The organism is Kitasatospora sp. NPDC051853 (genome assembly GCF_044452665.1).
Lineage (GTDB): Bacteria > Actinomycetota > Actinomycetes > Streptomycetales > Streptomycetaceae > Kitasatospora.
The window spans coordinates 973802-1029595 of record NZ_JBITBY010000001.1 but is presented as its reverse complement, the minus strand read 5'-3'; the positions used below and the strand labels follow the sequence as shown (position 1 = coordinate 1029595).

52 protein-coding genes (2 of these 52 only partly in view) are annotated in these 55794 nt (G+C 73.8%); 31 read left to right on the top strand and 21 right to left on the bottom strand.

Annotated elements, in window-relative coordinates; genetic code table 11:
* Positions 1–3094: the 5' portion of a hypothetical protein gene (locus ACIA8O_RS04560; protein ID WP_396292034.1), read on the bottom strand. Its footprint begins 281 nt before the window's first position; the window shows 3094 of its 3375 coding nt (coding positions 1–3094); the start codon lies at positions 3092–3094; its stop codon lies off the left edge, out of view.
* 178 nt (positions 3095–3272) lie between these two features.
* Between ACIA8O_RS04560 and ACIA8O_RS04555 the strand changes: the two genes are divergently transcribed.
* Positions 3273–3845 (top strand): hypothetical protein, encoded by a 573-nt coding sequence (locus ACIA8O_RS04555; protein ID WP_396292033.1) that lies wholly within the window; start codon positions 3273–3275, stop codon positions 3843–3845.
* A gap of 25 nt (positions 3846–3870) precedes the next feature.
* Here the strand turns inward: ACIA8O_RS04555 and ACIA8O_RS04550 are convergent, their stop codons facing one another.
* On the bottom strand, positions 3871–4458 hold the full coding sequence (locus ACIA8O_RS04550) for a histidine phosphatase family protein (protein ID WP_396292032.1): 588 nt from the start codon (positions 4456–4458) through the stop codon (positions 3871–3873).
* Between the two features lie 26 nt (positions 4459–4484).
* Complete coding sequence (locus ACIA8O_RS04545; RefSeq protein ID WP_396292031.1) at positions 4485–5051, bottom strand: TetR/AcrR family transcriptional regulator; 567 nt, start codon at positions 5049–5051, stop codon at positions 4485–4487.
* Positions 5052–5166: 115 nt separating this feature from the next.
* On the opposite strand from ACIA8O_RS04545, the gene ACIA8O_RS04540 reads away from it, so the two are divergent.
* Entirely contained in the window at positions 5167–5913 is a 747-nt protein-coding gene (locus ACIA8O_RS04540) for an SDR family oxidoreductase (protein ID WP_396292030.1), read from the top strand.
* 33 nt (positions 5914–5946) lie between these two features.
* Here ACIA8O_RS04540 and ACIA8O_RS04535 read toward each other — a convergent pair whose 3' ends face one another.
* Positions 5947–6717, bottom strand: a complete 771-nt coding sequence (locus ACIA8O_RS04535) for a hypothetical protein (protein WP_396292029.1) — start codon at positions 6715–6717, stop codon at positions 5947–5949.
* Between the two features lie 321 nt (positions 6718–7038).
* On the opposite strand from ACIA8O_RS04535, the gene ACIA8O_RS04530 reads away from it, so the two are divergent.
* The 4 genes from ACIA8O_RS04530 to ACIA8O_RS04515 all read left to right on the top strand — a co-directional run bounded on the left by ACIA8O_RS04530 (position 7039) and on the right by ACIA8O_RS04515 (position 11647).
* Positions 7039–9837, top strand: a complete 2799-nt coding sequence (locus ACIA8O_RS04530; RefSeq protein ID WP_396292028.1) for an SCO7613 C-terminal domain-containing membrane protein — start codon at positions 7039–7041, stop codon at positions 9835–9837.
* 89 nt (positions 9838–9926) lie between these two features.
* On the top strand, positions 9927–10268 hold the full coding sequence (locus ACIA8O_RS04525; RefSeq protein ID WP_396292027.1) for a VOC family protein: 342 nt from the start codon (positions 9927–9929) through the stop codon (positions 10266–10268).
* Between the two features lie 61 nt (positions 10269–10329).
* On the top strand, positions 10330–10638 hold the full coding sequence (locus ACIA8O_RS04520) for a GNAT family N-acetyltransferase (protein WP_396292026.1): 309 nt from the start codon (positions 10330–10332) through the stop codon (positions 10636–10638).
* A gap of 136 nt (positions 10639–10774) precedes the next feature.
* Entirely contained in the window at positions 10775–11647 is an 873-nt protein-coding gene (locus ACIA8O_RS04515) for a hypothetical protein (RefSeq protein ID WP_396292025.1), read from the top strand.
* Positions 11648–11790: 143 nt separating this feature from the next.
* Here ACIA8O_RS04515 and ACIA8O_RS04510 read toward each other — a convergent pair whose 3' ends face one another.
* Positions 11791–14661 (bottom strand): NACHT domain-containing protein, encoded by a 2871-nt coding sequence (locus ACIA8O_RS04510; RefSeq protein ID WP_396292120.1) that lies wholly within the window; start codon positions 14659–14661, stop codon positions 11791–11793.
* A gap of 160 nt (positions 14662–14821) precedes the next feature.
* Between ACIA8O_RS04510 and ACIA8O_RS04505 the strand changes: the two genes are divergently transcribed.
* The 3 genes from ACIA8O_RS04505 (at position 14822) to ACIA8O_RS04495 (ending at position 17253) form a co-directional block, all read left to right on the top strand.
* The gene (locus ACIA8O_RS04505) at positions 14822–15040 is read left to right on the top strand and encodes a hypothetical protein (RefSeq protein WP_396292024.1); all 219 of its coding nucleotides are present in this window, start codon (positions 14822–14824) and stop codon (positions 15038–15040) included.
* A gap of 123 nt (positions 15041–15163) precedes the next feature.
* Positions 15164–16654, top strand: coding sequence for a hypothetical protein (locus ACIA8O_RS04500; protein WP_396292023.1), 1491 nt, complete (start codon positions 15164–15166; stop codon positions 16652–16654).
* A 5-nt stretch (positions 16655–16659) separates the two neighbouring features.
* The gene (locus ACIA8O_RS04495; protein WP_396292022.1) at positions 16660–17253 is read left to right on the top strand and encodes an NUDIX hydrolase; all 594 of its coding nucleotides are present in this window, start codon (positions 16660–16662) and stop codon (positions 17251–17253) included.
* An 18-nt stretch (positions 17254–17271) separates the two neighbouring features.
* Here the strand turns inward: ACIA8O_RS04495 and ACIA8O_RS04490 are convergent, their stop codons facing one another.
* Positions 17272–17724 carry a hypothetical protein gene (locus ACIA8O_RS04490; RefSeq protein ID WP_396292021.1) on the bottom strand — a complete coding sequence of 151 codons (453 nt, stop codon included), beginning with the start codon at positions 17722–17724 and terminating at the stop codon, positions 17272–17274.
* 368 nt (positions 17725–18092) lie between these two features.
* Between ACIA8O_RS04490 and ACIA8O_RS04485 the strand changes: the two genes are divergently transcribed.
* Complete coding sequence (locus tag ACIA8O_RS04485; RefSeq protein ID WP_396292020.1) at positions 18093–19499, top strand: FAD-binding oxidoreductase; 1407 nt, start codon at positions 18093–18095, stop codon at positions 19497–19499.
* Positions 19500–19609: 110 nt separating this feature from the next.
* Here the strand turns inward: ACIA8O_RS04485 and ACIA8O_RS04480 are convergent, their stop codons facing one another.
* Entirely contained in the window at positions 19610–20260 is a 651-nt protein-coding gene (locus ACIA8O_RS04480) for a DUF2306 domain-containing protein (RefSeq protein ID WP_396292019.1), read from the bottom strand.
* Positions 20261–20511: 251 nt separating this feature from the next.
* On the opposite strand from ACIA8O_RS04480, the gene ACIA8O_RS04475 reads away from it, so the two are divergent.
* Both ACIA8O_RS04475 and ACIA8O_RS04470 read left to right on the top strand, forming a co-directional pair.
* Positions 20512–21636, top strand: coding sequence for a sensor histidine kinase (locus ACIA8O_RS04475; RefSeq protein ID WP_396292018.1), 1125 nt, complete (start codon positions 20512–20514; stop codon positions 21634–21636).
* 26 nt (positions 21637–21662) lie between these two features.
* On the top strand, positions 21663–22361 hold the full coding sequence (locus tag ACIA8O_RS04470) for a response regulator (protein ID WP_396292017.1): 699 nt from the start codon (positions 21663–21665) through the stop codon (positions 22359–22361).
* Here ACIA8O_RS04470 and ACIA8O_RS04465 read toward each other — a convergent pair.
* Entirely contained in the window at positions 22334–22732 is a 399-nt protein-coding gene (locus ACIA8O_RS04465; protein ID WP_396292016.1) for a hypothetical protein, read from the bottom strand. The two genes, ACIA8O_RS04470 and ACIA8O_RS04465, sit on opposite strands and share 28 nt — an antisense overlap.
* A 211-nt stretch (positions 22733–22943) precedes the next feature.
* Here ACIA8O_RS04465 and ACIA8O_RS04460 point away from each other — a divergent pair, with 211 nt between their 5' ends.
* Together ACIA8O_RS04460 and ACIA8O_RS04455 are read left to right on the top strand one after the other, a co-directional pair.
* Complete coding sequence (locus tag ACIA8O_RS04460; protein WP_396292015.1) at positions 22944–24344, top strand: amidase; 1401 nt, start codon at positions 22944–22946, stop codon at positions 24342–24344.
* A gap of 198 nt (positions 24345–24542) precedes the next feature.
* A complete protein-coding gene (locus ACIA8O_RS04455) occupies positions 24543–26951 on the top strand; it encodes an ATP-binding cassette domain-containing protein (protein WP_396292014.1) in 2409 nt (802 codons plus the stop codon).
* 117 nt (positions 26952–27068) lie between these two features.
* Here the strand turns inward: ACIA8O_RS04455 and ACIA8O_RS04450 are convergent, their stop codons facing one another.
* From ACIA8O_RS04450 to ACIA8O_RS04425, 6 genes are all read right to left on the bottom strand, one after another.
* Positions 27069–27821 carry a ferritin-like domain-containing protein gene (locus ACIA8O_RS04450; protein WP_396292013.1) on the bottom strand — a complete coding sequence of 251 codons (753 nt, stop codon included), beginning with the start codon at positions 27819–27821 and terminating at the stop codon, positions 27069–27071.
* A gap of 114 nt (positions 27822–27935) precedes the next feature.
* Positions 27936–28151 carry a hypothetical protein gene (locus ACIA8O_RS04445; RefSeq protein WP_396292012.1) on the bottom strand — a complete coding sequence of 72 codons (216 nt, stop codon included), beginning with the start codon at positions 28149–28151 and terminating at the stop codon, positions 27936–27938.
* A gap of 167 nt (positions 28152–28318) precedes the next feature.
* Positions 28319–29197: an SGNH/GDSL hydrolase family protein gene (locus ACIA8O_RS04440; protein WP_396292011.1), complete on the bottom strand. Its 879-nt coding sequence runs from the start codon at positions 29195–29197 to the stop codon at positions 28319–28321.
* A 186-nt stretch (positions 29198–29383) separates the two neighbouring features.
* Entirely contained in the window at positions 29384–30340 is a 957-nt protein-coding gene (pip, locus tag ACIA8O_RS04435; protein ID WP_396292010.1) for a prolyl aminopeptidase, read from the bottom strand.
* A gap of 95 nt (positions 30341–30435) precedes the next feature.
* Entirely contained in the window at positions 30436–30972 is a 537-nt protein-coding gene (locus ACIA8O_RS04430) for a hypothetical protein (protein ID WP_396292009.1), read from the bottom strand.
* Between the two features lie 71 nt (positions 30973–31043).
* The gene (locus ACIA8O_RS04425; RefSeq protein WP_396292008.1) at positions 31044–31784 is read right to left on the bottom strand and encodes a class I SAM-dependent methyltransferase; all 741 of its coding nucleotides are present in this window, start codon (positions 31782–31784) and stop codon (positions 31044–31046) included.
* Positions 31785–32274: 490 nt separating this feature from the next.
* On the opposite strand from ACIA8O_RS04425, the gene ACIA8O_RS04420 reads away from it, so the two are divergent.
* From ACIA8O_RS04420 to ACIA8O_RS04410, 3 genes are all read left to right on the top strand, one after another.
* Complete coding sequence (locus ACIA8O_RS04420) at positions 32275–33672, top strand: family 2B encapsulin nanocompartment shell protein (protein ID WP_396292007.1); 1398 nt, start codon at positions 32275–32277, stop codon at positions 33670–33672.
* Entirely contained in the window at positions 33669–34967 is a 1299-nt protein-coding gene (locus ACIA8O_RS04415; protein WP_396292006.1) for a family 2 encapsulin nanocompartment cargo protein terpene cyclase, read from the top strand. The genes ACIA8O_RS04420 and ACIA8O_RS04415 overlap by 4 nt, the downstream gene beginning before the upstream one ends.
* Before the next feature lie 67 nt (positions 34968–35034).
* Entirely contained in the window at positions 35035–35907 is an 873-nt protein-coding gene (locus ACIA8O_RS04410; RefSeq protein WP_396292005.1) for a geranyl diphosphate 2-C-methyltransferase, read from the top strand.
* 151 nt (positions 35908–36058) lie between these two features.
* Here the strand turns inward: ACIA8O_RS04410 and ACIA8O_RS04405 are convergent, their stop codons facing one another.
* Positions 36059–37255: an MFS transporter gene (locus ACIA8O_RS04405; protein ID WP_396292004.1), complete on the bottom strand. Its 1197-nt coding sequence runs from the start codon at positions 37253–37255 to the stop codon at positions 36059–36061.
* A 250-nt stretch (positions 37256–37505) separates the two neighbouring features.
* On the opposite strand from ACIA8O_RS04405, the gene ACIA8O_RS04400 reads away from it, so the two are divergent.
* The 7 genes from ACIA8O_RS04400 (at position 37506) to ACIA8O_RS04370 (ending at position 43252) form a co-directional block, all read left to right on the top strand.
* Positions 37506–38870, top strand: coding sequence for a hemolysin family protein (locus tag ACIA8O_RS04400; protein ID WP_396292003.1), 1365 nt, complete (start codon positions 37506–37508; stop codon positions 38868–38870).
* A complete protein-coding gene (locus ACIA8O_RS04395; protein ID WP_396292002.1) occupies positions 38867–39886 on the top strand; it encodes a hemolysin family protein in 1020 nt (339 codons plus the stop codon). The genes ACIA8O_RS04400 and ACIA8O_RS04395 overlap by 4 nt, the downstream gene beginning before the upstream one ends.
* Before the next feature lie 157 nt (positions 39887–40043).
* Positions 40044–40460 (top strand): STAS domain-containing protein, encoded by a 417-nt coding sequence (locus ACIA8O_RS04390; RefSeq protein ID WP_396292001.1) that lies wholly within the window; start codon positions 40044–40046, stop codon positions 40458–40460.
* Between the two features lie 85 nt (positions 40461–40545).
* Positions 40546–40971, top strand: coding sequence for an ATP-binding protein (locus ACIA8O_RS04385; RefSeq protein ID WP_396292000.1), 426 nt, complete (start codon positions 40546–40548; stop codon positions 40969–40971).
* A 94-nt stretch (positions 40972–41065) separates the two neighbouring features.
* Complete coding sequence (locus tag ACIA8O_RS04380; RefSeq protein ID WP_396291999.1) at positions 41066–41353, top strand: hypothetical protein; 288 nt, start codon at positions 41066–41068, stop codon at positions 41351–41353.
* A 94-nt stretch (positions 41354–41447) separates the two neighbouring features.
* Positions 41448–41642, top strand: coding sequence for a hypothetical protein (locus ACIA8O_RS04375; protein ID WP_396291998.1), 195 nt, complete (start codon positions 41448–41450; stop codon positions 41640–41642).
* 194 nt (positions 41643–41836) lie between these two features.
* The gene (locus ACIA8O_RS04370) at positions 41837–43252 is read left to right on the top strand and encodes a NarK family nitrate/nitrite MFS transporter (protein WP_396291997.1); all 1416 of its coding nucleotides are present in this window, start codon (positions 41837–41839) and stop codon (positions 43250–43252) included.
* Between the two features lie 49 nt (positions 43253–43301).
* Here ACIA8O_RS04370 and ACIA8O_RS04365 read toward each other — a convergent pair whose 3' ends face one another.
* Positions 43302–43925: a TetR/AcrR family transcriptional regulator gene (locus ACIA8O_RS04365; protein ID WP_396291996.1), complete on the bottom strand. Its 624-nt coding sequence runs from the start codon at positions 43923–43925 to the stop codon at positions 43302–43304.
* 117 nt (positions 43926–44042) lie between these two features.
* On the opposite strand from ACIA8O_RS04365, the gene ACIA8O_RS04360 reads away from it, so the two are divergent.
* On the top strand, positions 44043–45638 hold the full coding sequence (locus ACIA8O_RS04360; protein ID WP_396291995.1) for an amidohydrolase: 1596 nt from the start codon (positions 44043–44045) through the stop codon (positions 45636–45638).
* Between the two features lie 12 nt (positions 45639–45650).
* Here the strand turns inward: ACIA8O_RS04360 and ACIA8O_RS04355 are convergent, their stop codons facing one another.
* Positions 45651–48776, bottom strand: a complete 3126-nt coding sequence (locus ACIA8O_RS04355; RefSeq protein ID WP_396291994.1) for a BTAD domain-containing putative transcriptional regulator — start codon at positions 48774–48776, stop codon at positions 45651–45653.
* A 110-nt stretch (positions 48777–48886) separates the two neighbouring features.
* Here ACIA8O_RS04355 and ACIA8O_RS04350 point away from each other — a divergent pair, with 110 nt between their 5' ends.
* The 3 genes from ACIA8O_RS04350 (at position 48887) to ACIA8O_RS04340 (ending at position 51090) form a co-directional block, all read left to right on the top strand.
* On the top strand, positions 48887–50050 hold the full coding sequence (locus ACIA8O_RS04350; protein WP_396291993.1) for a GDSL-type esterase/lipase family protein: 1164 nt from the start codon (positions 48887–48889) through the stop codon (positions 50048–50050).
* A 79-nt stretch (positions 50051–50129) separates the two neighbouring features.
* A complete protein-coding gene (locus tag ACIA8O_RS04345; RefSeq protein WP_396291992.1) occupies positions 50130–50417 on the top strand; it encodes a DUF1905 domain-containing protein in 288 nt (95 codons plus the stop codon).
* Positions 50418–50550: 133 nt separating this feature from the next.
* Positions 50551–51090: an RICIN domain-containing protein gene (locus ACIA8O_RS04340; protein ID WP_396291991.1), complete on the top strand. Its 540-nt coding sequence runs from the start codon at positions 50551–50553 to the stop codon at positions 51088–51090.
* Between the two features lie 67 nt (positions 51091–51157).
* Here the strand turns inward: ACIA8O_RS04340 and ACIA8O_RS04335 are convergent, their stop codons facing one another.
* Entirely contained in the window at positions 51158–51877 is a 720-nt protein-coding gene (locus tag ACIA8O_RS04335) for a MerR family transcriptional regulator (protein ID WP_396291990.1), read from the bottom strand.
* Between the two features lie 57 nt (positions 51878–51934).
* Here ACIA8O_RS04335 and ACIA8O_RS04330 point away from each other — a divergent pair, with 57 nt between their 5' ends.
* Positions 51935–53125: an erythromycin esterase family protein gene (locus ACIA8O_RS04330; RefSeq protein ID WP_396291989.1), complete on the top strand. Its 1191-nt coding sequence runs from the start codon at positions 51935–51937 to the stop codon at positions 53123–53125.
* A gap of 14 nt (positions 53126–53139) precedes the next feature.
* Here ACIA8O_RS04330 and ACIA8O_RS04325 read toward each other — a convergent pair whose 3' ends face one another.
* The 3 genes from ACIA8O_RS04325 to ACIA8O_RS04315 are packed head-to-tail and all read right to left on the bottom strand — an operon-like array spanning position 53140 to position 54339.
* On the bottom strand, positions 53140–53691 hold the full coding sequence (locus ACIA8O_RS04325; protein WP_396291988.1) for a hypothetical protein: 552 nt from the start codon (positions 53689–53691) through the stop codon (positions 53140–53142).
* A 52-nt stretch (positions 53692–53743) separates the two neighbouring features.
* Positions 53744–54163: a hypothetical protein gene (locus ACIA8O_RS04320; protein WP_396291987.1), complete on the bottom strand. Its 420-nt coding sequence runs from the start codon at positions 54161–54163 to the stop codon at positions 53744–53746.
* Positions 54164–54204: 41 nt separating this feature from the next.
* Entirely contained in the window at positions 54205–54339 is a 135-nt protein-coding gene (locus ACIA8O_RS04315; protein ID WP_396291986.1) for a hypothetical protein, read from the bottom strand.
* Between the two features lie 187 nt (positions 54340–54526).
* On the opposite strand from ACIA8O_RS04315, the gene ACIA8O_RS04310 reads away from it, so the two are divergent.
* A complete protein-coding gene (locus tag ACIA8O_RS04310; protein ID WP_396291985.1) occupies positions 54527–55045 on the top strand; it encodes a hypothetical protein in 519 nt (172 codons plus the stop codon).
* A 102-nt stretch (positions 55046–55147) separates the two neighbouring features.
* A protein-coding gene (gene zapE / locus ACIA8O_RS04305) for a cell division protein ZapE (RefSeq protein WP_396291984.1) crosses the window boundary here: on the top strand, positions 55148–55794 show its 5' portion. Its footprint extends 430 nt past the window's final position; only the first 647 of its 1077 coding nucleotides appear in the window; its start codon is at positions 55148–55150; its stop codon lies beyond the right edge, outside the window.

Genomic DNA, 55794 nt, shown 5'->3' with positions numbered 1-55794 from the left:
TCCAGAGCTCCGGGGCCGGATCGCCCCCGACCAGGGCATGCGCCGCCACCGCCTGGGCGGTCCGCGCCGCCGCACCGCCGAGCCCGGCCGACTCCAGCCGGTCCACCAGGACCTCCAGCAGGGCGGGCGCGGTGACCTCGGGCCCGAACCGGCCGCCGACCAGCGCCGCCAGCCGCCTCCGCGCCTGGACGGCGACCTCCGCGCCGTCGGCCCCGCCGAGGTCGCCGACGCCGCCGGGGCCACCATCGTCGGGACCACCACCGTCGGCGGGACCACCGCCGTTCGCCAGGAGCGCCAGGCGGTCCACCGCCTCGGTCCAGGGCCCGACGAAGGCCCGGCCGTCCTCCTCCCCGGCGATCAGCCGGACCGCCGCCCGCCAGATCCGCCCCGGCCGGCCGAAGGTCACCAACTCCCGTGCGGCGGCCGCACCTCCGGGGCCACCGGCCGTCAGGCAGCCGTGCAACGCGGCGTACGCCCCCTCGGCCACGTCCGGGTCCGGGTACGCCGTCGCCTCGCTGAGGAACCGCTCCCGGGCGGGCCGCAGCACGACGTCGCGTTGCCGGCCGACCGCCTCGGACACCGCCGCCCAGACCGCGGGTTCGCCCAGGGCGTCGAGCAGCCGTGCCGCCACCTCCGGACGGTCCAGGAAGCCCGTGAGCACGGCCCCGATCCTGGCCCGGACGTCCCGGTGGAGGCCGGGCGCGTCCCAGGCCGCCCGCGCGGTCCGCAGGACCACCGGGTCCGACAGGTCCCCGAGGGCGCCGACCAGCTCCTTGCCCGCGCCGACGCCGACCGGCGCCGCGGGGTCCGCCAGCCACCGGGTCAGCAACGCCTCGGCCTCCGCCTCCGTGCTCCGGGCCAGCAGGTGACGGACCGCCAGGGCGGCTGCCCGCCCGCGCATCCCGCCCCCGCCGAGATGGGGCACCACCGACGGGAGCGCCTCCCCGGGCGGCAGCACCCGCGCCAACTGCCGGAGCGCGGCGGCGGCCACCGGCTGCGGGCCGCGTTCGACCGCCTCCCGCAGCAGGCCCGGATCGGTCAGCACCCGTGCGGCGGCCGCCCTCGCGGCCGGCTCGGCCTCCTCGCCGGACACGGCCGGGCCGACCAGTGCGGTGTGCTCCGCGGCGGCCTGCGGACCGGCTCCCGGCGGCAGCGGCGGGGCCCAGGCGAACCCCTGCCGCCGGGCCTGCGCGAAGAGACCCGCCAGCAGGTCGGTCCGGTTCCGGGCCAGCACCTGCCAGACCGCCTCCAGCCGGACGAACTCGAGCTCGGCGGAGACCAGTTGACCGCACCGTTCCTCCCGTCCGCCACCGGAGGAGCGCAGCCACAGTCCGGCCGCCAGCTCCCGCAGCCCTCCCCGCTCCGCGCCCCCTTCGCCGTCGCCGTCGCCGCCGAGCAGGTACTCCTCCAGGCGGGCGTCCACCCGGGGCAGCGGTGGCAGCAGTGCGGCCAGCCGCAGCCAGCGGCCGGGGCGGCGCATCGCCGCCGTGGCGTGCAGGCCCTCCCAGACCGCCTCCGCCACCGGTACGGGGAGCCCCAACTCGCCCTCCCCCCGCACCGGAAAGCGCGCGTGCCCGGCCAACTGCGCCAGCAGTCCCGTGAGTTCGGCCACCCGTGGGTGCTCCCCGTCGGCGACGGCACGCCGGAGGGTCAGCCGCAGCCAGCCGGCCATCGGCTCCAGGCAGCGCGCCGTGGCGTCCCGGGCCTGGGCCACCGTCAGGGTGGCGTCCCGCAGCACCTCGGTCGGCACCGCCGCGAGGAGCCGGGCCGGTACCTCGGTCATCCCCTGGAGCACCGTCTGCCGCACCTCGGGGTGGTCGTGCCAGGCCCGTTCGGTCAGGCGGACGATCCGGGCGAACTCGGCCGGATCGCCCTCCACGGTCGCGCAGGCCAGCAACGCGCCCCACCCGTCGGCCCGTTCGTGCCGGCGCGGCGAACCCGCCGCCCGGGCCAGGCGCTCCTCCGCCTCCGCGAGCGGCAGCAGCCGGACCACGCGGAGCACCCTCGACGCACGCCCGCCGGGGCGCTCCGCCAAGTGGGTGCGGACCAGTTCGGCCCGCTTCTCCGGCCCGAGCGCCATCACCGGACCGGCCCCGGGGAAGCTCCGGCCCGTCGACCCGGCGATCATCTCCGCCGCCACCTCGGCCCGGAGCTCCGGCTCCAGCAGCGCGAGCAGCGGCTCGACGGGCAGACCCTGGTACGGGCCGCCCCGGTAGCGCCCACGGCAGGTGCGGGCGAGCAGCACGCGCTGTTCCTCCGGCAGGCGGCCGATCGCCCTGGCGACGTGCGTCGGCAACTCCCGGTCCGGAATCGCGAGTTTCTCGATCCCCCGACTCCTGATGAGCTCCGCCACCCGGGCGGGCTGGGCCAGCAGCTCGACCACCGCCTCCGCGGTGAGCAGCCGCCAGGCCGTGGCCAGCAGGTGGAATCCGGCCTCCGGGTCCCGCCGGGTGGCGGAGGTGACCAGGCGACGGTTGGAGCCGTTCCAGGGAATCGGGGTCGTCCCGTCGCCGCCGTACAGCCGTTGGCGCTCCTGCTCCTGCTCGGCCAGCAGCCGGGCCACCGCCACCGGCGCGGTCCTGGCCAGTCCGGCCAGCACCCCGTGGTCGATCGCCAACCGGGCGAACCAGGGGTGGACGGTCTCCGGGGAACAGGCCACCAGCAGGCGTGCCGCCTCCCGCCGCCCGTAGCGGTCGTACACCTCCGGCAGCAGCCGGTCGGCCAGTTCCCGCTTCCCGGTGCGGCGCAACTGCCGGTAGAGGGCGAGGCGGTGGGCCTGCGGCGCGGTCCGCGCCACCTCGGCCAGGGCCTCGTCGGGCACCGGGAGCCGTCCGGCCGCGGCCAGCGCGCGGGAGCGGAGGGCGGGGTCGTGGAGCGCCGCCACCACGCGGTCGAGGTCGCGGCGGACGGTCGCCAGGAAGAGTGCCGTGTGCCGGTCCTCGGCGGTGCCGCCGTCCAGGGCCGCGTGCAGGCCGCGGTACTCGTCGGGAGTGAGCCGCCTCGCCAGGCGGGCGATCGCGCTCCGGCGGGCGGACCTCGGGAGGTCCTGCTGGCCCGGCAGGGACGGGCCGTCGTTCTTCTGCTGTTCCGCCACCGCGCTCACCTGCTGGTGAGGCGCGCGGCCTTTCGCTTCGTCGTCATGGCCGGGGATGCTGTCACCCCACCGTCCCCGCGCGCAAACCCTTTCCCGCTTCCGCCGCTGCGCGCAACCATCGGCGCCGCGCCCACGTCCTTACTCGTGACTGGCCAGGAACGAGCCGAGGAGGCACCCGATGAAACGCCTGGTCGTGATCCCCCTGGTGGCCGTCCTGCTGGGCGGAGGAGTGGCCTCGGCCACACCCGTCACCACCGCCGCAGCGGCCTCCGTGACCTGCCCGACGGGCTGGGGCAGCCTGCCGGAGTCCGCCACCTCCACCAACTCCCGACCGCTCACCAACGTCCGGACCGGCGCGCACCCCTGCTTCGACCGCCTCGTCCTCGACGTCCCCGGCACCTCCGCCGCCCACCCGGTCGGCTACCACGTGCAGTACGTCGGCACCCTCTACCAGGACGGCTCCGGTAACCCGATGCCCGTCCGCGGCGGAGCGATCCTGGAGATCTACGCCGACGCCCCCTCCTACGACCCCGCCACCGGTACCCCCACCTACCCCGGCCGCGCCGGCCAGCCCCTCCCCGGCGTCGACCTCACCGGCTACCGCACCTTCGTCGAGGCCAAGTTCGCCTCCAGCTTCGAAGGGCGCACCCAGCTCGGCCTCGGCGTCCGGGCCCGACTCCCCTTCCGCGTCTTCCAGTTGGACAACCGCCTCGTCATCGACGTCGCCCACAGCTGGACGGCCACCCGCTGACCCGCCGGTCCGCGGCCGCCCGTGACTACGGGACGTTCCACGCGGCGATGACCGGTCGCCCGTGTTCGGCACCCAGGAGGCCGAGGGTGCCCGGATGCGGGTGGCCGAGCAGGCCGGCGGCGGACGGGTCGAGACCGAGCCAGCGGACCGCCAGGACGCGGGCCAGGTGGCCGTGGGCGACCACGGCCACGTCGCCCTCGGCCAGCAGCGGGCGGATGCGGTCCAGCACGGCGTCCGTCCGGGCCGCCACCTGGCCGAGCCCCTCACCGGGATGGGCGGCGTCACCGGGGACGACCCCGTCGCGCCACAGGTCCCACCCCGGCCGGCCCGCCTCGATCTGTTCCGCCGTCAGGCCCTCGTAGCCGCCGTAGTCCCACTCCAGCAGGTCGGGATCGGGCCGCACCCCGGTGAGGCCCGCCAGTTCGGCGGTCCGCACGGCACGGCTCAGCGGGCTGCTGAACACGACGGCCGGCCGGCGCTGCGCCAGCCTCGGGGCGAGGGCCCGCGCCGCCGCCTCGCCGGCGGCCGTCAGCGGCACGTCCGTCCGGCCCGCGTACCGGCCCGACAGGCTCCACTCCGTCTGGCCGTGCCTGATCACCATCAGCTCTCCCATGGCCGTGCAGGATAGCTGACGACGTGTCAGCGGGCGGCGCGCAGACCGTCGAGGGTGATACCGAGGAGCCGCCGCGCCCGCCCGTCCGGGTCGTCGCTCCAGTCGACCCGCCACAGGAAGCCGACCAGCAGCAGGACGTCCGCCGCGTCCACGTCCGCCCGCACCACGCCCGCCTCCCGACAGGCGGCCAGCAGCCGTTCGATCGCGTCGGTCACCGGCCGGTAGTGCTCGGCCGACAGTTCGTTCCGGGTGGCCGCGTCCAAGGCGCCGGCCATCCCGTGCTTCACCCGCCCGAACTCCGCCAGCCGGTCGAACCACGACCTCAGCGCCCGCCAGGGATCCTCGCCGTCCGACAACTCGTCGACCGCCGCGACGAGTTCGGCGACGTCCTGCCGGTAGACCTCCAGCACGAGCGCCTCCCGGGTGGCAAAGTGCCGGTAGAGCGTGCCCTGCCCGACACCCGCCTCCCCCGCGATCGACTTCAGGGTGACGTCACCGGCCGCGCGCGCCAGCGCGTCCCGCGCGACCGCCAGGATGCGCGCACGGTTCTGCTCGGCGTCGGCACGCCGCCCCGCCCGTGACTCCTCAGCCATTCCGAACCCTCCGAACCCTCGACCCTCCGACCACCCCCATCCTAAACGGACATGTGTCCGCTAAGCTCACAGGAGTTCCGGACACGTGTCCGGTTCGATCCCAGGGGGTACATCCATGTCCGGAACCGACAACGTCCGGGGCAAGGTCGTCGCCGTCACCGGCGCGAGCAGCGGCATCGGCGAGGCCACCGCGCTCCTGCTGGCGGAGCGCGGCGCCCGCCTCGTCCTCGGCGCCCGCCGCACCGAGCGCCTGCGCGGCCTCGCCGCCCGCATCGCGGAACGCGGCGGCGAGGCCGTCTGGACCGCCACCGACGTCACCAGGCGCGCGGACCTGGCCGCGCTCGTGGAGCTCGCCCGGCAGCGCTTCGGACGCCTCGACGTCCTGGTCGCCAACGCCGGGATCGGCCCGGTCTCCCCGCTCGACGACCTACGGGTGGAGGACTGGGAGGCGATGGTCGACGTCAACTTCAAGGGCGTCCTGTACGGGATCGCCGCCGCCCTGCCGGTCTTCCGCGCCCAGGGCGGCGGCCAGTTCGTCCACGTCGTCTCCACGGCCGGCCTGAAGGTGGTGCCCGACCAGGCCGTCTACGCCGCGACCAAGAACGCGGTCCGGACCCTCTCCGAGGGCCTGCGCCAGGAGGCCGGCGACACCGTCCGGGTGACCGTGGTCTCGCCCGGCTTAGTCCGGACCGACTTCATCGACGCGGTCCCGGACGACCGTGTGCGCGCCGAACTCGCCTCCGCCAGGCAGCGGTTCGCCATCCCACCGGAGGCGGTCGGCGAGGCCATCGCCTTCGCCGTCGCCCAGCCCGCCGCCGTGGACGTGAACGACATCGTCGTACGTCCCACCGCACAGCGGTGAATGCGCGGCGGTGAGTGCGCGGTGGTGGGTGCGTCAGCCCGGGTAGGTGATCGAGCCCAGCGGCGGGCAGGGGAGGACGGCGTGCGAGACGCCGGGCCGCTCGACGAAGGCCCGGAGTTCGCCCGCCCGCAGACGGTGGGACTCCAACCCGTCGGCGTACCAGGCGTCGCGCCTGGCCCGGCCGTAGTCCCAGCTGTCGTCGATCAGGCTGAGGCTGACGTTGTCGGAGGCGCGCCGGAGGTCGGCCCTGACGGCGGCCGCCTGGAGCGCGGTCTGGGTCGCGGCCAGGTCGATGCGGGTCATCAGGACGCCGACGGTGTCCGGCTCGCGGGTCGGCAGGGGGGCCTGCGGGAGCAGCGAGACCCCGGTGTCCAGGCGGTCGATGTTGTCCATGCTCGCGCCCTGGGACTGCTTCATCATGATCTGCGCCTCCCGGTGCAGCCACACGAGCTCGTCGAGGTCGGCCTGGGATATCCGCATCCGCGCGTACAGGGCGCGGAACCGCGGATCACCGTGCAGCGGGACCATGGGCGGCATGTGGAGCACCAGGCAGTCGTTGAAGCCCCCGTCCACCGCGGCCTCCAGGTGGAAGAGGGCCACCTCCAACTGCCCCTGGGCGGCCGCCAGTCCGCCCAGGCTCGCCCGCCCCGCGGCGGCCAGCCAGGCGCCCTCCGGCCCGAGCGCCGTCGCGCGCTCCACCACCTCGTGCAGGCCCCTGGTGCCCGCGGCGGGGGCACCCCTGGTCAGCATGTCCACCAGCACCTCGTGCAGGCGGTTCATCACGGTGTGGACGGTGTCGGCCACGGATCACCTCGGACCTCGGCGGGAAAGGGTCGCGGAAGTGCCGATCCTGCGGCGCTCCCGTGAAGATGACGGTCCGTCAGGGTGATCAGTTCCACCGGCCGCCCCGACGCACCGCTCCCCCGCCGCGCTTCTCCCCTCCGTGCCGCCCCCTCCGCACCGCTCCCCTCCATGCTGCTCCCCTCCGTACCGCCCCCTCCGTACCGCTCCACGGCCGGGCGGCCCGCGACGGCGGAGTACCCGGTGCCCGCCGTTCGGCTGAGCACGCATTCTGAGTAGCCGTACTCATGGCCGGGCCGCCGCTCCGGCCTCACAATCTCCGTCATGACGACCGGTTCACTGCCCTGCCCGGGATGCGGCACGCCACTGGCCACCGCCCCCGGGACCGCCCGCTGCCCCGCCTGCCGGCTGCCGCTGCTCGGGCCGGACGCCGCCGCGCTCTGGCAGGTGACCGTCGCCCTGAACGCGCTCGACGCCCAGCGACACGGGCTGATCGTGCGACGGGACCAGCTCCTCGCCGCCCTCCGCGCTCGGCAGGACCTCCCCGTCCCCCCGCCTGTCCAGGCGCCCGCCGGCCCCAACTGGGCCGCACCGGGCACGCCCTGGGGGCTGCCGCCCGCGCCCGCCAAGGAGGTCTCCGGGCCGTCCGCGCAGACCGTCCTGCTGGTGCTCGGCGGGCTGATGGTGGCGATCGCGGCGCTGGTCTTCACCGTCGTCAGCTGGGGCAGCCTCGGCATCGGCGGCCGGGCCGCGGTACTCGCCGCCGTCACGCTCTGCGCACTGCTCGTCCCGCTGCCGCTGCGCCGCCGCGGGCTCACCGCCACCGCCGAGACCTTCGCCGTGCTCGGCCTGGCCCTGGTACTGCTGGACTGGCTCGCCGCCCGAGCCGTCGGCCTCGCCGGTCTCGACCGCGTCCCGGCTGCCTCCTACTGGGCGGCGGCCACCGCCCTGACCGCCCTGGGCGCGGCCGTCTACGGCACCGCACTCTCCCTCCGCGGTCCCCGCGCCGTCGCGCTCGCCCTCGCCCAACTGCCGCTCTCGCTGGCTGCCCTGGCCATCGACACCGACATCGGCGGCTACGCGACCGCCTTCCTCCTCACCGCCCTGCTCGACCTCCTCGCGGCCACCCGCCTCGCACCCCGGAGCGCCGCCCCCACCCCCACCCCCGCCACCACTCCCACTTCCACTTCCACGTCCGCAACGGGCTCGGCGCACGCGCTCATCGCCTGCGGCACCGGCTTCACCCTGCTCGGCGCCCTCACCTCCGCCACCCAGCTGTTCACCGCGACCACCCTGACGGAGGCCCAGCTCGCCTGGCCCGCCCTCGTCCTACTGGCAGCCCTCGGGCTCGCCGTCTCCACCGGACGGCCGGCGTCCCTGCTCCCCCTCCCCGTCGGACACGAACTGCGCTGCGCCGCGGCCGTCCTGGCCGGTGCGGCCCCCCTCGCCGGAATCGGTACCGGCCTGCGCTTCGCCCTGCCCGCCGCATGGGTCCCGGCCGGCTACGCCGTCCCGGGGGCACTGCTGCTGCTCGGCACCCTCCACGTCCTGACCTCCTCCACCCCGGCACCCGCCGAGGCCACGGCCCCGGCAACACCCGCAGCGCCCACGGCACCCCCGGCACTCCCGACGCCCGCAACGGCCTGGGCCCCGCCCACCGGCACCGCTCCCACCACACCCTCCGCACCGCCCACCCCCCTCGGCCTGTTCATCGCCGGAGCCGGCGCCGTCCTCCTCGCCCAACTCGCCGCCCTGCCCGCCCTCGCCCTGGCCTTCTTCGGCCCGATGGAGCGCTGGGCCCTCGCCTGGGACTGGGCCGGTACGACGACCACCACCGCCGAGCTCCACACCACCAACTGGTCGCTCCCGCTCGCCCCGGCCGTCCTGTTCGGGCTGTTCACGGCGCTGCTGGCCATCGCCGCCGCCCGCTGCACCCGCACCTGCCGCCCCGTACCCGGACGGGCCCTGCTCCGCGCCGCCCTCGTCACCGGCTCGGTCCTCGCCTGCCTGCTGCCCGCCCTCCTCGGACTCCCGCTCACCGTCGGCGCGTTCTGGGCCCTGCTGCTCGCCGGGGCCACCGCCGCCGTCCTGGCGCAGCAGCGCCCCGCCGACCCCGCCCCGTACCTGCTCGCACTCCTCCCGGCCGCCACCGCCGCCGTGGTCTGGGGCGGGACCGACCGGACCGCGACCCTCGTCGTCTGGTCCGTCCTGACGGTCGCCGCCGCGCTCCTCGCCGTCCGCCTCCCGCGCCGCTGGGCCCCGCCGTTCGGCGTCTTCGCGGTGGCCGCCCTCGCCGTGACCGCGCTCGCCGCCGGGCGGACCGGTGGCCTGGCCCCGTACGAACTCGCCTTCCTACTGCTGGCGGTGACCGCCCTCACCATCCCCGCGGCCGCCCACCTCGCTCGCCAGGCCCGCGAAGCCCACGCTCCCGCAGCCCCTGCCCTCGCCCCCGCAGGCGGTGCGCGCACCGCCCTGGCGACGGCCGTGGAGTGGACGGGGTACGTCGTCGCGCTGCCCGCGTTCGCGCTGACGGCCGGTCACCCGGGCGCGCTCAGCCTGGCGCTGGCCGTCGGCGGCGTGCTGGCCCTCGCCGCGGCGCTGCGGCCGGACCGCCGCCCGGTCGCACTGGTCGGCACCGGCCTGCTGGTGCTCTCCTCCTGGGTGCGCCTGGCCCTGGCCGGGGTCACCGTCCCCGAGCCGTACACGCTGAGCGTGGCCGCGGCCGCCCTGACCATCGGTCACCTGCGGCGCCGCAGAAGCCCGGAGCTCTCCTCGACCGCCGCCTACGGCGCCGGCCTCGGGCTCGCCCTGCTGCCGAGCCTGGTCGCGGTCTGGGCCGATCCGAACTGGCTGCGCCCGCTGCTGCTGGGCGCCGCGGCCCTCGCCCTCACCGTGCTGGGCGCCCGGCAGCGGCTCCGCGCACCACTGCTCTACGGTGCCGTCACCCTCACCGCCGTGGCGGTGCACGAGCTCACCCCCTTCGTGACCCAACTCGTCGGCGCGCTCCCCCGCTGGGTGCCACTGGCGGCGGCGGGCCTGCTCCTGCTGGTCCTCGGCGCCACCTACGAGCGGCGGCTGCGTGACGCCCGCCGGGTCCGTGACGGCCTGCGGCGCTTCCGGTAGCCGGGCACGAGTTGACGGACCGTTTCCGCGCAGGTGACGGCATGTCAGGCGGTTGACGCGGGCGGGGGTCGTTGTGGTTAGGGTGATCCATGACTGTCTCCGCAACGATGATCACGATCGACTGTTCCGCCCCGCGCGAACTGGCCCAGTGGTGGGCCACCGCGCTCGACGCCGAGATCACCAATGACTTCGGCGAGTTCGTGATGGTCGGTGCGAAGCCGTTGACGCTCGGGTTCCAGCAGGTGGCCGAACCCAAGCTGAGCAAGAACCGGGTCCACCTGGACTTCGCGGCCGACGACCTGGCGGCCGAGGTCCGGCGGTTGGTGGAGCTGGGCGCGACGGTCGTCGGCGAGCAGCAGGTGCCCGGCCTGTCCTGGACCGTCCTCCAGGACCCGGCCGGCAACGAGTTCTGCGTCAGCCACGGCCACTGACGGCCCCGCCCCCACACCCGCACTCGTGTACGAACACCTCACCGACCACGCTGGAGCCCCGATGGAATCGAAGATCGTCGACCGCCCCGACCTCTCCCGCTACGAGGTCATAGTCGACGGCGACCGGCTCGCCGGGTTCGCCGAGTACCGCCTCGGGGAGGGCGAGATCGCCTTCACCCACACCGAGGTCAACCCCGCCTTCGAGGGCCACGGCCTGGCGAGCTCGCTCGCCCGCTTCGCCCTGGACGACGCCCGCGAGCGCGGCCTCGCGGTGCTCCCGTACTGCCCGTACATCAAGGGCTGGATCGCCAAGCACCCCGAGTACGTGGACCTCGTCCCGGTCGACAGCCGCGACTACTTCGAGCTCTGAGCCCCCACCCCCGCCCGCCCGGGCCCCGGAACCCGGCCGGGGTGTCGCGTACCTGATCGCGCGACACCCCGGCCGTCCCGCCGCCCGTCCCCTCCCGTTCACCTTCCGCCGCCAGACTCCAGCGCGGAGGTGCGCAGTGGACCAGGACACCATCACGGCGGACGGACGCGGGGTGACGGCCCCTTGGCGGGTGCTGTCCGGGGAACGGCCCGGCGGCGGGCCCGAACGGCTGACGGAGGACCACCTCGTGGTGCTGCCGGACGCGGTGGCGGTGCTCGACGGGGTCTCCACCGTCACCGACGAGGCCCCGCTCGGCGGCTGGTACGCCCGCACCCTCGGCGCACGGCTGGCCGAGCACCTCACCCGCCACCCGGCACTCCCCCTGCCCGTGCTGCTCGCCTCCGCGATAGCGGCCGTCGCCGCCGAGCACGGCCTGCGCCCCGGCTGCGGACCGGCCGCCACCGTCGCGGTGGTCCGCCGCCGCCGCGAACGGCTGGAGGCCGCGGTGCTCGGCGACAGCCCGGTGGTGGCGCTCCGTCGCGACGGCTCCGTCGACGTGCTGAGCGACGACCGGCTGGCCGCGCTGCTCGAACCCCGCCCGCAGACCGCCGAGTACCGCGCCCGGCTGGCGGCGGGCTCCGGCTTCGACCGGCGCCACCGCGAGCTGATGCGCGAACTCCGCGACTTCCAGCACACCGTGATCAACCGCCAGAACGGCTACTGGGTCGCCGAGGCCACCCCCGAGGCCGGCCTCCACGCCGTCACCGCCGCCTGGCCCCTCGCCGACCTGACCGACGTCCTCCTGCTCACCGACGGCGTCTCCGCCGCCGTCACCGACCACCACCTCCTCGACTGGCCCGCCCTCGCCGCCGACTCCCGCCGCACCCACCCCCAACAGGTCGTCGACGCCGTCCACCGCGCCGAGGCCACCGACCCCGACGCCATCGCCTGGCCCCGCCCCAAACCCCACGACGACAAGACCCTGGCCCACCTCCGCCTCACACCCTGACCTCCGCCGCCGGAGCCCACCCTCGCCGCCCGCTCCAACCAGTACGCGGAGCACTCGAAGTACTCCGTGCCCGAGGCCCGGGTCAGGACCGGCCTCCCACGCCCGCTCCTCGCTCACGCCCGTCTTGCCCCGGGGTCCGGGTTTCAGGTGCGCGGCCGGGGATTCTGAGTGATCGCCCCTGGAGGAAAGTGCTCGGTACCGGTGAAACCGCCTGGCCCGTTGAGGCGGATGACGAGGTTCGGAACGTCACGTAGCGGGCTGAGGTCAATGCGGTGGACTTCGTGGTGCTGCGAGATCGTGAGCCGCCGGAGCTCGGGAAAGACCCGGGTCAGGGCCCGGAGGGCCGGTTCGTCCTTCTCTTCCGTCCAGTTTCCCAGGAAGACCTCTTCGACCTGAGGCAGCACGACCGAGGTGTCCTGCAGCAGACGACGTTCGGCACCTCCTTGCAGCGACAGGAGCTTCAGCCGGGGCAGAGCGTTCAGCTCGGCCATACCTGCGGCGGGTCCGCACAGGCTCAAGGAATCCATGTTCTGCCAGCGCGAAATCCCCTTGAGGGTCAGGCCCTCGCATGAGGCCCGGCCCAGGAACAGGTAGGCCAGGTCGGCGTCACCGGGTAGGGCGTCAAGACGTCGGCGGGGCAAGGGCATGTCCAACCCCAGTCGCCGAAGTCCGGCCAGGTTCCGCAGCGCTCCGGGGCTGACCAGATCACAACCGAAGAGCGAAAAGCTTCTGACACCATGGTCGTTGACATCCGCGATGTCCACGAGTCCCGGGCATTCGTAGAGGCCCAGATGATCCAGGTTGGGACAGGACCTCAGGAATCCCAGGTCGCGCAAGGACGGATTGTCCTCGATCTGAAGGTACTCGAGTGTCGGCCCCGCCGAGTCGATGAGGAGACCGACGGGGAGGTTGCCGGTGACGGTGGCACCGGCCGGAGGTGCGAAGGTCCTCAGGACGGCGAGTTGCTCGGGCGTCGTCACGTGCAGGAACTGGCGCCCGGGCATTTCGGAGAGGATCTCGCGAGCATAGTCCTGGGTGTCGAAGCGGCCCCATGCGTTCTGCAGTTGCCAGGTCACCGCCGGATGTGTGCAGTCGCGGAACCTCCGAATGACGTGCATCCCGGCGTCGCCGCCGATCAGAGCGGCGGTGCGCACAACGGCCTCCGCCTCGTCCTCTTCCAGACCCTCGGGGCCGGCCAGCAGGTCCAGGACGACCGGACCGACCGCGGCGAGCTCCACGGCTTCCTGGGGACTACGCGGTGGAAGGAGCGTAGCGGTGCGCTCCTCGATCTGCTGTCGCACGACGGGGTCGAGTTCGGTGGCGGTTTCCAGGCATGCGGTCGCAAGCAGGTACAGACGGGCGCGGTGACGCGGCGTCCGGTCGCCGCGGGCGATCAACCGCCGTAGAAGTGAAGCGCGTTCGTGGGGACGGGCGTGACCGACGGCCAGGCGCACCACGTCCTCCCACTGATCGTCGTGAGCGTGACGCACCAGTAGCGGGAGATCACGAGCCTCGACCGCGGCCTTCGCACCGAGGTAGTCCTGAAAGGTCCGATGGATGAAGTCGACCGTGTCCGCTGCTGGGGCGCGAAGCAGACCGCTGCGCGCCAAGAGATGCTCGAACACCTCTTGTGCGCAACCCTGGGCCTCTACCTGCGGCATGGCCGGCAGCGCTTCACCGATGATGTGCTGCGCCGTGTCCCGATCCATCTCTGTTTGGCCGTTGCGGACCAGCCAGTACGCCAGGCGCTGGAGCAGCTGGACACTCTGGTGCTCCGTGAGCACCAGCCCTTCGGGAGCTGCGATGTCGCGTTCCCGGTCGCGGCGCACCAGCAGCATCGACAGCGCGGCCTCGTACAGTTCCATCCTCCGCTGCGGCAGATGCCCTCGCCGATCGCGGTGCAGGGCACACATCAGCGCACACAGCAACGGCGTCGTGGCAAGCCGTGCCAGATCCCTCTGTGAGCGCACCGCTTCCTTCAGCGCGGCTTCCAACCCCGCGAGATGGTCCTGCTCATCGCTCCCCGCCGCACCGGACGCGGCCGCCGCGTGCCAGCGGGTGGCGAACACCATCACATCGGCCGGACTCATCGCACGGACCGTCAGCTCCGTGAACCCACACCCTGCGAGCCATCCGTCCGGAACTGCCGACGGGCGACCCGTGACGACCACCGACACCTGCGGGTAAGCAGCGAGCAACTCCAGCAGCCAGGTCTTGGTGTGTGCCCGCTGTGCCTGGGGCACCTCGTCCAACCCGTCGACCAGCAGAATGCCGCGCCCTGCGGCCAGCACCCGGTCAGCCCACCCGGAGGGCTGTGCGGAGTCCAGCGGACAACCCACGGCGGCGAGGAACTCCCGCGGGCTGGGCAGTCCGCCTCGGCGCACCAGCGTACGCAACGGTAGAACGAACGGTACACAGTCCGCCAAGCTCTCCAGCTGGAACGGAAGTTCACCCCGTGAGGCGGCGACCGCCAGCCACTGCAGCAGTGTCGTCTTACCGCTGCCGGCCAAACCGCGCACCAGCACACGTCGAAGGCCCGCGAGCGCCTGCTCCGCCCGCTCGATCCGGACCTGCTGGCCGGCCGGTCCCGATGCCCCCTGAAGGTCTGCGGCGCCAAGCGCCGGACGCCGCTCGACACCGATGGCGAACTCAAGGCTCAAATACGCCGCGTCCAGTGGCCAGCACGCCCGCTCCGGCCGCGACAGGTCAAGGCCCACGACGGACAGCTGCCCGTGTCGGTGATCGACGTACCGCAGGTAGCGCTTCTCGAACTCCACCTCGTCCCGCCCGGCTGGAGCCACTCCGCTTCCAGGCTCGCGCCTGGGCAGAGCGCGCTGGCGCAGCTCGAGCAGAGGCCCGGGCTCCAACCTCAAACATGAGGCCAGCACGAGAACCGTAGCCTCGGACGGAACAGTCGGACCGTTCAAGGCACGGCTGACGGTGGTGTGCCCCAAACCGGCAAGACGCTCCAACGCGGTCATGGACAACCGCCGCTCCGCGCGCCGTAGCCGCAACCGCTCCTTCAACTCGGCCAGCTCCGACGACGATGCCCTCTCAACCAACGTCTACCCCCCACCATCCGCACGCGTTCATCTTCGTCCACCCGTACGGTGCTGTACTCGAAACGGCCGAACCTTCTGCCTGTCCGGCCCCACGACAGGCAGAAGGAACACCGTGACCAACCATCAGACCGCCGCCATCCTGCTCCTGCTCACCCTCGCCATCGCCGTCCTGCTCTCCCTCCTTGCCGCCGCCGGTGCCGCATGGCTGGCTCGATGGGGAGGCGAGACTGTCGCAACAGCCGCGCGTCGCGCCGCAGTAGCCTTCGCGGGCGCGCTGACGCTGCTCACCGCAGTACTGGCTTTCGGCTTCAGCGCGCTGACCCATGGGTAGCGGAGCGAGCCCGTCAGCACACCCGGGCCCGCCCCGCACCAGCCGGAGCAAAGCGCTGGTCAGCGGAGACGGACCGGAGGTAGCGTCCCGCTGCAGAGCAGAGTTCGCACCGGGGGGCGTGACATGGCGTACGGCGACGACGTGCGGTACCAGTACCTGGAGACCTTGGATTCGAGCCGCACCGGCTGGCCCGGGGCGACCGCGACCGGAGAGGGGCCGGACGCGGAGCTGCACCTCCAGGTCTTCACCGAGGTGCTGATGACGCTCGCGTTGGGCCGCGAGGTGGTCGTCCCGCAGGCGTACGCCTTCGACTCGTACGCCTTCCTGCGCGTCGCCTCGACCGTCCTGCGGGCCCGCTCGGCAGCCGCCGCGAGTGAACGCCCGTTCCGGCTCCACCTGTTCGGCGCCCACTCGTACGACGAGGCGGCAACCACCATGCTGGGAAGGACCGTTGACGGCGTCCGGCCGTTCAAGAGCCTCCTGCTTCCCGAGCTCAACGCTCCCGCCGCCCACGGCCTCGACCCGGAGGAAGTGCGCCAACAGACCTCCGGTCTCGACCGGTTGCTCAACGCCGAGTGGCTCGGCGCCGAACGCGCCGAAGGGATCGCCCTGATCCGCGAGGAGTTCCGGCGCACCCCTCGGGTGGCCGCGCGGCCGACCCCGAGCCGTGTCGCGCTCGGCGCGCTGGTGGCCGCGGCCGCCGAGCAGCCGCCCGCTCCGGGACTGCCGGAGCAGTACCAGGAGGTACGGGCGGCGCTGGCCACCGCGATAGGCCGCCTCGGGGCGGACCGTCCGGAGCACTTCGACGACCGCAGCCGGCTCCGGCTCCCCCTCCCCTGGCCGGGTGACCCCGCCGGACGGACCCCCGAGGAGATCGTCGGCGGCCCCGGACCGCTCGCCCTGCTGATCGGGTTCGTCGACACCCTCTACAACCTGGTCGTGGTGGACTCGATCGGGGTCGCCGCCTCCACCCTCAGCACCGGCACCGGCCCCTCCCCCGACGGTCTGGCCGACCATGCCATCGCCAAGGAGCTCGCCCTCGTCCACCACCGCGCCCTGACCCGCTCCGCCGCCACGCGCGACGAGCCGCTCACCTCCGTCCGACAGCCGGACGCCCCGCCACTGTTCGAGGTCCTGGTCGACGCGGCGGGCATCCTCTCCTCGGACGCCGCGCGGGCCCGGCTGGCCGCCCTGGAGGCGGATGCCGCCGACGCGATCGCCGCCTTGCTGGCGGCCCGCGCCGAACACGGACGCACGGCCGTCTCCCCGTTCTGGAAGGGCGTCGAGGAGCTCCGGGCCGCACCGGATCCGGCTGCCGCCCGCAAGGCTTTGGACGCCCACCTGGCCCGGGTCGCCGCGCTGCTCGGCAGCCGGGTGACCATCGCCCCGAAGGGCGGCCTGGCGGTGGAGCTGGCACTGACCGCAGCGGGCGCGGTCGGGCCGGCGATGGCCATGGAGGTGTGGGACGTGCCCGGGATCCTCGGCTATCCGGCGATGGCGGTCGGCGCGGTCGGCAATGTCCTGTTCCGCAAGGGCAAGGACACCGCGGTGCGTCGTCTCACCGCCCGACGGCTGGCGTGCACACTGGGACGAGTCGTCGACGTGAGGGGCTGACCGGCATGGCGGACACCGAGGGCCACGAGGACACCCGGGCCGCTCCGGAGGACCCGGACGCCATCCGGCGCACCAGGGAGGTCCTCGCCTACGGCAATCGCTTCGTCGAGGTGTACGACGACGAGGTGACCTTCCCCGGCGGGGCGGCCGGCACGTACCTGCGGATCCGGAACCGCGACGAGGGACTCGGCGTGGTCGTCGTCCCGGTCTACCGCGAAACCGTCGGACTCGTCCGCACCTACCGCTATCCCCTGGGCCGTCACCAGTGGGCCCTGCCCCGCGGCTTCTCCCACGGCACCGACCCGCTGGTCACCGCGCGCACCGAACTCCTCGAGGAGCTCGGCATCACCGAAGCCGAGTTCCACCTCATCGGCACCATGACCCCCGACTCCGGCCTGCTCGCCTCCGAGGTCGCCGTGGTCCACGCCGACGTCCCCACCGCCCCCGACGGCCCGCCCCTCGACGACGAGGTCTCCGCGACCCACTGGCTCCCGCTCCCCGAGCTCTGGCAGCAAATCGCCACCGGCGCCCTCGACGACGGCATGACCCTGGCCGCCCTCACCCTCGCCCGGGTCCACGGCCGCCTGCCGGGTGTCTGAGCCCGGGGCGACGGTGCGTCAGGAACGGTCGTTCGGGCCGAGGCAGAGGCTGAAGGAGGCGCGGGTGCGCTCCTCGCGGTAGGTGGCGACGGTGCCGGGGACGTCGTCGCAGACGTTCTGGTCGGCCAGGTGGATCATCTTGATGACCTTGAGCTCGGCCTCGGGGGCGGTGCAGTCGACCACGGAGACCTCCGGGTCGGCGTCCGTGCCGGAGTTGTGCACGCAGTCCCCGGCGTTCGCGGTCATCGGGGCGTCCCGGTAGTAGCGGTCGGCCGCGAACAGCGCCGCTCCGATCGCCACCACCAGGGCCAGGGAGGTCAGCGAGGCGCGCAGCAGGCGCCGGGCCCGCCGCTTCGGCAGCAGCGGCGGCGGAACCGGCGGAACCGGCCCCGTGGACGGCGGCGCCGCCGGGTCCCAGCTGCCCCGGGGCCGTTCGTCGGCGTACTGGTCGGCAGTGGGTGGTGTGCTCATCCCGGATTCCCCCGTGGTCGTCCTGCTGCTCGGCCCCGAGAGACTAGGGCATGACAAAGCGAGCGTGAAGTCCCGTTCCGGGAACTGCTCTCCGGGAATCCCGCAGATCGGACGAGTACTCAAATCCGGTTAATCCTCTGCGGAGTGGAGGAATTATGACACAACCCCACGTCAGACACGTGGGTTGTCCCGAAAATGCGTCAACTGGTGTGCGCGCCCCGGCAGGATCGAAGACGAATCGGAACGCACCCTGCGGCCGCCCCGTCCACGGCACGCCCGGGAATGACGAGAGCGCGTCACCTCCACCCCTCCGATTCGACCGCACCATCCGTCCACCGGCTTTTCTGCACTGACGACTTGGGTGATTCGTGAACGCTGTTCCGGCCGTGCACCTGCGGACCACGACCCTGCCGGAGATCTCCGAGCTCCGCGCCCTCCTCGGCGAGGACGCGCTCCTCCACAAGGAGGACGAGGTCCGCCCCTACGCCGGGGACCGCGCCTCCACGGTCGAGCACCAGCTGCCGGTGGCCGTCGCACTGCCCCGGGACGTCGCCCAGGTCCAGCGGATCGCCCGGTGGGCCACCCGCCACCGTGTGCCGCTGGTGCCGCGCGGGGCGGGCAGCGGGCTCGCGGGCGGGGCGTCCGCGCTGGCGCGCGGGGTCGTGCTCTCGCTCGAACGGCTCTCCGCGATCCGGGAGTTGAACGCCGCCGACCAGTACGCCGTGGCGGAGGCCGGGGTGGTGAACGGCGCACTCGGCCGGGCCGCGGCCGCGCAGCGGCTGTTCTACCCGCCCGATCCGGGCAGCGCCGAGGTCTCCACCATCGGCGGGAACGTGGCCACCAACGCCGGGGGCCTGCGCTGCGTGAAGTACGGCGCGACCGCCGACAACGTGCTCGGGCTCGAAGTGGTGCTCGCCGACGGGCGGTTGGTGCACACGGGCGGGCGCACGCTCAAGAACGTCGCCGGGTACGACCTGACCCGGCTCTTCGTCGGCTCGGAGGGGACGCTCGGCATCATCACCGCCGCCACCCTGCGGCTGCGTCCGGTGCCCGCCACCGCCCCGTCCACCTTCACGGCCGGGTTCGACAGCCTGCGGGCCGCCGGGGCGGCGGTCGCCTCGATCGCCCGGCTGCCCGGGCGCCCGTCCATGCTCGAACTCCTGGACCGGGCCGCGCTGGACGCCGTCGAGGCGTACCGCCCCGACGGGGTGGACACCTCCTCGGCCGCCCTGCTCATCGGCCAGGCCGACGGTGAGGGCGCCCAGCGGCTGGTGGCGGAGATGGTGCGGCTCTGCCAGGAGCAGGGGGCCACCTCGATGACGATGTCCAGCAGCGCGGACGGGGCCCAGGAGATGGTGTCCGTCCGGCGCGCGGCCGGGGAGGCGCTGCTCTCCTCCGGCGCGGCCACCGTCGTGGAGGACGTGGTGGTGCCGCGCAGCCGCCTGGTCGAGATGCTCGGCCACATCGAGCGGACCGGCCGCGAGGGCACCGTCCGGATCGCCACCGTCGGCCACGCCGGGGACGGCAACCTGCACCCGGTCCTGATCCTCCCCGACCGCGAACCCGAGACCTTCCGCGAGGCCCACCACAAGGCCGAGCGACTCTGGCGCAAGGCCCTCGACCTCGGCGGCTCGATCACCGGCGAGCACGGCGTCGGCACCCTCAGGCGCGGCCGGCTGGCCACCGCCCTGGACCCGGCCGTGCTCGACCTGCACCGCAGCGTCAAGCACGCCTTCGACCCGCTGGGCATCCTCAACCCAGGCAAGGCCTTCTGACGGTCCGTCGGTCCTCCAGTCCATCGGTGCGTCGGTGCGTCGGCCCGTCGGTCCATCGGTGCGTCGGCCCTTCAGTCCATTGATGTGTCCGCCGGCCGTGCCCGGGGGCCTCACCCCGCCCGCGCCGGCTCCCTCCTGGCCAGGAACGCCTCGGCAACGGCGAGGTTGATCAGCCAGCAGGTCCACCCGGCGGCGGCGTAGGCCTGGTCGAACGGGGCGCCGAGCGCGTCGAAGAGCGGGAGCCAGACCCGGAGGGTGACGGCGGCCAGGACCAGGGCGTAGGAGCGGACGGCCCAGACTCGGTGGCGGTCGAAGCGACGCTGACGGGCCGTCCGGAGGGCGGCGGCGGAGGTGGCCAGCAGCAGCACCCCGAGGACCGCGAAACCGGCGGGGGCGACCGGCGGGTGGAGGCCGCTCGGGGCGAGCACCAGACCGCCGACGCCGGTGACGGCCACGCTCAGCAGGTAGACCCGGCCGACGGATCGGTGCACGGCCGGCCGGCGGGCCCTCAGCCGGGCCGCGAACTGCCAGGGGCCGAGCAGCAGCGCCACCGTGCCGCCGCCGATGTGGCAGAGCAGCGGGAACAGGTGTGCCAGGTAGGTGGCCCGCTGGTCCTCCAGGAAGGTTTCCGGGTCGAGGGTGAAGTAGCGGGCGGAGAGCAGGGCCACCAGCACCCCGAGGAACGCGAACAGGGCCAGTGCGGCGCGGCGCGGGAGCAGGGAGGCGGGGCGGTCGGCCCGGTGGGGCGTGGCGTTGTCCATGGTGCGGAAGGTAGGCGGGGTGACCGGGGCGGGGAGTCCTCCGCCGGGGGCCGCCGGGGCACCCCCGCCCGGGGGCCGCCCGGCGGGGACGAGTACCCCCGAAGGGTGATGCGCGGGCCCTCCGGGCGCGGGTACGGTGCCGCGGACCGACCAGGCCCGCGGACGGGTCCGACCGGACCTCGCCACGGCCGGTCCGGACCTCCGCACGGCCCGACCGAGAACCCTCCACGACCCGCCCGGGGACCCACCAGATGACGCGACCGTCCCGCAGCCTCCTGCTCGACCTGCTCCTCGCCGCCGCCTTCCTCGCCGCCATGCTCACCGAACGACTCTCGGCGGCACCGGAGTTGGGCGACAGACTGCCGCTCGCCGTACTGCTCAGCACCGTCCAGGCGGCGGCCGTCGCCGCGCGGCGCTCCACCCCGCTGAGCGCCTACCTGGCCGCCACGGCGGCACTGTCGGCCGAGTCGCTCTGGGTGCTGAGCTCGCCGGTGGCGCCGTACGCCAACATCGTGGGGCTGCACGCGCTCGGGCTGCACGGCACCCGGGCCCGTGCCTGGGCCGGGCCGTTCATCGCGCTGGCCGGGATGGCCGGGTACTTCACGGGGTCGGAGGGGGCGCGCGCCTATCCGGCGATCCCGGCGGGGGTGCTCTTCCTCTGGCTGCTCGGCTGGGCCATCGGCTACGGCACGGCGCGCCGCCTGGAGGAGCGGGAGGCGGCCAGGGCGCGGCTGCACCGCGACGCGGTCTCCGGCGAACGGGCCAGGATGGCGCGGGAGTTGCACGATCTCGTCGGGCACACGGTGAACGTGATGCTGGTCCAGGCGGGCGCTGCCCGGCGGCTGCTGGAGCGGGAGCCGGAGCGGACCCGGACGGTGCTGACCGAGCTGGAGCAGACCGGCCGGGACGCCCTCGACGAGCTGGACCGGGTGCTGGCCGCACTGCGCCACGAGCCGGAGCGGGAACCCGAGCGGGAACCGGACGATCCGTCGGGGCGCCCCGGGCTCGCGGACCTCGGCCGCCTCACCGGGCGGATGGACCGGGCCGGGCTGACGGTGGGCCTGCGACTGGAACCGGGCGCCGCCGCGCGGCTGCCGCGCAGCATCGACGTCTCGGCGTACCGGATCGTCCAGGAGGCGCTGACCAACACCGTCAAGCACGGCCGGGCCGCCTCGGCCGACGTCTCGGTACGGAGGCTCGGGGACCGCCTGGAGATCGAGGTCAGCGACGACGGCCGGGGGCCGGCCGAGGGCTACGTGCCCGGGCGGGGCCTGATCGGCATCTCGGAGCGGGTCTCGATGCTGGGCGGCAGCGTGGAGCACGGGGGAGGTGACCGGGGCGGGTTCCGGCTGCACGCCGTCCTGCCGGTCCGGTGACGGCGGCTCAGGAGGCGGCGGGTCCGGTGACGGCGGGTCAGAAGTCCGCGGGGCGGGGCGGCGGCCGGCTGCGGCTCGTGGTCGCCGAGGACGACGCGCTGCTGCGGGCCGGGATCGCCCTGGTGCTGGAGACCGACGAGGGTCTGGAGGTGGTCGGGCAGGCGGCCGACGGGCTGGAGGCGGTACGGCTCTGCCAGGAGCTGCGGCCGGACGTGGTGCTGATGGACGTGCGGATGCCGGGGATCGACGGGATCGAGGCTACCCGCCGGATCGTGGCCGGGCCGCACCCCGCGCGGGTGCTGGTGCTGACGGTCTTCCAGCACGACGAGTACGTCTGGGAGGCGCTGCGGGCCGGGGCAAGCGCTTTCCTGCTCAAGCGGGCCTCGCCGGAGCGGCTGATCGAGGCCGTCCGGGCGGTCGCCGCCGGTGAGGCGCTGCTGGACCCGGCGGTCACCCGGGCCCTGGTGGACCGGATCGCCGGCGCCACGCCCGGGCAAGCGCTTTCCCAGCCCGAGGACCCACGCCTGGGCCGCCTCACCACCCGCGAACGGGAGGTGCTCCGGCTGGCCGCCGAGGGCTGCTCGAACCCCGAGATCGCCACCCGGCTCTTCCTCGCCGAGTCCACCGTCAAGACCCACATGAAGCGGGTGCTGGCCAAGCTCGGCGCCCGCGACCGCGCCCAGGCGGTGGCCATCTCCTACCGGGGCGGGCTGATGTCCTCCTGAGCCTGACCCTGACCCTGACCCGCCGTCACGGGCACCGGCCGCACCGCCCGGCGGCGCTTCACCGCGCGGGAGATCCGCACCGCCAGGTACCCGAGCAGCCAGGGCAGCACGGTGATCAGGCCGACGTAGACCCCGAGGTACCCCACCACCAGGTCGTCGAACTTGGTCTCCTCGTGCCAGGTGTCCAGCGGGAAGACGGTCATGATGCCGACCACCGTGACCGGCAGCAGCGGCAGCAGCACCGAGGCCAGCCGGGCCCGCCAGCCCGGGTGCCGGGCGCAGGCGACCCCCATGGCGGCCATGACGAACGGCCCGAGCGGCAGCCAGAGCAACGCCGGATAGAGGAAGATCACCCACCAGTCGTCCGACATTCCGAACATCATCAGCGGCCCCCCGGGAGTGCTCGTCAGGACATCACCGCCACCCTCACCGGGTGGCGGACGAAGGGTCAACACGATTTCCGACGCCCCGTCAGCAAGCGCTTTCCACCGGCTCGCCCGAGCCCCTGGCCGCGCCACCGCCCCGCCCGTACACTGCTGCCCTGCCCGCGCCATTACCGGGCAGTAGGTTCGGAGGGGCGAGATGAGCGACAGCCGGGTGCACGCGTTCGGTGACGACGCGTTGGGCGAGCACGACGCGGTGGCCCTCGCGGCCGCCGTCCGCTCCGGCGAGGTGAGCCCGGCCGAGCTGGCCGCCGCCGCGGCCGCCCGGGCCGGGCGGGTCGAGGCGCTGCGCCCCGTCGCCTTCCCGCTGCACGACACCCCGCGCTCCGCCCCCGGCGCACCCGACGGCCCGCTGTACGGCGTGCCCACCTACCTCAAGGACAACGTCGACCTGCTCGGCGTGCCCACCGGCCACGGCAGCGCCGCCTTCCGGCCCCGGCCGGCCCGGCGCAGCGCGCCGTTCACCGAGCTCTTCCTCACCAGCGGGGTGACGGTGCTGGGCAAGACCCGGCTGCCGGAGTTCGGGCTGAACGCCACCACCGAGTACGCCGCCGCCGAGCCGGTCCGCAACCCCTGGGAGACCTCGCACTCCGCCGGCGCCTCCTCCGGCGGCTCGGCGGTGCTGGTGGCCTCCGGTGTGGTGCCGATCGCGCACGCCAACGACGGCGGCGGCTCGATCCGCATCCCGGCCGCCGCCTGCGGCCTGGTCGGCCTCAAGCCGACCCGGGGCCGGCTGGTCCCCAACGAGCAGGGCCGCCAACTCCCGCTGGACATCGTCACCGACGGCGTGGTCACCCGCTCCGTCCGCGACACCGCCGCCTTCTACGCGGCCGCCGAGCAGCACCACCGCAGCGCCACCCTCCCGCCCGTCGGCCTGGTCGAGGGCCCGGGCTCCCGCAAGCTGCGGATCGGCCTGGTGGTGGACTCGCCGATCGCGGTCAGCGACGAGCAGACCCGGCGGGCCGTGGAGGAGACCGCCGCCCGGCTGGAGGCGATGGGCCATCAGGTCACCCCCGCCACCCTGCCGTTCGGCGCCGAGTTCTCCCGCGACTTCCTGCTCTACTGGGGCTTCATCGCCTTCGTGATCGCCTCCACCGGCCGCCTGGTGGTGGACCGCAGCTTCCGCTCCCGCGACCTGGACCCGCTCACCACCGGCCTGCGGCGCGGCTTCCTGCGCGAGTACCGCCGCGGCCCGGGCGTGCTGCGCCGCCTGCGGCAGGCCGAGCGCACCTACGCCGGCATCTTCCGGGACCACGACGCGATCCTCTCCCCCACCCTGGCCCACACCACCCCGCCGCTCGGCCACCTCAGCCCCACCGTGGAGTTCGAGGAGCTGACGGAGCGTCTGCTCCGCTACGTGGCCTTCACTCCCGTCAACAACGTCACCGGCGGCCCGGCGATCACCCTCCCCACCGGCTCCGCCGACAACGGCCTGCCGATCGGCGTCCACCTCTCCGCCGCCCACGGCCAGGAGCGCCTCCTGCTGGAACTGGCCTTCGCCCTGGAGGCCGACCGCCCCTGGCGCCGCATCCAGGACTGACGCATCCAGGACCGAGGCGTCGAGGGCCGAGGCGTCGAGGGCCGAGGCGTTCAGGGCCGGCGCATCCAGGACCGACGGGCCGCGCCTTCCGGCACCCGACCCCCTTCCGTCCGCCCGAACTGGCAAGATCGGGCGAGCGAGGAAGACCGGTTGGGAACGCGGAGGGGCGGGCCCGTCGTACGGATGGAGACAGAGAGCATGGCCGCCAGCAAGGCCGCGGAGCAGTCGCTCGCACCGCACGTCGCCGACAGCCACGACCTGATCAGGGTCCACGGCGCGCGCGAGAACAACCTCAAGAACGTCAGCGTGGAGATTCCCAAGCGCCGTCTCACGGTGTTCACCGGCGTGTCCGGTTCCGGGAAGAGCTCGCTGGTGTTCGACACCATCGCCGCGGACTCGCAGCGGATGATCAACGAGACCTACAGCGCCTTCGTCCAGGGCTTCATGCCCAACCTGGCCCGTCCCGACGTGGACGTGCTGGAGGGCCTGACCACCGCCATCATCGTGGACCAGCAGCGGATGGGCGCCGACCCGCGCTCCACCGTCGGCACCGCCACCGACGCCAACGCGATGCTGCGGATCCTGTTCAGCCGCCTCGGCAAGCCGCACATCGGTTCGCCGCAGGCCTTCTCCTTCAACGTGGCCTCGATCAGCGGCGCGGGCGCCGTCACCGTGGAGAAGGCCGGGAAGACGGTCAAGGAGCGGCGCAGCTTCAGCGTCACCGGCGGCATGTGCCCGGCCTGCGAGGGCCGGGGCACCGTCACCGACCTCGACCTGGCGGAGCTCTTCGACGACTCCAGGTCGATCTCCGAGGGCGCCATCACCATCCCCGGCTACAAGGCGGACAACGTCTGGACGGTCGGCATCTTCGCCAACTCCGGCTTCCTGGACCCGGACAAGCCGATCCGCGACTACAGCGAACAGGAGATGCAGGACTTCCTGTACCGCGAGCCGACCAAGGTGAAGGTCAACGGGGTGAACCTCACCTACGAGGGCCTGATCCCCAAGCTCCGCAAGTCCTTCCTCTCCAAGGACCCGGAGGCGATGCAGCCGCACATCCGGGCCTTCGTGGACCGCGCCGTCACCTTCACCTCCTGCCCGGAGTGCGGCGGCACCCGCCTGAGCGAGGCGGCCCGCTCCTCGAAGATCGGCGGGGTGAGCATCGCCGACGCCTGCTCGATGCAGATCAGCGACCTGGCCGGCTGGGTGCGCGGGCTGGAGGAGCCCTCGGTGGCCCCGCTGCTGGACTCCCTCGGGCACACCCTGGACTCCTTCGTGGAGATCGGCCTCGGCTACCTCTCGCTGGACCGCCCGGCCGGGACGCTCTCCGGCGGCGAGGCGCAGCGGGTCAAGATGATCCGTCACCTCGGCTCCTCGCTCACCGACGTGACCTACGTCTTCGACGAGCCCACCACCGGCCTGCACCCGCACGACATCCAGCGGATGAACGAGCTGCTGCTGCGCCTGCGGGACAAGGGCAACACGGTGCTGGTGGTGGAGCACAAGCCGGAGGTCATCGCGATCGCCGACCACGTGGTGGACCTCGGCCCGGGCGCCGGGACGGCGGGCGGCACGGTCTGCTTCGAGGGCAGCGTCGAGGGCCTGCGCAAGGGCGGCACGGTGACGGGCCGTCACCTGGACGACCGGGCCTCGCTCAAGGCGGAGGTGCGCAAGTCCTCCGAGGTCCTGGAGATCCGCGGCGCGAGCACCCACAACCTGCGGAACGTGGACGTCGACGTCCCGCTCGGCGTGCTGGTGGTGGTGACCGGCGTGGCGGGGTCGGGCAAGAGCTCGCTGGTGCACGGTTCGCTGGTGCGCGGACGGGCCGCCGCCGAGGCGGGCGTGGTGGTCGTGGACCAGACCCCGATCAAGGGCTCCCGGCGGAGCAACCCGGCCACCTACACCGGGCTGCTCGACCCGATCCGCAAGGCCTTCGCCAAGGAGAACGGGGTGAAGCCGGCCCTGTTCAGCGCCAACTCCGAGGGGGCCTGCCCGACCTGCAACGGCGCGGGGGTGATCTACACCGACCTGGCGATGATGGCCGGGGTGGCGACCACCTGCGAGGAGTGCGAGGGCAAGCGCTTCGACGCCTCGGTGCTGGAGTACCACCTCGGCGGCAAGGACATCAGCGAGGTGCTGACGATGTCGGTGACGGAGGCCGAGGAGTTCTTCGCCCCCGGCGGGGCCGGCGCCACCCCGGCCGCGCACCGGGTGCTGACCCGGCTGGCCGACGTCGGGCTGGGCTACCTGACCCTCGGTCAGCCGCTCACCACCCTCTCCGGCGGCGAGCGCCAGCGGCTCAAGCTGGCCACCCACATGGGCGAGAAGGGCGGCGTCTACGTCCTGGACGAGCCGACCACCGGCCTGCACCTGGCCGACGTGGAGCAGCTGCTCGGCCTGCTGGACCGCTTGGTGGACTCCGGCAAGTCGGTGATCGTGGTCGAGCACCACCAGGCCGTGATGGCCCACGCCGACTGGATCGTCGACCTCGGCCCGGGCGCCGGCCACGACGGCGGCACGGTGGTCTTCGAGGGCACCCCGGCCGAACTCGTCGCCGCCCGCTCCACCCTGACGGGGCAGCACCTGGCGGCGTACGTGGGGGCGTGACCGGGCGGCGTGACCGGGGGCGCACCCTCCGGCCGCCGTTCTGAGGAGGCCCGGCCGGACTGTCCACCCCCGTGGGGCAGTCCGGCCGGGCCTCCGGCATGGGGGACGGGCGCTCGGTCAGGCGGCCTGCGGCACCGCTCGCCGACGGTCCGCCCGGGCCCAGGCCGCGCCGCCGAGGATCCGGGCCGCGACCGGGCCGGAGAGGCGGAACACGTCCCGCACGAAGCGGGTGCGCCGGGCTCCGAGGTCCCGCAGCGCCGGGCCGTGGTCGACCGCCACGAAGAGCGCGGCGGCGAGCAGCAGCAGGCGCCACCCGCCGACCGTCACCCGCCGTGCGGCCGGGCCGAGTTCGGCCAGCGAGTCGGCCAGCCGGTCGCAGTGGAAGGGGATGTGCCGCTCCTCGTCGGCCATGATCCGCCCGGCCACCTCGCTCACCAGCGGGTCGGCGGCGCCGTCCCGGACCGCGCGGTAGTAGGGGACGGCGACCAGTTCGGCGATCATCAGCACCAGCAGCTCGGTGCGCATCCCGAGCAGCCGTCGCACCCGGACGAAGATCCGGTCGCTCCAGTGCCCGTCCAGGGTCGGGCGGCCGCCCGCCTCCAGCAGCAGCGCCAGCAGCCGGGCGTGGTTCTGCTCCTCGGCGACGAACAGCCGGGCCGCCAGGGCGTAGTCCGGGTCGCCCGCGCGGTCGGCCTTGCCGATCAGGTTGGCCCCGTCGCCGTCCTCGCCGACCTGGAACTTCTGCAGGCTGGCCCAGGCGGTGTCGGGCAGCCGCGCGCCGGCCGACCAGTCGGGCTCGGCGGTGGCGGCCCGGCGGGCCGCCTCGGCGTGGAAGTGGTCGACCCAACGGGCGAAGTCGTGCGTGGTCATGGTGGTCCCCCTCGTGGCGGCGGTGAGGCTCGCTCCCGCCCTGCGACGGGGACGACTCTAGACCCATAACTGAACACGTTCAACACGACTTGCCGCAGGTCGCCCGACACGCCGTCAGCCTTCGCCCTCCTCCCAGGCCCGGTCCGAGCGGTCCCACTCCTCCGTCCGGCCGTGCGCGAGGTCCAGCGCCCGGGCCGCCTCCGCCGGCGTGTCGAACGGACCCAGCAGGTTCTTCACCGGGCACTGGTAGCCCTCCTCCACCCGCTGGTGGTCCAGGCACCAGAACCACTGCGGCGGCCCGCCCAGCTCCTCGCTCAACTCGGCTGCCATCACCACTCCTTCCGTCCGGCCGCCCACCCCTCACCGGCGATGCTGTCCGCTCCGCCCGGCCCCCGCCCGCCGGGTCCACCATCCGGGTGTCACCGCGCGGCGCCCGGCCGGATGCCCCGACCGGGCGCCGCAGCAGCCGGGCGCCGTACCGGCCCGCCACCGGCGGCTCAGCCCACGGCGACCACCCGCACCGCCTCGGCCATCGACCGCTCCCCCGCCGCGTTCGGATGGAAGGCCGCCGCACCGCTGCCGAACAGCGGCTCCATCCACCGCGTCCCCACCGGCTTGCAGACGTCGTGCCCCACCGAGGGCCCGTAGACGTCCACGTAGCGGGCACCGTGGGCGGCGGCCTGGGCCGCGACCACCGAGTTGAGCCGCTTCTGGGTGTCGCGCAGCCAGGGGGCGTCCCCCTTGGCGATGCTGACGGTGGCCCAGCAGTTGGAGCCGTCGTCCGGCAGGATCGCCGGGTAGCCGGTCACCAGCACCGCCGCCCGCGGCGCGCGCTGCCGGATGCCGTCCAGCACCGCCCCGATCTTCGCTCCGGTGGCGTCCACCTTCGCGGCCAGCTGGTCCGTCCCGCCCGAGGTGTAGCTCGCCTTGCAGGGGGACCCTCCGCCGTTGAAGAAGCCCAGCGTGGTGCAGCGCACGATGATGTCGGCGAAGCCCACGTCGTTGCCGCCGATGGTCAGCGTCACCAGGTCGGTGTCGGCGGTCAGCGCGTTGAACTGCGGCCCGGCGGAGCCGCTCTGGGTGGTCGTCATGTGCACCGTGGTGGCGCCGCCGCAGGTGACGTCCGCCTTCGCGCCCGGCGCCAGGGCCGCGGCCAGCACCGACGGGTAGTTCTTGTCCGACCGCGCGCAGGCGGTGTCCACCTGGGTCGGCACTCCGGCGCCCGAGGCGTAGGAGTCGCCGAGGGCGACGTAGCGCGCGTACGAGGTCCGGGCGGCCGCCGGGCCCGCGGAGCTCAGGGCTCCGGCGGCCAGGGAGGCCGCGAGGGCGAGGGTGGTGAGGGCCGCGCGGGCACGCGGAGTTCCGGTCGTCGGCATGGGGGTGCCTCCGTGACGGTGACGAGGGGTGGGGGACGGCACACCGCCACGGACCTGCACCAGCCGTGGTTACCGGGCGGTCTTACCGCTCGGTAAGGATGTGGCCCGCCCGTCCCCCAGTCAAGCACCGTGACAGCACGGCGAGTTGACCCCTCCCCCGGCCGGGCCCGGGACCGGGCCCGGCGGTCAACGGTCCTTGAACTCCTCGATGGCGTCGTGGACCACCTTCACCATGCTCTCGCTGCCCACGTGGCCGGAGTCGTCGGAGATGTGCAGCCGGGCCCCCGGCCAGGCCCGCACCAGCCGCCAGGCGGTCCCCGGCGGGCAGCCCATGTCGTGGCGACCGGTCACCACCACGCCCGGAATGCCGGCCAGCTTCGGCGCGTCGCGCAGGATCTGCTCCTCCGTCAGCCAGGCGCCGTGGCCGAAGAAGTGCGAGCAGATCCGGACGAAGGCGATCTGGTCGTCCTCCACCCGGTCGCTGTACATGCCCGGGCGGTTGTTGGGCTCCAGCGAGACGACCGCGTCCTCCCAGGCCAGCCAGTCGGCGGCGGCCTTCGCCCGGACCGCCCGGTCGGGGTGCTCCATCAACCGGGCGTACGCGGCCGGGAGGTCACCGTCCCGCTCACCCTCGGGAACGCCCTCCCGGAACCGGTCCCAGGCCTCGGGGTGGAAGCGCCCGGCACCCCGGTAGAGCCAGTCGATCTCGGCCCGGCTGCTGGTCATCACGGCCTGCAGGATGATCTCGCTGACCCGCCCGGGGTGCTGCTGCGCATAGGCCAGGGCGAGCGTCACGCCCCAGGAGGCGCCGTTCACCAGCCACCTGTCGACCGCCAGGTGCTCGCGCAGGCGCTCCATGTCGTCGATCAGGTGCTGCGTGGTGTTCAGGCTCATGTCCGCCGCCGGGTCACTGGCGTGCGGGGTGCTCGACCCGCAGTTGCGCTGGTCGAAGCGGATCACCCGGTACCGCTCCGGGTCCCAGGCCCGCAGCGGATTCCGCGAGCCGCCCCCGCCGGGGCCGCCGTGCACCCCGAGGGCCGGTTTGCCGTCCGGGTTGCCGAGCTGCTCGTAGTAGATGCGGTTCCCGTCGCCGGTGTCGAGGAAGCCGGTGTCGTACGGAGTGGTCGGTGGGTAGAGAGGCATGACACAGCACTTAACACGAACGACAGCCCCTGCCAACCGAATTGCGGCCGGGTGCCACCGGCCCCGCCTCACCCGCCGGGGCCGGTGGCACCGCCTCAGAACTCGTACGGGTCGGGCGGGTTGACGGCGGCGTGCCCGCTCACCACGGCCACCAGGCGGTCCAGTTCGGCCTGGTCGGTCCGTCCCACGAGCTCCACGTCGCAGCCGCCGGGCAGGCCGCCGTAGAAGCGGATGCGGTTCCAACTCGCCAGCCGGCGGTGGTTGGTGAGCCAGACGAGCGCGATCCACACGGCCGGTGTCCGGGCGACCTCCAGCCGGAAGACCGGCCGGGTGCCGCCGAACACCTTGGCCTCGCGGGTGTGCAGGGCCGCCAGGTCGTCCCAGGGGATCGCGAGCTCGCGGGGCCACAGCGGCAGGCGCAGCAGCAGGCCCTCGTCGGCCGTCCGCAGCCGCAGCGGCCGCACGACCGGCCCGAGCCAGAGCACCGCCCCGAACGCCACGGCCCCGAGGACGGGCACCGGGCTCCGGTGCCCCGCCCACCGGAACGCCAGGTACCCCGCCGCCACCAGGCAGACCGCGCCGACGGCCAACTGCCACTTCTCCACCCGTACGGTGACGTGCTCGTGCGCCATCCGATCCCCCGATCCCCCGTGTCCCCTGCGGGAGTGCTACCCGCGGCGCCCGGGTAGCACTCCCTCCCGGGTCAGGCGCGGGCCCGGAACATCTCCAGCGGCGGGTGGGCGAGCGCCTCGGCCCAGAACTCCTCGCCGTACTCCCGCAGTCCGGCCTCGGTGATCTGCAGCGGCACCCACTCGACCGCGCTGAAGCCGGCCGCCTGGAGGCACTTCTCGTACACCTCGCGGCTCGGCGCCGAGGAGACGATGGTGATCGGCTCCGGCTCCAGCAGTGCGGTCACCCGCACCCGGGTGCCGGTCTCGATCTCACCGGCCGGCTCGCAGCGGAAGCCGTAGTTCTCCAGGTCCGCGCAGTCGAACCCGTAGTCCGGCTTCTGGGCGAGGACGAAGAACTCGCCGCCCGGCACCAGGTTGCGGTGGATGTTGCGGCACATCCGCTCCATCTCGGCCACCGACTCGGCGTAGTTGAGACACTGCACCCCGAGCGCGACGTCGAACTTCGGCTCCAGGTCGCCCAGTTCGAGCACGTCGCCGACCTCGTACCGCACGCCCAGCGGGTCGTGCCGCTCGATCTCCCGCGCGGCGGCGATCATCTCCACCGAGATGTCCACCCCGAACACCTCGCTCGCGCCCCGCCGCTTGAACTCCCGGCTGTAGAAGCCGGTCCCGCAGGCCAGGTCGAGCACCGACCGGCCCCGCACGTCGCCCACCAGCTCCAGGAAGCTCGGCACCTCGCCGAAGCGCATCAGCGGCAGGGACTTGAACCCCTCGAAGGCCTCACCGATCTGGTCGTACTGCTGCCCGCTCACGGACGTCCCCCTCTCCCGGCCGTGCCCCGTGCACCGCCGTGGCGGAAATCCTCTCCCCGCACCACCGGGCAGCCGTATTGGCGGATGCCACAGAGAAGTCGGGCCGGAGCGGCGTCCTCGCAGGCAGAGCTTACGGACCGTCAGAAACCCTCCTCCGATCGGAGATCACATTCGGCTCCAGTACAGCCGTACGAACCGGAACGATCACATTCGGTCTCTTCCGATCCTTCGGCCCGACTTCCGCCCGGACTCCGCAATCATGATCTCGGAAGCCGACGGACGGTCTGGGGAGAGACAGCGACGTGAGACCGGACGGACGGCGAATACCGGCACCTCGGCACCTCTGAACGAACCGATCAGATCCAGAACGGGCAACCGACGCCCCCGGGCACCGCGCGGGGCCGGCCGGTCCGTGCTGTCCGCTCGTGCCCAATCGCGGTGCACACCGCGCCCCGGCAGCCCTGTGGGCGCCCTTCCCCGAGGAGTAGTCATGCTTGGCCTGGGAGCACCACCCACGCCGCAGTCGAGCCTGTCCACGCAGGCGGCCAGGCTGCTGGCCACGACCACCAAGTCCGAACCGCAGATGCAGGGGATCACCTCCCGGAACCTGCTGCGCACCATGCCCTGGGTGGAGGTCGCGGCCGGTACGTACCGGGTCAACCGGCGGCTGCTGCTGAGGACCGGCGCCGGACGGGTGCTCTTCGTCCAGGAGGGCGCGGACCTGGTCCGCCCCGTCCCGGCCTCCCTCGACGCGCTGCCCGCGCTGCGCGGGTACCAGGACCAGGAGGTACTGGCCGAACTGGCCGCCGGCTTCCGGGTCCGCGAGGTCCGCGCCGGTGACCTGCTGGCCGGTCAGGGGCAGCCGGTGGACGAGGTCTTCCTGATCGCCCACGGCCGCCTGGAGCGGATCGTCGAGGGCAGGTACGGCGACCCGCAGGTGGTCGGCGTGGTCACCGACGGCGCCCACCTCGGCGACGAGGCGCACCTACGCCCGGACGCCGAGTGGTCGGCCACCCTGCGCGCCGCCACCGACGCCACCGTGCTCGCCCTCCCCTGGGCGCAGTACCGCGAACTCCTGGACCGCACACCCTCGTTGCGGGCGCACACCGAGGAGTTCCGGGCCCGGGCCGGCCGCGCCGTCAACCGCAAGGGCGAGGCCGAGATCGCGATCAGCGCCGGCCACCAGGGCGAGCCGGAGATCCCCACCAGCTTCGTCGACTACGAACTCGCGCCCCGCGAGTACGAGTTGTCGGTGGCCCAGACCATCCTCCAGGTGCACACCCGGGTCTCCGACCTCTACAACGACCCGATGGACCAGCTGCAGCAGCAGCTGCGCCTGACGGTGGAGGAGCTGCGCGAGCGGCAGGAGCACGAGATCGTCAACAACCGCGAGTTCGGGCTGCTCCACAACGCCGCCTACGACCAGCGGATCTCCACCCGCAGCGGCCCGCCCACCCCGGACGACCTGGACCAGCTGCTCGCCATGCGGCGCTCCACCCACGCCTTCTTCGCCCACCCGAAGGCGATCGTGGCCTTCTTCGCCGAGTGCAACAAGCGCGGCCTCTACCCGACCCCGGCCGAGGTCAACGGCAAGCCGGTGCCCAGCTGGCGGGGCGTGCCGATCTACCCGCTCTCGAAGATCCCGGTCTCCGACACCCAGACCTCCACCATCATGGCGGTGCGCTTCGGCGAGGAGCAGCAGGGCGTGATCGGCCTGCGCCCCAAGGACCTCCCCGAGGAGGTCGAGCCCGGCCTGAACGTCCGCTTCATGGGCATCAACCAGCAGTCCGTGATGCGCTACCTGGTCAGCGGCTACCACTCCGCCGCCGTCCTGGTACCGGACGCGCTCGGCCTGCTGGAGAACTGCCAGATCGGAGCGGCCGCATGACCGGCACCGAACTCCAGGAGCTGGGGCGGCTGTTGCGCGGCCCGAGCGGCCTGGGAACGGGCAGCCTCTACCTGACGCTCCCCACCGAGGCACCCGAGGCACCCGCCGTCCCCGAGGCCGCCGCGGTGGAGGCCGTCGCACTTCCCGGACCTCCGCAACTCAGCTTCCCCGTCCGGGAGTTCGAGGCACCAGAGGCCCCGGAGGCACCGGAGGCACCGGCCGCCTTCAGCCTCCCCTCACTGCCCGGTTTCGCCGTGCCCGGCCTGACCCCGGTGGCACCCGCCGAAGCACCGGCCCCCTCCGGCAAGCCGACCCCCGGCGACCCGGTGCCGGGGCTGTACTTCCACCCCGTCGCCGAGCCGGACCCGGCCCGGGTCGAGGAGGTCAGCCGCCGGATCAAGGACTGGGCGGTGCACGAGGTCGCGCTCTACCCGCCGGAGTGGGAGGACCAGTTCGACGGCTTCTCGCTCGGCCGCTACATGGTCACCTGCCACCCGGACGCGCCGAGCGTCGACCACCTGATGGTGGCCACCCGGCTGATGGCGGCCGAGAACGTCGTCGACGACGTCTACTGCGAGGACCACGGCGGCTCCCCGGTCGGCCTGGGCGGGCGCCTGCTGCTGGCCCACACCGCGCTGGACCCGGTGCACACCACCGCCGGGTACACCCCGGCCTGGCACGAGTCGCTCCAGTCCGACGCACCGCGCCGGGCGTACTTCTCGGCCATGGAGTACTTCCGCCAGGTCGCCAGCCCCTCCCAGGCGGACCGCTTCCGGCACGACATGGCCCGGCTGCACATGGGTTACCTGGCCGAGGCCGCCTGGGACGAGACCGACTACGTGCCCCAGGTGTGGGAGTACCTGGCGATGCGTCAGTTCAACAACTTCCGCCCCTGCCCGACCATCACCGACACGATCGGCGGCTACGAGCTCCCCGCCGACCTGCACGCGCTGCCCGCCCTCCAGCGGGTGATCGCCCTGGCGGGGAACGCCACCACCATCGTCAACGACCTGTACTCCTACACCAAGGAGCTGCAGAGCCCCGGCCTGCACCTCAACCTCCCCGTGGTGATCGCCCGGAACGAGGAGCTGGACGCCCGCGACGCGTACCTCAAGGCCGTCGAGATCCACAACGAGCTGATGCACGCTTTCGAGGCCGAATCGGCCCAGTTGGCCGTCGAGTACCCGAACCCGGCCCTGCTGCGCTTCCTGCGCGGCGTCGCGGTCTGGATCGACGGCAACCACAACTGGCACCAGACCAACACCTACCGCTACACGCTCCCCGATTTCTGGTGAGCGCCGCCGGCCCTCCGGCCGGCCCGCCATTCGTCCGTCACACCCTTCTTCACGAGGAGAATCCCCCATGACCACCACCGCCGCCCCCACCAGCGCCTCGATCCCCGGCCCGGCCAGCGCCTACCAGGGCGACATCGCCCGCTACTGGAACAACGAGGCCCGCCCGGTCAACCTGCTCCTGGGCGACGTGGACGGCCTGTACCACCACCACTACGGCATCGGCGACATCGACCAGGCCGCGATCCAGGCCGACGACCCGGCCGAGCGCGAGCAGAAGGTGATCGCCGAGCTGCACCGCCTGGAGTCCGCCCAGACCAACGTCCTGCTCGACCACCTCGGCCCGATCACCGCCGAGGACACCCTGGTCGACGCCGGCTGCGGCCGCGGCGGCTCGATGGTGATGGCCCACCAGCGCTTCAACTGCACCGTGGAGGGCGTCACCCTCTCCAGCACCCAGGCCGACTTCGGCAACAACCGCGCCCGCGAGCTCGGCATCGACCACGCCGTCCGCTCCCGGGTGGCCAACATGCTCAACATGCCGTTCGAGACCGGCCAGGCCGCCGCCTCCTGGAACAACGAGTCCAGCATGTACGTGGACCTCGAGGACCTGTTCTCCGAGCACTCCCGCATCCTGAAGCTGGGCGGCCGCTACGTCACCATCACCGGCTGCTGGAACCCGGTCTACGGCCAGCCCTCCAAGTGGGTCTCCCAGATCAACGCCCACTTCGAGTGCAACATCCACTCCCGCCGCGAGTACATGCGGGCGATGGCCGACAACCGCCTGGTCCCCCAGGCCGTCATCGACCTCACCCCGGCCACCCTCCCCTACTGGGAGCTCCGGGCCACCACCTCGATCGTCACCGGCATCGAGGAGGCCTTCATCGAGTCCTACAAGGACGGCTCCTTCCAGTACCTCCTGATCGCCGCCGACCGGGTCTGACCCTTACGGCACGTGGTCACACCAGGGGCGCGAGGAACTGCGCGGGCTGGAAAGGCAGCACCTGCAACTGGCTGATGGTGAGTCAGTTGCAGGTGGGCCGCCTTCCGGAGCGCGCAGTTCCCCGCGCCCCTCAAGGTGTCACCACCACCGGTCAACTGGCGTTCTGTGAAATCCCCTTACCGGGCCGCAGCGCCAGCGTCAGCAGCACCGAGACCGTCGCCACCACGGTGATCGCCACCGCCGGCCCCACGAGCTGTGCGGCTCCTCCCGCGACGGCGGCCCCGAGCCCCTGCCAGGTCATCCGCCCGGCCGACTCGACCCCCTGGACCTGCCCCTGCACCGCCTCCGGTGTCGCCTCCAGCAGCCGTTCCTGGAGCGGCAGGGTGGCCGCGAACCCGACGCCCGCCACCAGCACCGCGAGCACCAGCACGGCCGTCGGCGGCCGCAGCGCGAAGAGCAGGAAGGGCACGGCCAGCAGCAGCCGCAGGCCGAAGGCCCAGCGCTGCCGCTGCCGCGCGTCCAGCAGCCGGCCCACCGTCAGGTCCCCCAGCAGCATCCCCGCCGAGCCGGCCGCCAGCAGCAGGCCCGCGGCCCCGGGCGCGTAGGGGATGAACAGCGCCTCGCACCCGACGATCAGCCCGTTCGGCACCCAGAGGTTGAGCAGCAGCACCCGCCGCCCGGGGTCGGCGAACAGCACCGCGTTGGCGCTCCAGGTGGCGCGCAGCCCGGGCCGCCGGGCGATCCGCACCGAGCGCTCCCGCACCGTGACCGCGACCAGCAGCAGGGCGCACCCGTTCAGCGCGCCCGCCAGCCCGAAGAGCTGGTGGGGCGTCAGGTGGCCCGCCAGCAGGCCGCCGATCCCGTAGCCGAGGACGGCGGTGGCGCCGGAGGTGACGTTGGTCAGCGAGCGGGCCGACGCATAGCCGCCGGGCGGGACGATCTCGGCGAGCAGGCCGAGCCGGGTGCCGGTGGCCAGCGACTGGAAGAGGCCGAGCACCAGCAGCAGCCCGAAGCGGGCGGCCAGCGGCAGGCCGGGCAGGGCCTGGGCCGCGGTGCCGGCCAGGGTGACGGTCTGGAGGGCGAGCAGGGTGCGGCGGGGGTGGCGGCCGTCGGCCACCGACATCAGGGTCAGGGCTCCGACCACGGTGGCGAAGGTGGCGCCGTACATGCTGACGGCGGTCAGGAAGGGCGAGCCGGTGCGGTCGTCGACCAGCGAGCCGAGGGCGAAGCCGGAGAGCGTGGTGGCGGCGACGGTGAGGGTGAAGGAGGCGTACAGCCCGGCGAACTCGCGGTCGCGGAGCAGGGTGAGGTAGCCGGTGCGGGCCGGCGTCAGGGTGTCGGTTGGCATGAAAAAAGCCTCCGCACGCACCAAGTCGGGGCGTCGGAGGCGAACGCACGCACTATAGCATTCGACACGGCCGGTGAACGTGACAACGGTCTCAGTGATCTTGCTTTGCCATTCGTTTACACTCCTGTAGACCGACTAGACACACACTGACGAAAGAAGGAGCCGCGGTCCCCGCGATGGACGAGCCTCCCAGTTCCACCCGTGCCGTTCCCGTACAGCAGGACGACCAGTCCGGAGCGGGGGTGGCACGGTGACCGAAGTCCTGCTGCTCCTGCTCGCCCTGGTCCTCACCCTGGCCTGCGCGGTCTTCGTGGCCGCCGAGTTCTCCCTCACCACCGTCGAGCGCGGTGAGGTCGAGCGCGCCGCCGAGGCCGGTGAACGCGGCGCCGCCGGCGCCCTGGCCGCCGTCAAGCGGCTGACCTTCCAGCTCTCCGGGGCCCAGCTGGGCATCACGGTGACCAGCCTGGTGATCGGCATGCTCGCCGAGCCCTCGGTCTCCGCCCTGCTGCGCGGGCCGCTCACCGCCCTCGGACTGCCGCACGGCGCGGTGGACACGGTGGCGGTCCTCCTCGGTGTGCTGCTCTCGACCATCGTGCTGATGGTGGCCGGCGAGCTGGTCCCGAAGAACTGGGCGATCTCCCGCCCGCTCGCGGTGGCCAAGATCGTGGCCCGGCCGCAGTACCTGTTCTCGGCCGCCTTCTCCCCGCTGATCGGGCACCTCAACAACACCGCGAACCGCGTGGTGCGCCGCTTCGGCCTGGAGCCCGCCGAGGAGCTGGCCTCCGCCCGCACCCCGCAGGAGCTCATCGCCCTGGCCCGGCACTCCGCCCGCGAGGGCGCGATAGAGCCGGACACCGCCGACCTCTTCGTCCGGGCGCTGCGCCTGCGGGAGTTGACGGCGGAGAACGTGATGACCCCTCGGGTCGACGTGCAGGCACTGGAGGAGCACGCCACCGCCGCGGACGTGGCCAACCTGACCCGGGCCACCGGCCTGTCCCGCTTCCCGGTCTACCGGGGCAGCATGGACCAGGTGGTCGGCACCGTGCACATCCGGCACGCCCTGGGCGTCCCGGCCGCCGAGCGGGCCAACCGCCGGGTCACCACCCTGATGACCCCGCCGCTGCTGGTGCCCGAGACCCTCACCGTGGACCGGCTGCTGGACCAGCTGCGCGGCGAGGAGAGCCTGGCCGTGGTCATCGACGAGTACGGCGGCACGGCCGGCATCGCCTCGCTGGAGGACATCGTCGAGGAGGTGGTCGGCGAGGTCCGCGACGAGCACGACCCGACCGAGATCCCCGACCTGTTCTTCGTCGGCACCCTCACCGACGGCCGCCGCCAGTGGGACGCCGACGGCATCACCCGCACGGACCAGCTGGAGACGCTCGGGCTGCCCTCCGCCGAGGGCCCGTACGAGACCCTGGCCGGCCTGATCGCGCACCGGCTCGGCCGCATCCCGGCCCCGGGCGACCTGGTCGAGCTGGAGGGCTGGCAGCTGGAGGTCGAGACCGTCGACCACCACGTGGCGGAACGGGTGCGGATCACCGCCCCTGAGGCCCCGTCAGCCGACGAGCCGTCGGACGGCCGCACCACCGAGCGCACGGAGGAGGACCGGTGACCGCGCTCCAGCTCTTCATCGGCCTGCTGACCCTGGTCAGCAACGCCTTCTTCGTCGGCGGCGAGTTCGCCCTGATCTCGGTGCGCCGCAGCCAGGTCGAGCCGCAGGCCGAGGCGGGCGACCGCCGGGCCAAGACCGTCATCTGGGGTCTGGAGCACGTCTCGGCGATGCTCGCGACCGCCCAACTCGGCATCACCGTCTCCTCCCTGGTGCTCGGCGCCGTGGCCGAACCGGCCATCGCCCACCTGCTGGAGCCGGCCTTCCACGCCGTCGGCGTGCCGGACGCGCTCACCCACCCGATCGCCTTCGTGATCGCCCTGACGGTGGCCACCTACCTGCACATGCTGCTCGGCGAGATGATCCCGAAGAACCTGGCGCTGGCCGCGCCGCAGAAGGCGGCGATGCTGCTGGTGCCGCCGCTGGTGGCCACCACCAAGGCGCTGCGCCCGCTGGTCTTCTCGATCAACGCCTTCGCCAACGCCATCCTGCGGATGCTCAAGGTGGAGCCCAAGGACGAGGTCGGCTCGGTCTTCACCGAGGACGAGCTCTCCCGGATGGTGCAGGACTCCTCGGACGCCGAGCTGCTCAGCGAGCGCGACACCGAGCTGCTCCAGGACGCCCTGGAGCTGGGCAGCCGCCCGGTCTCCGACGTGGTCACCCCAACCGCGCAGGTGGTCTTCGCCCGGCCCGGCACCACCCCCGCCCAGCTGGAGGAGCTGGCCGCCCGGACCGGCTTCTCCCGCTTCCCGCTGCTGCGGGCGGACGGGACGGTCTCCGGCTACCTGCACGTCAAGGACGCGCTGGAGCAGGACGAGAACCGCGACCTGCCGTTCCCGGCCCGCGCCCTGCACCCGATCGCCCGGGTGGCCGATTCCACCCCGCTGGACGACGTGCTCACCGCGATGCGGCGCTCCGGCACCCACCTGGCCGCGGCCGTCGCCCCCGACGGCTCGGCCACCGGCCTGGTGACCCTGGAGGACGTGCTCAAGGAGCTGGTCGGCCCCGCCGCCCACTGAGCCGGCCCCGGGTCCGGCGGTGTCCCCGCGAGGGTTGGCACCGCCGGACCCGGGTAGCAGCCCCTGGTGGAGGGCCCCGTGCTCCCGCCCCGCTCCGGGCCCCCTGCCCGGCCCGGTGGACGGCCGCCGGGCCCGGCCGTCCACCGGAGATGACCCCGTGTCCCCCACCCCTCCCCCGAGCCCGGCCCCCGGCCTCTCCGTCCAGGTGCGCGAGGAGGACGGCGCCGTGGTGCTGCGCCCGAGCGGCGAGCTGGACCACGACACCGCCGAACCCCTGCAGGACGCCCTGGCCACGGCCCTCGCCGGGCCGCGCGGCCTGATCGTCGTCGACTGCTCGGGCCTCGACTTCTGCGACTCCACCGGCCTCAACCTGCTGCTGCGCACCCGGCTGGACGCCGAGGCGCGGGGCCGTCACCTCGCGGTCGCGTCCCCCGGCTCGATGGTCTCCCTGATGCTCGAACTCACCGGCACCGCCGGTGTCCTGCGGGTGCACGCCACCGTGGCCGAGGCCCTGGCCGAGGAGCCGCCGGACGCCACCGCTCCGCCGGACGTCACTGCCCCACCGGGCGGCTGAGCAGCGCCGGGCGTACCCTGGCGCGACCGCGCGGGCCTCCCTACGCTGAGGGGGACCGGGACCACGGACACAGCCGGAGCGGCGGATGGGCACCACACCGACCTCGCAGGTCCGCCGTCTGCCGCTGGCCCGGCCCGGTGGATCGGTCAGCAGGTGCCGGGAGTTCACCCGCGCCGCGCTGCTCGACTGGGGCTGGCTGCCGACCTCCGACCGCGAGCGGCTGACCGCCGCCGAGGACGTCCTCCTGATGGTCGGTGAACTGGTCACCAACGCCTGTCTGCACGCCCCGGGCCCGTACGAGCTGGCGCTCCTGCGCCGCGACGGCCGCCTGCGGGTGGAGGTCGCCGACGCCGGCCCCGAGCTGCCGGCCCTGCGCCGTCCCCGCCCCGCCGCCCTCCCCGGCGGCCACGGCCTGACGGTGGTCTCCCTGCTCTCCGCCGCCTGGGGCAGCGAGCCCACCCCGCACGGCAAGACGGTCTGGCTGGAGGTCGACTTCCCGCCCGCCGGCTGAGGGCGCGGCGCCCGCGCCGCCCGTACGGATGCCGCTTCCGGCCGGGAGTGGTGTGCTGGCAGCACCACCACTCGGCAAGAGGAAGTGACCGGTCATGGCCGTTCTGATTCACGCGGTGCTCCCCGGGGTCACCGTCGACCAGTACGACGCGCTGAACGCCCGTCTCCAGCAGACCCCCGAGATCTTCGCGGGCTGTCTCTCGCACACCTGCGCCCCCACCGACAAGGGCTTGGAGATCTTCGACCTCTGGGAGAGCGAGGCGCAGATGGACGCCTTCGCCGAGAAGATGATGCCGATCGCGACGGAGCTCGGCTGGCCCGCCGGCCCCGGGCGCCCGCCCGTCCTGGCGGTCCACAACTACTGGGTGCCCGGGGCGTCCTGACCATCGGCTCCACCCGCCCCCGCGCGTCCCCGGCGTTCGCGCGCCGCAGGCGGTACCGTGGGCGATCCACCGCGACCTCCGAGGAGCGGACCCGATGCCCCGTGCCAACCGTGACCTGACCACCATCGCCGACACCATCGAACCGACCGACCACGCCGTCCCCCCGGCCCTGCGGGCCAGGGTGCGCGGGGTGGTCGCCGCCCACGCCAGGGACGGCGAGGACTGCCGCCTGCTGCTGGAGGCCCTCGGCCTCTCGGCCGGCGAGGAGACCCCCGCGCACCGTTCCTGACGCCCCGTCGGACGGGCCGCCCTCCCCGTGGAGGGCGGCCCTCCGCCGTGTCCGGGACCTTGGTCCGCGCACAGTCGCGACGTAGGACCCTCGGTAAAGCCCGCGTGAAGGCGGACATTGGAGAGGTCTAGACCAGCGTGGTGGTCGCCGCCGCCCCGCTCGGCCGACGCCGTCTCGACAGCAGGGGTTACGCCATGAGTTCCACCGTCCAACGCGCCGGACAGCAGCCCGCCGACGCCCCTGACCCGGCCCAGTACCGGCCCGGTCGCACCGTCACGGACTGGGACCCGGAGGACCCCGTCTTCTGGCGGGCCACCGGGCGCAAGGTGGCCAACCGCAACCTCTGGATCGCGGTCCCCGCCCTGCTGGTCGGCTTCGTGGTCTGGCAGGTCTGGTCCGTCACCGCGACCAACCTCAAGGACGTCGGCTTCGGGCTCTCCACCTCGCAGCTGTTCTGGCTCACCGCCATCCCCGGCCTGACCGGCGGCACCGCCCGGATCTTCTACACCTTCCTCGGTCCGAGGATCGGCCAGCGCCGCTTCACCGCCCTCTCCACGATCGTGCTGGTGGTCCCGCTGCTCTGGCTGGGCATCGCCATCCAGGACACCTCCACGCCGTACGTCGTGTTGGCGGCCATCGCCGCGCTCTGCGGCTTCGGCGGCGCCAACTTCTCCTCCTCGCTGGCCAACATCGGCTTCTTCTTCCCGAAGAAGGAGAAGGGCAACGCCACCGGCATCAACGGCGGCCTGGGCAACCTCGGCGTCTCGGTGGTCCAGCTGCTGACCCCGATCCTGATCACCTCCTCGGTGCTGGCCGTCGGCTCCGCCCAGCACAAGGCCGACGGCACCGCCGTGTACCTGCAGAACGCCGCCTTCGTCTGGATCCCGGTGATCGTGCTGCTGGCCGCCATCAGCTGGTTCGGGCAGAACGACCTCAAGGTGGCCTCCACCCCGTTCAGCCGGCAGAAGGTGATCTTCCGGCGCAAGCACACCTGGCTGATGACCTGGCTGTACGTCGGCACCTTCGGCTCCTTCATCGGCTTCGCCGCCGCCCTGCCGCTGCTGATCAAGACCACCTTCCCGGACTACTCCGTCGCCACCTACGCCTGGATGGGCCCGGCCCTCGGCGCCCTGGCCCGCTGGGCCGGCGGCTGGATCGCGGACAAGCTCGGCGGCGCCCGGGTCACCCTGCTCTCCTTCGCCGGGATGGCGGTCTCCATCGTCGGCGTGATCACCTTCCTGCCGTCCGGCGGCGACGGCGGCTCGTTCTGGGGCTTCTTCGCCTGCTTCCTGGCCGCGTTCCTCTTCTCCGGGATCGGCAACGGCTCGACCTTCCGTCAGATCCCGGTGATCTTCCGGGCCCGCGCCCTGAAGGGCCTCACCGAGGGCACCGCCGCGCACGACCAGGCCCTCAAGCAGGCGGAAATGGAGTCCGGCGCGGTCACCGGCTTCACCGCCGCGATCGCCGCCTACGGCTTCTTCTTCATCCCGGCGATGTTCGCCAACTTCGCCGTCACCAGCGCGATGTGGGGCTTCGTCGCCTTCTACCTCAGCTGCCTGGCGGTCACCTGGTGGTACTACGCCCGCAGGGGCGCCGAGTACCCGAGCTGACCCGCCGTCACCCCCGGCCCGGGCCGCCTCCGCACGGAGGCGGCCCGGCTCAGTGGCTCCCGGCCTCCCCCGCCAGCAGGCGGCGGGCGTGCGCCAGGTGGGCCGCCAGGGCGAAGTCGAAGGCGGCGTCGGCCCGGCGGCCCCCGGGGCCGGCCGCCAGGGCGCGGGCGAGCAGCGGCGTCGAGCCGTCCGGGGCCGGCTCCCACATCGTCTCGGGGGAGGCCAGGTCGAGCGCGGAGCCGAGCACCAGGTTGTCCAGCGCGGCGATCAGCACCATCACCACCGAGTCCGCGAACCCGGCCTCCAGCAGCACCGCGACCGCCTTGTCGTAGTGGGCGAGCACCTCGGGCGCGGCGACCTGGGACATCGACAGCAGCGTGATGGCGCGCGGGTGGGCGGCGAAGGCGGCGCGGTAGGAGAGCGCCCAGGCCTCCATCGCCCGGTCCCAGGGCCGCAGGTCGAGGGTGCCGGGGTCGATGTCCGCGGCCAGCCGGAGCCGCACCAGTTCGACGATCCCGGCCCGGCCCTCGACGTGGTGGTAGACGGAGGCGGTCTGCACACCGAGCCGCCTGGCGATCTCCGGCACGGAGAAGTCGCCGTGCTCGTCGACCAGGGCCAGCGCGGTGGCCGCGATCCGCTCCCGGTCCAGCAGGGCCTTGCTGGGACGCCCCATCGCTCCCCTCCTCAGGTCTTCCCGCACCCTAGCCGCACGGGCTAAGGTGCCAAAACCATCATGCTTTAGGTTTACCAGCCGACGCCTGACGCGCCGTCACCTTCCCAGGAGTTCACCGTGACCCCCGACCTCGTCGTGCTCGCCGCCCGGGTGCACACCCTGGACCCGGCCCGGCCGCGGGCCACCGCCGTCGCCGTCCGGGACGGCCTGATCACCGCCGTCGGCGACGCCCGGGACGCCCGCGACTGGCGCGGGCCCGGCACCGAGCTGCTCGACCTCGGCGCCGCGACCCTCGTCCCCGGCCTGACCGACGGCCACAGCCACCCCGCCCTGGGCCTGGAGATGGCCGCCGGCACGGACTTCTCCGCCGTGCGCGACCTGGACGGACTGCGCGCGGCGCTGACCGCCGCCGAGCGGACCGACGGGTGGGTGGTCGGCTGGGGCCTGGACCACAACGCGTTCGGCGGCCGCCCGATCCACCGCGAGCTGCTGGAGTCCGTGCTCGGCCCGGACGTCCCCGTCTTCCTGCGCCTGTACGACGTCCACTCCGCGCTGGTCAGCGGCGCCGCCCTGCGCGCCGCCGGGATCGACGGGCCACGCACCTTCGCCCAGCGCGCCACCGTCGTCTGCGACGCCGACGGCGTCCCCACCGGCCACCTGATCGAGCACGCCGCGATGGACCCGGTCACCGCGATCCTGCCGCGCCGCCCGCTCGCCGAACGCCGCGACGAACTGCTCGGCCTGCTCACCGACATGGCCGCCACCGGCCTGACCGGCACCCATGTGATGGACGCCGGCGGTGAGGTGCTGGACCTGCTCCGCGCGATCGAGGAACGGGACGAGCTGCCGCTGCGGCTGCGGATCAACCCGTGGTGCATGCCCGGCACCGACCGGGACGGGCTCGACGAACTGGCCGCGCTGCACGGCACCGCGGGGCGCGGCTGGCTGGTCGGGGGCGTCAAGCTCTTCATGGACGGCACCGTCGAGGGCGGCTCTGCCTGGCTCGAACACGGCGACTGCCACGGGCAGAGCCGGGAGGGCCTCTGGCTCGACCCGGCCGAGTACACCGCCGCGGTCCACCACCTGCACGCCGCCGGGGTGCGGACGGCCACCCACGCGATCGGCGACGCGGGCGTGCGCCACGTCCTGGACACCGTCGCCGCGCTCGGCCCGGACGGGCGGATGCGCCACCGCGTCGAGCACATCGAGACCCTGCCGCGCGAGCAGGCCGTCCGCTTCGCGCAGCTCGGCGTGATCGCCTCCATGCAGCCCGGCCACTGCTCCTTCACCCGCGCCGATGGGACCGACGAGTGGGCGCGGCGCCTCGGCCCCGAGCGCGCCGCGCTCGCCTGGCCCTGCCGCACCCTGCGCGACACCGGCGCGGTGCTGGTGCTGGGCTCCGACTGGCCGGTCGCGAACTCCGACCCGCGCGAGGTGCTGGCCTTCGCCCAGCTGCGCCGCGCCCCCGGCACGGACATCCCGCCGGTGGTCCCCGAGCAGGGCCTCACCGCGCTGATGGCGTTGGAGGGCTGCACCACGCACGCCGCCGTCGCGGCCGGCGAGGGCGACCGGGCCGGGCGGATCGCCCCGGGCATGCGCGCCGACCTCACCGCTCTCGGCCTCGACCCGCTCACCGTCCCGGCGGACGAACTGGCCCAGTCCCCGGTGGCCCTGACCGTGTCGAACGGCCGGATCACGCACCGGGCCAGCTGACCTGACCGTCCGTCACTCCCCGCCTGCCGCCGGCACGCGCCGGACCGCCTCGCAGCGGTCCTCCTCCGAGCGGGCCTGCTCCCGGCGGGCCAGCAGGCGGTCGAGCAACGGGCCGGTGCGCATGGTGCGGCAGTCGGTGATCGGACCGTCCAGGACGGCGCGGGCGTCGGCCGGACGGCCCGCCGCGAGCAGGGCCTCGGCCAGCGGGTCGACGGCCAGGGCGTGCATCACGGTCTGGCCGGAGCGGCGGCCGATCGCGGCCGCCGTGCGCAACTCCCGCAGCGCGCCCGGGAGATCACCCCGGTCCAGGGCCACCCGGCCCAGGCCGGTGTGGGCGGCGGTCTGGCCCGCCAGGTCGCCGTCCTCCCGGGTGTGGGCCAGCACCTCCGCGAAGTCCCGTTCCGCCTCCCGGTGGCGGCCCAGCAGGCGGTGCGCCTCGGCCACCCAGCGCAGCATGCTCATCCTCGGCCAGACCGCACCACCCCGCCCCGCCGTCTCCATCGCCTCCCGGAACAGCCGCAGCGCCTCCTCCTGCCGCCCCTCCGCCAGCAGCACCTGCCCCAGCCCGCGCAGCGCGTGCGCCTGCCCGTAGAGGTCGCCGACCGCGGCGAACACCTCGGCCCCGCGACGGCAGCGGTCCGTCGCCTCGGCCGTGCGCCCCTGGAGCCGGTCGAGATAGGAGAGCACCCAGCCCGCGTACGCCCGGCCGTGCTCGTCACCCAGCTCGCCGAAGAGCGCCGCGCCCTCCTCCAGGGTCTCCCGGGCCGCGTCCCACTCCTCGTGGGTGGCCCGGCACCGGCCCAGGCCCACCAGGAGCGCGGCCTCGGCCCGGCGATCCCCCGCCGCCCGGGCCGCCGTCAGGCCGAGCTCCTGCACGGTGCGCCAGCCCGCCAGGTCGCTGCGCAGGTCGAACAGGTACTCCCCGAGGGCCGCCAACTCCCAGCAGGAGGAGGCGTGTTCGTCCCCCTGCGGCAGGCCGGCCGCCTGCCGCACGGTGGCCACCAGTGCCTCGCGCTCCTCGCCCAGCCAGCCGACCGGATCGGCCGTCACCGCCGCCGGCACGGCCTCCTCCGCCGGGCGCGGCGCCGACCCAGGTCCAACGTCCGTCAACTCCTGTCGCCTGCACCACACTTCGGCCGCCGATCGAGCCGAACCACCGATCCGGGCCGGGTAGTCGCTGCCTTGGTGCGCCACCCGGCCGGCCCGCACCAGCGTGACCCAGCGGCGCAGCACCCGGCCGAGCGCGGCCTCCCGTTCCCCCGGTGGCTCCTCCGCCTCGGCCCGCTCGCGTCCGAACGCGCGGACCAGGTCGTGGAAGCGGTAGCGCGCCTGCCGTGCACCGGCCGGGCGGTCGGCCTCCAGCAGATGGGTGGCCACCAGGGCGTCCAGCAGTTCCTCGGTCTCGGCCAGCGGGCGGCCCAGCGCGGCGGCGGCCGTCCAGGCGGCGAAGTCGGGGGCGTCCAGCAGGGCGGTGCGGCGCAGCAGGGCCCGGGCGGGCCCGGACAGCGTCCGGTGGGTGAGGGAGAGTCCGGCGCGGACGCCCAGGGTGCCGTGGGTCAGCTCGTCCAGGCGGCGGCGTTCGTCGGCCAGGCGGTCCACCAGGTCGGCCAGTCCGCGGTGCGGGTGGGCGGCCAGCTTGGCGGCCACGATCCGTACGGCCAGCGGGAGGTGGCCGCAGAGCCCGGCCAGGGTGCGGGCCGCCTCGGGCTCCGCGCCGACCCGCTCGGGCCCCGCGACGGCGGCGAGCAGGGCCACGGCGGAGGCGTCGTCCAGGGGGCCGAGCGGTAGCGAGAGCCGCAGGTCCAGACCGGGCAGGCGGCGCCGGCTGGTGAGCAGGACGGCGCTGCCCGGGGTACCCGGCAGCAGCGGGCGGGCCTGGTCCTCGTCGGCGGCGTTGTCCAACAGCACCAGGACCCGGCGGTCGGCGAGCAGGCTGCGGTAGAGGGCGGCGCGTTCGGCGGTGGTGCCGGGCAGGCGGCGGCCGTCCACGCCGAGGGCGCGCAGGAAACCGGCCAGCACCTCACCGGGGTCGGCCGGGCGTCGGTCCGCCCCGCGCAGGTCGACGAAGAACTGGCCGTCGGGGTAGGCGGCCCGGCGGCGGTGGGCGACGTGGACGGCCAACGCGGTCTTACCCGCTCCGGCCTGACCGCTGATCAGGCAGACCGGGACGGCCTCCGGGCGGCGGTCGGCGGCGAGGGCCCGCAGCAGGGCCCGGACGGCGGTGGGGCGGTCGACGAACGCCTGGCTGTCGGCGGGCAGTTGGGCGGGCACGGGGAACGCCACGCCGTCCGGCCCTTCCTCCTGAGCGCCCTCCCGCGCACCTTTCCCGGCGGGCATCGGCGCGGGCGTCGGCACGGGCATCGACGCGGCGCCCGGCGGCCGGTCGGCGAGCACGGCCCGGTGCAAACGGGTGAGTTCGGCGCCCGGGTCGAGGCCGAGCTCCTCGGCCAGCGTGCGGCGGGTCCGGGCGTAGAGCTCCAGGGCCTCGGCGCGCCGCCCGGAGCGGTGGAGGGCGAGCAGGGCGAGCTCGGTGAAACGCTCGCGCAGCGGGTGTTCGGTGGTCAACCCGGCCAGTTCGTCGACCAGTTCGCGGTGGCGGCCGCATGCGAGGTCGGCTTCGACGCGCCGCTCCAGGCAGCTCAGCCGCTCCTCCTCCAACTGCGCCGCCGCAGCCGCCAGCACCGGGCCGCCGAAGCCGCCGAGGGCCGGGCCGCGCCAGAGCGCCAGGGCCTCCCTCAGCAGCGTGGCCACCCGCTCCGGGTCGCCCGTGGCCCGCTCCACCAGCCCCCGGAACCTACCCAGGTCCGTGCCGTCCCGACCGACCGTCAGGACGAAGCCGTCGTCCCCCGTCCGTTCCGGTCCCACCGCCGCGCCGCCGGTGCCGGCCGCGAAGCGCCGCCGAAGGCCGCCCACCACGTTGAACACCTGCTCCCGCGCGGTGGCCGGCGGCTCCTCCCAGAGCGCCCGCGCCAGGCGGCCCACCGTGACCACCCGCCCCGCGTCCAGCAGCAGGACCGCCAGCGCCCGGCGGTCCCGGGGCCCGCCCGTCGGCAGCTCCCGCCCGTCCCCGTCGGTCACCCGGAGCGGCCCGAGCAGCGCGAACTCCATCCGTCCCCCGTCCCCCTGACGTCCCGTCACCGGTGCCCCGGTGGCCGTTCGATGGGGAACCAGTGGCCGCCGATCGTAGCGTGGACATGCCCGACGGCGAAGAGCCCCGCGCACCCCCACACCCTCCCGGAGGACCCTCCATGCGTACCCGTTGGCGGAGAACCGCCGCCCTCCTGCTCGGCACCGCCCTCACCCTGGCCGTCCCGGCCACCGGCCACGCCGCCGCCCCCGCTGCCCCGGCCGTCCCCTCCGGCCCCGCCGTGGCCGTGGCCCTCGGCGACAGCTTCATCTCCGGCGAGGGCGGCCGCTGGCTGGGCAACACCGCACGCTACGACGGCAGCCGCAACGGCACCGACCGCGCCTGGACCGGCACCCGGTACGACCCCGCCCGGGTGTACGGCGCCACCGGCGCCGTCGAGGGCTGCCACCGCTCGGACACCGCCGAGCTGAACAGCGCCACCGCCCTGCCGGTGGCCGAGCGGTACAACCTGGCCTGTTCCGGTGCCGAGACGGTGCACGTGCTCAGCTCGGCGGCGGGCGGCCGGGTGTTCAAGGGTGAGGCCCCGCAGAACGACCGGCTGGCCCAACTCGCCCGCGACAAGCGGGTCTCGCTGGTCGTGCTCTCGATCGGCGGCAACGACCTCGGCTTCGGCGAGATCATCGGCGAGTGCGCCTACGACTGGGCGTTCAGCCGGCTCTGCATGAACGAGCAGCAGGAGATCGTCGACGGCAAGCTGCCCGCGGTCCGCGCCAAGGTCGCCGCCGTGGTGGACGACATCCGCTCGGTGATGACCGCCGCCGGGTACCGGAACGCGGACTACCGGCTGGTGCTCCAGTCCTACCCGTCCCCGATCCCGGGCGGCGAGGAGTTCCGCCTGCGCGAGGGCGACTCCAACCGGCTGAACCGCGACGGCTGCCCGTTCAACAACCGCGACGCCTCCTGGGCCCGCTACTCCCTGGTGCCCCAACTCGCCGAACTGGTCGGCTCGGTGGCCGCCGCGAAGGGCGCCGAGTTCCTCGACCTCCAGGAGACCATGAGCGGCCACGAGGTCTGCTCCCTCGGCACCACCCAGGTCGGCCAGAGCGGTCCGGACGCCCGCAGGCACGAGTGGTTCCGCTTCCTCGACTACGCCAACACCCAAGGGACGCTGGAGGAGTCGATGCACCCGAACGCCTTCGGCCAGCGTGCCCTCGGGGCCTGCCTCTCGCTGCTCTCCGCCGCCCGGCCCGGCCGGTACAGCTGCGAGAGCGACTACCTCGGCGACGGCTCGCCCACCGCGATGCGGCTGCTGCCGCGCAGCTGACGCCCGCTCCACTCCCGGGGCCCGCCCGGCCCATTACGCTGGGCGGGCCCTGCCCTCGTCCCACCGATGGAACGGACCCATGGACCTCAGCTTCACCAGCCACGTCATCGAGTGGCGCGGCCCGGCGCCGTACTACTACGTCCCCGTCCCGGAGGACGAGTCGGCGGCCGTCCGCCAGGTGGCGGCGCGGGCCAGCTACGGCTGGGGCGTGATCCCGGTGGAGGCCCGGATCGGGGCCGACACCTTCACCACCTCGCTCTTCCCGAAGGACGGTGGCTACCTCCTCCCGCTCAAGCTCGCCGTCCGCACTCCGCTGGGCCTGTGCACCGGCGACCCGGTCGACGTCGAACTGACGGTCCGTCTCTGACGGTCCGCATCCACGTTCCAGCCATACTTCGCACACTTCTTGTCAGGGTCACGCACATCCGGATGGCCCGGAGCGGACCCGGGAAGGCAGCAGGCGTTCCGTACACGGAGCGGAACCCGATCAAGGAGGGTCCATGCTTTCGAGGAAGTCGCTCGCGGTCCTGGGTGGAGCGCTGGTGCTCCTGGCCTCACCCGTGGCCGTCGGCCCCGCCGCCGCGGCCGGTCCGAACCCGGCGGGGGCGGGCCAGAGTCTGGCCGCGAGCGGATGGCTGATCCACACCTTCAACGGCAAGTGCGTGGAGGTGGAGAACTCCGGGACCGGCAACGGAGACCGCGTCCAGCAATGGGACTGCGTCGGCCAGGCAGGGGCCGTCTGGTACGGCGAGTGGCAGGGCGAGTACGAGTACATCAAGAACTCGAACAGCGGGAAGTGCCTGGAGGTGGAGAACTCCGGGACCGGTAACGGAGACCGCGTCCAGCAATGGGACTGCGTCGGCCAGGCGGGCGCGAAGTGGTACCCGGTCAACGCGGGCAACGGGTACGTCTACTTCAAGAACCACCACAGCGGGAAGTGCCTGGAGGTGGAGAACTCCGGCTACTCCAACGGCGCCCGCATCCAGCAGTGGGACTGCGTCGGCCAGGCCGGCTCCAAGTTCTACACCACGGCCGCCTGACCCACCCGGCCTCGCCACCGGGTGCCCCGGGCCGCCGGGGCCCGGGGCACACCGCCCCGACGCACCGTCAGCCACCAAGCTCCTCCAGATAGGCGTGCAGCGCCGCCGCCCCCGCCAGCAGGGCCCGGCCGCGTGCGGTCAGCCGGCCGTTCCACTCCGCCAGCGCCGCCTGCAGGGGCTCGGCCCCGCCGGCCGTCCGGACCTGCTCCAGCACCAGCGCGATCTGCTCCAACCCATGCCCGCCGCGCCGCAGTTGACGGGCCAGCAGCGCGTCCCGCACCTGCGCGGGCCCGTACACCCGGTACCCGGTACGGCGGTCACGCCCGGGTACCACCAGCCCGGCCGTCTCCCACTTGCGCAGGGTCGCCGGGCGCAGGCCGAGGCGGTGCGCCAGGTGCCCGATCAGCAGCCCGCCCTGCTCCGTCCCCTGCTCCTCCACCGGCTCCAGGTCGCGCAGCGCCAAGGCCACCGACTCCAGCGTCCGGCGGTCCTCGGCCAGCAGGGCGTGGCTCGCGTCGATCAGCCGCAGCGCCTCCTCCACCGTGCCGCCGTTGACCGCGCGCATCACCGCACCGGCGGTCGCGTGGCCGTGCCCGGGGACCAGGGCGAGGAAGGTGCGCAGGGCGGCGGCGTGCAGCGGGGTGTACGCGCGGTACCCGTGCGGGGAGCGTTCGGCGGGCGGGAGGAAGCCGGCCTCCTCGTAGTTGCGCACCGCCTGCGTGGAGAGGCCGTGCTCCCGGGCCAGATCGACCGGGCGCAACCTCCGCTTGAGACTTTTGTCGCCCATCCTCGGGTCCAGACCTCAGAAAGTTCACATCGAAGGTTCAAGGATACGGTGGAAGCCATGACTCCCCCCACCCTCTCCGAGGTCACCGTCCCGTTCACTCCCGCGCGCATGGCCGCCCTCCTCTCCCCTGCCGTCCGGGTGCTCGGCCTGGGCGAGCCGACCCACGGGGTCGAAGCCTTCCTCGACCTGCGCAACGAGCTGTTCCGCCACCTGGTCGAGCACCAGGGCTACCGCTCCATCGCCCTGGAGTCCGACTGTCTGTCAGCCCTGGTCGCGGACGCGTACGTCGCGGGCCACGCCGACGACCTCGACCACGCCGCCGCCCACGGCCTCAGCCACGGCTTCGGCACCCACCCGGGCAACCGCGAGCTGCTGCGCTGGATGCGGGAGTGGAACACGGCCCACCCGCCGCAGGACCGCCTCCGCTTCGACGGCATCGACGGCCCGCTGGAGACCAGCGGCGCCGCCGCCCCCGGCCCGGCGCTCACCACCCTCCACGACCTCCTCTCCCCGCACCTCGAACTGCCTGTCTCCCTGGACGAGTTGAACTCCCTCCTCGGCGACCCTTCCCAGTGGACGGACCCGGGGGTGATGTGGGACCCGGCCAAGTCCGTCGGCCGCACCCCGGAGGCCGGCCGGCTCCGCCTGATCGCCGACGACCTCAGCGCCCTGCTCGCCGCCCGGACCCCGCAGTTGCTGGCCGCCACCTCCCCCGAACACCTGTGGCTGGCCAACCTGTACGCCCGCACCGCCACCGGCCTCCTGCGCTACCACGCCGCCCAGGCCGACCCCGGCCCGCAGCGCCTGACCTCGCTGGTAGCCCTGCGCGACCTGATGATGGCCGACAACCTCTCCGTCGTCGCCGACCGCGAGGCCCACCGCGGCCCGACCCTCGCCTTCGCCCACAACAGCCACCTCCAACGCACCGAGAGCAGCATGCAGTTCGGCGGCCAACGCCTCACCTGGTGGAGCGGCGGCGCCCTCCTCGCCACCCGCCTGGCCGACCGCTACGCCTTCGCCGCCACCACCTTCGGCACCCGCGCCGACGACCACCCGGCCCCCGACACCCTCGAAGGCCTGCTCATCACCGCCCAGCCCCACCCCCGGGCCTTCCTCCCCGCCCCCGCCCTCGCCGCCGCCCTCCCCCCGGGCACCCCGCTGCGCACCCCCGCCGACCACACCTACTTCCCCCTCGACCCGGCCACCGTCGGCCAGGCCGACGCGGTGGTCTTCCTGCGCGAGATCTGAGGCCCGACCCCCCGTCAGGCCTCCGGAGGGCAGGCCCGCCCGCGGTCCGCGATCCGCATGGCCCAGTCCCGGAAGGCCGCGCGGTCGGCGGGCGCGATCCGCTCGCGCTCCGGGATCCAGTCGGCGTCCGCCGCGTCCAGGAGGTCGGCGAGGCCGAGGTGGTGCCAGTCCTGGTGCACCGCGTTGTAGACCCGCACCATCGGGGCGACCCGGTCCCTGATGGCGGCCACCTCGTCCGCCTCCAGCCCGGCCTGCCCCAACCGCGCCAGCGTCGCGGCGTGCTGCTCGGGAGTGAACTCGGTGTCCAGGAAGCGTTCGAGCAGATCACCCCACACGTCCGCCCGGCACCGGCGGGCGATCCCGTGCGCGGTGCAGAACGCCTCCAGATCGGCCCGCTGCCCCACGGGGAGGAAGAGGGTCTCCCCCGAGACCGTACGGATCTCCGGCGGCGTGGCGCCCGGGTCGGCGTCCCGGATCGCCGGCACGGGAACGGCCCGCTCCCCGGGGGAGCCCGCGGCCCCGGGGACGCGGACGTGGTCGGCGGCGAGGACGGCATCGAGTCTCATCCGGCCATCCTGACCGGTCGTCAGCCGCGGCGGTACCCGCCCCCGCCCCGCGTCACGCACCCGGTGCCCAGGGGGCGGGCGCGGGGTCGGGGCCGTCCAGGGCGGTGCGCAGCTTCTGCCGGAAGGTCTTCGGCGGGGCGTCGGTCCCCTCGACCACGTGGACCAACCGGGCCGTGGTGACGCGCAGGTGGCACTCGCGGTGCTGCTGGCTCAGCCGGACCAGCCAGGAGCCGTCCGAGGTGCGGTACGCCTGGCGGGCCGGCACGTCCCCCGGCCGGGCGTGCCGGGCCAGCAGGTCCGGCAGGTGCTTCAGCGCGGCCTCCTCGGCCACCGCGCGTGCGTCCTCCTCGGTGCCGTCCACCGGGTGGGTGGCCACCAAGGTCCAGCGGTGGAGCCTGAATTCGACGCCGTCGGCGTGCTTGGTCATACGGGTGTCCTCCTCGATGAGGACGTACCACCGGGCTGCGGTCATGTCCCGAAGCATAGGCACCCGCCCGTCGCGCCGGGGCGGGGTCAGTAGCCCGGATACCAGCCCCGGAAGGCACCGACGGCCATGGTGACCACCATGGCTTCGACGCCGAGGCCGAAGATGAGGAAGCCGACGGTGAGGGCCAGGTCGCCGATCGCGTTGGAGCCCGGTCTGTACACGCTCGCGACGTGCGGCCTGTCCGGGTGGTAGGCGACCCCGGACGACCGGGTCCTCGCTCCTCTCGTACACGCTGCGGCTGACGCCGTGCAGGTCCGTGTACACGTACGTCCCGAAGCTGCCGCCCAGGACGCGGGCGTTCCCGACCCGCTGCGCCTCCACGGTGATGCCGTTGCGGGGCAGGTACCAGTGGCGGTAGACGTTGTCCGCCCCGATGAAGCCGATCGCGATGCCTCCGGCCCCGGCGATCGGGCCGACCAGCACGATCAGCAGCGCGATGATCCACTCCCCGTGGATCCCGACGGCGAGCGCCAGGGCGACGTGGGAGAGGCCGACGACGAGCAGCCAGATCCTCCGCCTGCGCCTGCGCTGCTCATCACGGGACTCGGTCAGGACACGGACGGTGACCAGGCCGGATCCGTCGACCGTCCCCGTCCCGGTCTCCTCCGGCAGCAGGGCCCGGGCCGCGTTGACGGCGTCGGCGAACAGGGCCACGGCCGCCTCGCTCACGTCGTCGACGCGGTGCACGGCGGGCGCCGCCCCCTCGGGGGCGGTGAGCTCGACGGCGACGGCACGCCCCTCCGGGCGGACGAGCCCGATCGCCCGGAGCGGGATGAGGAGTTCCTCGGTCCTCCGGCGCAGGACCAGCGCATCGTCGTCGAGCCGGAGCTCGGTACCGTCGGAACTGCGCAGGACCGGTACGGGTGACGTGATCGACATACGCGCGATCGTATGGGGCTTCGGTACTTCCGGGCCCGGGTTTTCCGGCACCTTGATCGACTTCCCGGGGCGGGCCTAGGCTGACGGCCCGTGAGCGCGAAGACGGAGAAGACGTACGAGGCGGTCCGGGAGGGCTTCCGGCGGGATGCCGGGCGGCGCGGGTTCACCGTGTCGGAGGCCCAGGAGCCGGCGGTGGAGCGGCTGGCCCGGCTGGCGGGGGAACTGGTGGGGGCCAGACGGCTGTTCAGGGCTCCGGCGCCGGTGCGGGGGTTGTACGTCTGGGGGCCGGTGGGGCGGGGGAAGAGCTGGCTGGTGGACACCTTCTTCGAGGCGGTGCCGAGCGAGCGGAAGCGGAGGCTGCACTTCCACGACTTCTTCCACCTGCTGCACGAGGGCGTCGCCCACCAGGCCCCGTCCACGGGCAACTCCCGTACCAGCGCCGTCGACCTGGCCGTGGAGGAGCTGCTCGGGGACGCGGAGCTGCTGGTCTTCGACGAGTTCCACGCCCACGACGCGGGGGACGCGATGCTGGTGGCCCGTCTCTTCCGGACGCTGCTGGACCGGCGGGTCACCCTCGTCACCACCTCCAACTACCCGCCCTCCGGCCTGATGCCGAACCCCGTCTACCACCACCTCTTCGAGCCGACCATCGCCCTGATCGAGGAGCGGATGGACGTCCTCGACGTCTCGGGCCCCACCGACTTCCGGCGGATCGGCCAACTCCCCTCGAACGGCAA

Bases quoted from the DNA above. Each gene is read 5' to 3' on its own strand.
- ACIA8O_RS04555 (WP_396292033.1), top strand. From the start codon at position 3,273: ATGAAACGCCTGGTCGTGATCCCCCTGGTGGCCGTCCTGCTGGGCGGA.
- ACIA8O_RS04550 (WP_396292032.1), bottom strand. From the start codon at position 4,458: ATGGGAGAGCTGATGGTGATCAGGCACGGCCAGACGGAGTGGAGCCTG.
- ACIA8O_RS04545 (WP_396292031.1), bottom strand. From the start codon at position 5,051: ATGGCTGAGGAGTCACGGGCGGGGCGGCGTGCCGACGCCGAGCAGAAC.
- ACIA8O_RS04540 (WP_396292030.1), top strand. From the start codon at position 5,167: ATGTCCGGAACCGACAACGTCCGGGGCAAGGTCGTCGCCGTCACCGGC.
- ACIA8O_RS04530 (WP_396292028.1), top strand. From the start codon at position 7,039: ATGACGACCGGTTCACTGCCCTGCCCGGGATGCGGCACGCCACTGGCC.
- ACIA8O_RS04525 (WP_396292027.1), top strand. From the start codon at position 9,927: ATGACTGTCTCCGCAACGATGATCACGATCGACTGTTCCGCCCCGCGC.
- ACIA8O_RS04520 (WP_396292026.1), top strand. From the start codon at position 10,330: ATGGAATCGAAGATCGTCGACCGCCCCGACCTCTCCCGCTACGAGGTC.
- ACIA8O_RS04500 (WP_396292023.1), top strand. From the start codon at position 15,164: ATGGCGTACGGCGACGACGTGCGGTACCAGTACCTGGAGACCTTGGAT.
- ACIA8O_RS04495 (WP_396292022.1), top strand. From the start codon at position 16,660: ATGGCGGACACCGAGGGCCACGAGGACACCCGGGCCGCTCCGGAGGAC.
- ACIA8O_RS04490 (WP_396292021.1), bottom strand. From the start codon at position 17,724: ATGAGCACACCACCCACTGCCGACCAGTACGCCGACGAACGGCCCCGG.
- ACIA8O_RS04480 (WP_396292019.1), bottom strand. From the start codon at position 20,260: ATGGACAACGCCACGCCCCACCGGGCCGACCGCCCCGCCTCCCTGCTC.
- ACIA8O_RS04475 (WP_396292018.1), top strand. From the start codon at position 20,512: ATGACGCGACCGTCCCGCAGCCTCCTGCTCGACCTGCTCCTCGCCGCC.
- ACIA8O_RS04465 (WP_396292016.1), bottom strand. From the start codon at position 22,732: ATGTCGGACGACTGGTGGGTGATCTTCCTCTATCCGGCGTTGCTCTGG.
- ACIA8O_RS04460 (WP_396292015.1), top strand. From the start codon at position 22,944: ATGAGCGACAGCCGGGTGCACGCGTTCGGTGACGACGCGTTGGGCGAG.
- ACIA8O_RS04455 (WP_396292014.1), top strand. From the start codon at position 24,543: ATGGCCGCCAGCAAGGCCGCGGAGCAGTCGCTCGCACCGCACGTCGCC.
- ACIA8O_RS04450 (WP_396292013.1), bottom strand. From the start codon at position 27,821: ATGACCACGCACGACTTCGCCCGTTGGGTCGACCACTTCCACGCCGAG.
- ACIA8O_RS04445 (WP_396292012.1), bottom strand. From the start codon at position 28,151: ATGGCAGCCGAGTTGAGCGAGGAGCTGGGCGGGCCGCCGCAGTGGTTC.
- ACIA8O_RS04440 (WP_396292011.1), bottom strand. From the start codon at position 29,197: ATGCCGACGACCGGAACTCCGCGTGCCCGCGCGGCCCTCACCACCCTC.
- pip (WP_396292010.1), bottom strand. From the start codon at position 30,340: ATGCCTCTCTACCCACCGACCACTCCGTACGACACCGGCTTCCTCGAC.
- ACIA8O_RS04430 (WP_396292009.1), bottom strand. From the start codon at position 30,972: ATGGCGCACGAGCACGTCACCGTACGGGTGGAGAAGTGGCAGTTGGCC.
- ACIA8O_RS04420 (WP_396292007.1), top strand. From the start codon at position 32,275: ATGCTTGGCCTGGGAGCACCACCCACGCCGCAGTCGAGCCTGTCCACG.
- ACIA8O_RS04415 (WP_396292006.1), top strand. From the start codon at position 33,669: ATGACCGGCACCGAACTCCAGGAGCTGGGGCGGCTGTTGCGCGGCCCG.
- ACIA8O_RS04410 (WP_396292005.1), top strand. From the start codon at position 35,035: ATGACCACCACCGCCGCCCCCACCAGCGCCTCGATCCCCGGCCCGGCC.
- ACIA8O_RS04405 (WP_396292004.1), bottom strand. From the start codon at position 37,255: ATGCCAACCGACACCCTGACGCCGGCCCGCACCGGCTACCTCACCCTG.
- ACIA8O_RS04385 (WP_396292000.1), top strand. From the start codon at position 40,546: ATGGGCACCACACCGACCTCGCAGGTCCGCCGTCTGCCGCTGGCCCGG.
- ACIA8O_RS04380 (WP_396291999.1), top strand. From the start codon at position 41,066: ATGGCCGTTCTGATTCACGCGGTGCTCCCCGGGGTCACCGTCGACCAG.
- ACIA8O_RS04375 (WP_396291998.1), top strand. From the start codon at position 41,448: ATGCCCCGTGCCAACCGTGACCTGACCACCATCGCCGACACCATCGAA.
- ACIA8O_RS04370 (WP_396291997.1), top strand. From the start codon at position 41,837: ATGAGTTCCACCGTCCAACGCGCCGGACAGCAGCCCGCCGACGCCCCT.
- ACIA8O_RS04365 (WP_396291996.1), bottom strand. From the start codon at position 43,925: ATGGGGCGTCCCAGCAAGGCCCTGCTGGACCGGGAGCGGATCGCGGCC.
- ACIA8O_RS04350 (WP_396291993.1), top strand. From the start codon at position 48,887: ATGCGTACCCGTTGGCGGAGAACCGCCGCCCTCCTGCTCGGCACCGCC.
- ACIA8O_RS04345 (WP_396291992.1), top strand. From the start codon at position 50,130: ATGGACCTCAGCTTCACCAGCCACGTCATCGAGTGGCGCGGCCCGGCG.
- ACIA8O_RS04340 (WP_396291991.1), top strand. From the start codon at position 50,551: ATGCTTTCGAGGAAGTCGCTCGCGGTCCTGGGTGGAGCGCTGGTGCTC.
- ACIA8O_RS04335 (WP_396291990.1), bottom strand. From the start codon at position 51,877: ATGGGCGACAAAAGTCTCAAGCGGAGGTTGCGCCCGGTCGATCTGGCC.
- ACIA8O_RS04330 (WP_396291989.1), top strand. From the start codon at position 51,935: ATGACTCCCCCCACCCTCTCCGAGGTCACCGTCCCGTTCACTCCCGCG.
- ACIA8O_RS04325 (WP_396291988.1), bottom strand. From the start codon at position 53,691: ATGAGACTCGATGCCGTCCTCGCCGCCGACCACGTCCGCGTCCCCGGG.
- ACIA8O_RS04320 (WP_396291987.1), bottom strand. From the start codon at position 54,163: ATGACCGCAGCCCGGTGGTACGTCCTCATCGAGGAGGACACCCGTATG.